This is a genomic window from Flavobacterium sp. A45 (assembly GCF_002001005.1).
Classification (GTDB): Bacteria; Bacteroidota; Bacteroidia; order Flavobacteriales; family Flavobacteriaceae; genus Flavobacterium.
Window position 1 is genome coordinate 1 of the sequence record NZ_MUNX01000051.1, and the last position, 57,671, is coordinate 57,671.

Below are 57,671 nucleotides of genomic sequence, written 5' to 3' on the forward strand. Positions count from 1 at the left end.
TATTTATACACCAAATAAAGAGGCCTTTGATAGGACTACCCACCATAAAAAGCGGGGGTATTTAGAAGCTCTGGAAGAAAGAGAAAATAAGCTTTTTGAATTGTTATTAAATAATCGTTATGAACAATCAATTATTTACTGTTCATCACCTAATAGGGTTCGAGATTTATCTAAACGCTTTTTAAATTATATAGTTAAAAATGGAATAGAAAGTAATAGTGTAGAATTGGATATAAATGAGTGGATAAAAAATAACATATCTACAGATTGGAGTCTAATTAATCTCTTGAATCATAAAATTGGGATTCACGATGGAGCACTTCAAAAACATATTACTTCATCAATAATTAATTACTTTAATGACGGAAAACTTAATTTCCTTTTTTGTACTACAACAATAATTGAAGGAGTAAATACTAGTGCAAAAAATATAATTTTTTATGATTCAAAGAAGGGGAGAGACATACCAATTGATTTTTTTGATTATTCAAATATTAAGGGAAGAGCAGGAAGATTGATGATGCATTATACTGGCAATATCTATAATTTCAATCCTATTCCTACCGATACACAAATTACAATTGATATACCATTTTATGAACAAAATCCAATATCAAATGAGGTTTTAATTACGTTGTCAGATGATGAAGTCCTTAATAAGGAAACAGATCAATATAAAGCAATTAAAAATATTCCATTTAATGAAAAGGAAATAATAAAGAATAATGCTGTTGAAGTATTTGGTCAAAAAAATATAATAGATAAAATTAGACGTGATATTAATGCTAACTATAATTTGATTAGCTGGACACAAACACCTACATATAGAGAACTAGAATATTGTTTAAAATTAGGTTGGGATCATTTAATGAAGGATACTGAATCTAAATCACTAGGAATAGGACGGCTTATAAATAAAACATTTAATTATGGTATGCATCAAAATATGGCTCAATTAATTCAAAGTGATTTGACATATATAAATGAATGTGTTCAATATTATGATGAAAAAAATAATAATCCTGAACAAGAAGGGATTAATAAAAATAAATTCTCTTATGGTAAAAGATATTCTGAAATAAGTGACATAGAGATTAAGGAAGAGGTTATAATGTCTAACTTTCAAATTCATAAACATTGGTTTCAGTATAAAATACCTAAATGGCTCTCAGTAATTAATTCCATTCAGACATTTGTTTGCAATGAAAAAGGTCTTAGGCCAGGCAATTATAGCCATTACACTAATTTAATAGAAAACGAATTCTTAAGAGAAAATTTGACAATTTTATCGGAATTTGGTATTCCAAGTTCAGCAATTAGAAAGCTTGAAAATTTAATCCCTGCAAATATGTCACAAGATGATGTAATAAGTAAAATTAAAAATGAGAGAATTTATGATAATCCAATTTTTATAGAGTACGAGAAGAACAAATTGAAAAACAACTAGAACTTTATTGCCTGTATATAGCGCCCTACATTTAAATAGGGCGCTTTCATTCAACTCAAAAACCAATGATAGTTAGAGCTACCATTTAGTGTTTTTAACAAGCTATTTGAAAAGTCAAATGCATTTACATTCCTGTCTAGGAACGTGTCTATATAGCTTGATTTATTAGCTTGAGTAAAGAGATTATAGACATTCCAAAGGTTAATGTCTCCTTGTATATTTCTGCTGAAACTAGCATCCTCATAATAGTCTCTAGCTATAGTATTAATCTGCCCATCATTAAAAGATAGTGAAGGAATTCCCAACTTGTCCTTTTTAGGCAGATGCTGATACAATCTAGTTCTACCTAGTAATTGAGCAAACTGATGCTCTGTTAAAGTATGTTCAGAAAGTTGCTTCATTTGTCTTAGTTGTTTTTCAGCATTAAAGTTTTGTAGCACATCTAGAATCTTGCTTTGTAATTCCTGATAAGAGCTTACACGCATTTCTTCTACAAATCCATCACTTGTAACTGCTAGATTGCAACATACTTTAACCTGAAAGCCTATAAAGAACTTAAATTTTTCAAAGGATTTCTTGTTGTACAGGTTCTCTAGATTGTAGGATCTCACTCCTCCAATTGTCAGAGCTATTTCATTTCCATTGATAGTATCTACAATGCTAGGAATCCTAATAATGAAAGCCATTCTTTCAAAGTATTGTGTTTTCTCATGGTCTAGTAAGTCCCTAGCTTGCTTATTTATTGCATCAGGAGTTCTGCCCTTTATTTGGTGGCTAACTCTAATCTCAGGTTCATCAAATGCTTGATATGGGAATGCTCTGCTTGCACAACCTTGCGCAATCTCTATAAATTCCTGATGTGCTATTGTTCTTTCGTTGTCCTTAGAGAATACAGGTATTACACAGTCATTCTTTAAATGAGCTAGGTTAATTTCACTCGTATTTGCCTCAATGAAAGGTTTAGGAACAAATAGAGGCTTCGGGTTAATACTACTTTCTATTTCTAGGTTTTGAGGTGTGTTTAGCTGAAAAACAGGCTTTAGCTGTAACTCAGGCTCAATTTCAAGGATATGTGCTTCCATTGATGTTAGATTTTAAAGGGTTTAATAATGTTTCTTTTACACTGATTGTTTCTTTTTGAAGTTTAAAATCATAGTCTAATTCTTTTTGCCAACTGCTGTATTGATTATAGAGCTTTCTCAATTCTTCAACAGTTTTAGTGCTTTTAATCTTCTCTCTAGCCTCTTGTAAATTGGTTCCACTATTGCACCATTCTAGAATTTTCTTTCCGGTAAATGTGTTAATAATGAATTCCGGTTTACCCATAAACATGCCTGTTCTATCTTTAGAGGATACAGCAAAATGCTTTATATCCACATCAAACACAACTGTAAACTCATAGTCCAAACCATCTCTTTGCACAGCTTTTAATCCTACCTTCTCTGGAATGTATTTGCCATCTTTCTGATTTAGTACATAATCTTGTTTAGTCCTCATGGTAGCAATGATATGGACATCTGCTTGCATCATTTTATCAGTAAAGGATTTGTGCATAGGAGTAATTTTTCCCCAATTAGTAAAGGAGTTCCCTGACAAGTTTGAATGATAATCCAATAAGTAATCCCAACAATGACTTATACTGTCTAGAATGATTACCTCCATACCTGCATTGACACATACATCAATGGCTTTAATATAGTTTTCGGGTGTAAATGGTGGGGATAATGTCAGTACATTATATTGCCCAAGATGGGAATACAGATCGGCACTTCCATTTTCTGAATCTATAATGGCTACTTTAGAAAAGTCTCCATTAGTTAAACCTTGTGCTAAGAGTAAACTTGAATACGTTTTACCACTTCCAGCACTTCCTTGAAGAGCTAATTTGATTTTAGCTTTCTTCCTTTCTGAATGTCTTAATTGCATAAATAAAAATGTTTAAAATTGTTAATATTGAAATGAATAAAATATTTTTAGTAGACACATAAAGATTTGGCTATTAGCCATAAAGTGTCTTTGGAATGGTGTAAAGTGTTGAATGCCAAATTTAGAATCCTTACCTTTGTGGAAATAAAAGCTAAGTCCTTAGCAGGCTTCCTCCTCCAAGTTCGTGCGTTGTTAAATCAAAAGTCTTAGGTGGGGAAGATTTTAAAAGAAACCCTTGTAAGTTTTAGAAAAAGTTATTTCTTGGGATATTATTGTAGCTAGGAATATATAATTCACGTTTCTAGAAGTATGGATATCTAGGGTTAAAACTATATTATTTATTCAGACCTAGCGATATGAGTTGTGGAGGAATGTTTATTCTATGATTTTTATCTTTAGAAAAAGGAGATATTCTAGGATTATAGAAATGTAATCTAAAGAGAATCCTTCCAGTTTTGTATTCTTTCCTATATAAGAGGAATACAAGACTGGAAGGATTTTTAGATTCTAGTTTTTATGAAAAGACAAAATTTCCTTCTGTTATACTCAAAGTTTGTAAGTTCTCTTCTGGAATAATAATGCCAGCAGTATTGACTAGATCTATTAGTAAACTTGAATCTGATATGTCCAATACTTTTAAAATCTCTGTAACGTTAACATTAGTTTGGCTATTATTAATTCTTCTAGCTTTAGTGATAAAAAAATCTGTTTTTAAGTAACTGTAAAATGCTAAAGCTTTCTTTTCCAGAATTTGATTTTCAGGTCTTTCAAAGCTGTTTTTAAAATCAAAAATTTGATTTTTTAAGTAATAATCAGATTCTATTAAAGTAGTTATCATATTGTTGAATTTTGATTCTTCAGTTGGGAGAACAAAATCTTCATTAGGTTTGTTTGGAATATAAGTCACTGTATTTCTGCCAATAGTTATTGACTGTATTGAACTAATTACTTTTAGTCTAAAATAGTTTAATGATTTGTAGGCTATTACTAAGTCTTTTGTGTCTGGTGAAACTTCAGCTGAGGTTTCATCTATTCTTAAGGAATGGGCAATACAGCTATTAAAGTGATCTCCTCTGCTATACGTTGAATCAGTGAAATATCCTCTATTCTCAAATCTATTATTGAAAATAGCGTTGTTAGGATAAAGTTTTCTATGTATAAATGCTAATATTTGGGTTTCTAATATTTTTGAAGAATTTTGACTTATAACTACAGGTTTAGCTTCAGAACTAGCTTTAAAAAGTATTGTGTAATTTGAAAATATTTCATTTAATAATTTGTGAAAAATGTATTTGTCATTTATGGTCTGTCTTAAGTATATAAAATTATCATCATCAAAATAGTTATCAAAGAATTTTTCTAATTGCCATTGTATTTTGCCTTCTGTAAAATAGACAGGTGGTTTAATATTAATATATGTAAGGTTGCAGTTTATGAATTGATTTGTAAAAGCACCATAGGTAATGTATGCTGATAAGTCGCCACCAAAGATTTTATATTTTTGAGCTAAATAATTTTCTCCATCATTTAATTTGAATAATTTGTATTCAGGAAAATCTAGTCGTACTTTGTTTTCTCTATTTGTACTTTCTATGTGCTCAAAAGTGTCTTGTATGTTAGCCCTTAGCGTATTAGAATAAAAATTTTCTAATAGAGTGTCTTGTGAGTTTAGTGTATTATATTTAACTTTTGAATGACTATTAGTTGTTTCATTATGCTTTTGTACTAAATTGTAACAAGTCTCAAAAGCTTCTTTTTTTATACCTTCGGTAAAAGGTAGAGTATCATAATCAAATTCATCAGGCTTTGGAAGGATAATATGGATTTCTCCTTTTGCTCTTTTTCTAGCTAGTGCCTGAACTATAGAATTTGTTCCTCCTGAGAAAATTCCATAATAGTTTTTAAACTCATTTTTTGTTCCGTTTGGAGGAAATATTATTACAAAAGCGTGGTTTTCTTTTTCTATACTAACTCCTGTTTTGAAATTAGTACCTACATTAATTTTGTCTTTTCTGTATCTACTTTTTGGAATTCCTCTTTCAGTCCTTTGATTGTCTGTTAAATCTGATACGCATTTATTGATGTTTGATCCATACTTCTTAAACAATAGTTCCCCAACACCACTAGTTTTATTGATGCAGATTTCTTCCGCTAATTTTTTTGAATAACAAAGTATATCTATATTTAATCCTCGATCAATTATGTCTTCAACTACTCCAATTAGACTGCCTAATGTATTAGAGTATTTTCTTGCATGGTCATAATGTAGATGTAAAGAGCTTTGTTTTTCTAAAAATCTAGTTCTCGCGCATTCTATTATTTGTATTTTGTTATCTGTTAATTCAGCTAAGTATTCTATAACAACTTTTGAAGCTTCACAATATGTTGCACTTAGGATGATATTTTTGTGTATGATGTTTTTCCATTTCCATAAACTAAATACATACTTTTCTTTGAAGTTATGGTATGCATCATGTATTTCATCATAGATGAATACAGCTTTTGTGTCATTCCTTTGACAATGGCTTATTAGGCTATTTAGATAAATCCGTTTTTTTTCAGAATTAATAAAAGCATCTTCACCTGGATTACCTAATAGAGTATTTACTGTAATAATTTGAATTTTTCTTCCTATTGGATTAATGTCACTTGTTTCTCCAATGAAATTGTATTTGTAGATTTGAGAATCTGGTATGTCAGTTTTGTCTAAAATCTCTTGATAGTATTGTTCTACTAGACTTACAAAAGGGGATGCTACAAATATTAAATAATCTTGTTCGTCTTCATAAAATCTTTTAATAGTTTGAATAATTGCATATGATTTGCCATTGCCAACTCCTGCGTTTACCACTATGGTATTTTGATGCTCTAGGCTTATCTGATCTTGTAGAGCTTCATTTATAAACCCCTGTTCATTAGGTTGAATAATAATTTTTTCTCTGTTATTCTCAACTTCAAAATATGGGAAATCACTCGGATTTATTTCTTTAAACTCAATAGGGAAATCTTGAAAATGTATGTTTGGTAATTCCATAAAACTAAAAATTAACTGTGTTGTAAAAATAGACAACACAGTTAAATATTGAGTTATTTCAGACTCAATTTTATATTTAATTTAGCCATATGCTCACTTACTTTGCTTTGTACTACTTTGGCATAGTGCGCTTGTGTTACACTCATCTTTGAATGCCCTAGTAGCTCAGAAACAATTTCCATAGGTACATCATTGTATAAGAGTACTGTAGTGGCAAAAGTTTTCCTCCCAATGTGATGAGTTAGGTTCTTTTCAAAGCCTAAAATTTCAGCTATTTCTTTGAGGTAGGAGTTGAATTTTTGATTAGTAATGATTGGCAATAATTTATTATGCCTAGAAATATTGGATTTGTATTTGTCTAATATCTCTTTAGCCTTAGGTAATAGCGGTACTTTAAACTGTTTTTTGGTTTTTTGTCTGTACATGTCAATCCATGTTTTGTTGTCAAATCCCTTTACTATGTTCTTTTTAGTTAAACTTGACATTTCACTATAGGCTAGACCTGTATAGCAACAAAAAATGAACATATCACATACTTGTTGCAACCTAACTTGTGAGAATTTATGGTTTTCAAGTTCCTTGAGTTCCTTAGGAGTTAGAAAAACAACTTGAGTCTCTACTCTTTTAGGTTTGTATAGTAGGAAGGGATCTGTAATTATAAATCCTTCTGAAAGAGCTAGCTTTATGATCTTTCTAAGTCTTTGGATGCTCTTGTTTATTGTGATCTGTTTATGCTTTTTCTCTGATTTAAGATAGATCTCAAACTCGTGTAAAAACTTTAAACTAATATCTACTAGGTTGATGTCCTTTTTGTTGTATTTATACTTTAGGAAATCTGTAGTATGGCTTTTGGCTTCAATGAATTTAGAATGTGTGCTTTTAGAGTATTCTATACCAATAAGCTTTTTCATGGAGTCATTGTGTATTTCAAAGACTTCTATTAGTTTTTTCTCAACCTTGATGTTCTCTCCTTTGTATTGCAGGTAAATATCATCTGCATCAAATGTGTTTTTTTGGACTTTTAGAAATAAAAAAGCCTGATTAATATCTTGTTTAATCAGGCTAAGTTGTGTGTTTATATAACTATTAGAATCATTCGGGGGATTTGCTATTTGCAAGGTGTTTTCCCAATGATTAGGATTAATGAATAATCCAGTGGAGAATATCTTTCTTATTCCATTGAATGTAAGTCTACATCTAATAGGGGCTTCTCCTTTTGCATTTATTCTTGTGTTGTTTGTTAAGAATAGGATCTTCAATATGTTATGGTTCATGATGTGTAGTTTTTTTAATGTGTACCTAGACTTTTAGTGATGTGTACCTTAATGTGTACCTTGAATGTGTACCTTGAATGTGTACCTGTGGTTGGGTCTAATGTTTTAAAGAATGGTAAAAAGGGGACAATTAAAAATTGTGTACCTAGAAAAATAAAAAATGTGTACCTACAAGTGTACCTAGTTTTTAAGATAATAGTATAAAGTTTGGATAACGAAGGATAGGGAAGTAGTGTAACCCCTTGATTTTAGGGTATAAAAAAAGCTCCAGATTTCTCTGAAGCTTTTCTAGTAGCGGGAACAGGACTCGAACCTGTGACCTTCGGGTTATGAGCCCGACGAGCTGCCTACTGCTCTATCCCGCGATGTGCGTTTTGTAATCTCAATAAGGCTACTTAGTAGCGGGAACAGGACTCGAACCTGTGACCTTCGGGTTATGAGCCCGACGAGCTGCCTACTGCTCTATCCCGCGTTGTTTCGGGTGCAAAGATACGCTGAATTTATATAAAAACAAGGAAAACTTAAAAAAATGTTTTATTTCCTGTATTGACTTGATATAACTACCTTTGCAGCATAAATTATAATAGAAATGTCACATAAAGCAGGTTTTGTAAACATCATAGGGAATCCAAACGTTGGGAAATCAACGTTAATGAACGCCTTTGTTGGTGAAAGGTTATCAATTATTACGTCAAAAGCACAAACAACACGCCATAGAATTCTTGGAATTGTAAACGGAGAAGATTTTCAAATGATCTTGTCGGATACACCTGGTATCATTAAACCAGCTTACGAAATGCAGGAATCGATGATGAACTTTGTGAAGTCTGCTTTTGAAGATGCCGATGTTTTAATCTATATGGTTGAAATTGGAGAGCAGGAATTGAAAGACGAAGCTTTTTTTAATAAAATTATCCATTCTAAAATTCCGGTTTTGTTATTGTTAAACAAAATTGACAATTCGAATCAAGCGCAGTTGGAAGAGCAAGTGGCTTTTTGGACTGCCAAAGTTCCTAATGCAGAAATATATCCTATATCGGCTTTGCAGAATTTTAATGTACCTGAAGTTTTTCAAAGAATCATTTCATTGTTACCGGAATCGCCAGCGTATTATCCAAAAGACCAATTGACGGATAAACCAGAACGTTTCTTTGTAAATGAAACAATCCGTGAAAAAATATTATTGAACTACAGCAAAGAAATTCCATACGCAGTAGAAATCGTAACCGAAGAATTTTTTGAAGATGAGAATATCATCCGCATTCGTTCTTTGATTATGGTGGAACGGGAGACTCAAAAAGGAATCGTTATTGGTCATAAAGGTGCTGCTTTGAAAAAAGTGGGAATGGATGCCCGTGTGGATTTGGAGAAATTCTTCGGAAAGCAAATCCATATTGAATTATATGTGAAAGTCAATAAAAACTGGAGAAGCAACGCAAATATGTTGAAGCGTTTTGGTTATAATCAATAAATGTTGATTCGGTAATTCGGTTATTTGTTTAATCGAATGTTGGAAATTTAATTTTAAAGTAAAAAATATAAAATCAGTATTGGAATTTGTTCTAATGCTGTTTTTTTTTAGCCCAGATCGAAATGGAAACCCCGGAGTGAAAAAAGGTTGTTGTTCCTGTGGTTGCTGAGCGACCGGAGGAAGCTCGTGCAAGCGCATTGGAACAACTCCTTTTTTGAACGAGGAGTTGCAATGGAGAGCTGGATTGGCTACAAATTATTAAGATTCTAGGATTTCTAAAAATACTTTTTCGATATCGTTCATTTGCTTTTCGCCGTTGCTTCGGATTTGTTTGGCAATGACATACAGCAAGAACCAAGCGAAAACCATCAGGGACATCACAACGAAATCAACTGTTGTGGATTCTTTTAGGATGTAATGAGAGTAGGCGATACCGCAAAATATGATAAAAGTTCCTGCTATCATAAAATGCAAAAACATAAAAAATGTCCATAAGTTGGGGTCGGGTCCAAACAATCCTCGAATGTGAGTTTGGTTTTCGCCTTTGGATTCCATTTCAAGGTGTAAATGTGGTGACCAATAGGCTTTTTTGGGGCCTTTGATGTTGATCCAAATGTGGTATTCTTTTATTTTTAGGATGAAATCCAGAGAATTAGTAGTGGTGAAATGAATAAATTTTTGGCGCAGTGAATCGATGTCCTGATTGACTTCTTTATAGAAACGCAAACGCAAACGGATCTCATTATTGGTGTCCATGAAATTAGAAATGAAGAGGTTAAGTGAACAAGCTGTGGCGAATATACCAAAAAAATTGATATTCATGGTTTTAAACACTACCTTTGCAACCCGAAACTGGAAAGCAGTATTCGGGAGAAATAAATATTTGAATTTATATTATGAACAATATTGTTGCGATAGTAGGAAGACCTAATGTAGGGAAATCAACCCTTTTTAATAGGCTGATACAAAGAAGAGAAGCTATTGTAGATTCCGTTTCTGGGGTTACCAGAGATAGAAACTACGGTAAAAGCGAGTGGAACGGAAAAGAGTTTTCTGTGATTGATACGGGAGGATACGTTCGTGGATCGGATGATGTTTTTGAAGGGGAGATCCGTAAACAAGTAGAATTGGCCATCGATGAAGCCGACGTTATTATATTTGTGGTAGATGTTGAAGAGGGGATTACACCGATGGATGATGTTGTTGCCCGTTTGTTGCGTAAAGTGACTAAGCCTGTTTTATTGGCTGTAAACAAGGTAGATAATGCCATGCGTGAAAAAGACGCTCTTGAGTTTTATAACCTTGGTTTAGGAGAATATTTCACATTTGCCAGTATTTCGGGAAGTGGAACTGGAGATTTATTGGATGCTTTGATTGAAGCTTTTCCAGTGAAACCAGAGCCTGTTCAAGAAGAGGTAGTTTTGCCTCGTTTTGCTGTGGTAGGTCGTCCGAATGCAGGAAAATCTAGTTTTATCAATGCATTGATTGGTAAAGAACGTTTTATGGTAACTGATATTGCGGGTACTACTCGTGATGCGATTGATACAAAATTTGACCGTTTTGGTTTTGAATTCAACTTGGTAGATACGGCAGGTATTCGTCGTAAAGCGAAAGTGAAAGAAGATTTGGAATTTTATTCGGTAATGCGTTCAGTTCGTGCGATTGAACATGCCGATATTTGTATTTTGGTAATAGACGCCACTCGTGGATTTGAAGGGCAGGATCAAAGTATTTTTTGGTTGGCAGAGAAAAACCGTAAAGGTGTTGTAATCCTTGTGAATAAGTGGGATTTGGTTGAAAAAGATACCATGTCAACCCGTGATTACGAAGAGAAAATCAAAAAAGAATTAATGCCATTTACGGATGTGCCTATTCTTTTTGTTTCGGCTTTGACAAAACAACGTTTGTTGAAAGCATTGGAAGCGACTGTTCAGGTTTTTGAAAATAGAAAGCAACATATTGCAACCTCAAAATTCAATGAATTTATGTTGAAAGTGATTGAAGCTTATCCGCCACCTGCAACCAAAGGGAAATATGTGAAAATTAAATATTGTATGCAGTTGCCAACACCAACTCCTCAGTTTGTGTTTTTTGCCAATATGCCCCAATATGTTAAGGAGCCTTACAAACGTTACCTTGAAAATAAAATTAGAGAAAAATGGGACTTCTCAGGAGTGCCAATCGATATTTATATTAGAGAAAAATAAAATTGAAATCCCGAGCAATCGGGATTTTTTATGGTATAATAGCTTGTTAGTTAGATGGTTTAATGGGGTTCGTGGTTTTGTGTTTAGAAATCACGAAAGTCCTATTAAACCATTTTTGCGTTTTGATGTCTTATAGGCTCATTCTATATAAATTTTTTTATGTTTAAATTTTTGCCTTTTTTATTTCTGCTTCAGTTCTTTTCTGTTGTTAATGCGCAAAATAGTATTGCTATAAAAGGAGGGATCTACGATTCCAATACTAAAGCTCCATTATCTGGTGCAACGGTTTATTTTTCAAATGTAAAGGACTCCACCGTAATAGAATACACTACTACCGATAAAAACGGCCTTTTTAAATTCAATATTAAAAAATACGACAAACCTTTTTACTTAAAAATTAACTTTATGGGTTACAAATCCCATGTTGAAAAACAAAATGGAATTTTGGCAGATAAGGATTTTGGTAAATTATACCTGTCTCAAAACGCAAACGAATTGGAGACTGTTGTCATAAAAAATGATGCTCCGCCAATCCGTGTAAAAAAGGATACTTTAGAGTTTAATGCCACTTCCTATAAAGTGCGCCCTGATGCCAATGTAGAAACTTTGTTGAAACAATTGCCTGGGGTTGAAGTGGACAATGATGGAAAAGTAAGCGTAAACGGGAGAGAAGTAACGCAGTTTTTGGTAAACGGAAAAACATTTTTTGATAAAGACGGCGCTGTAGTTCTAAAAAATTTACCGGCTGACATAATTAGTAAGGTTCAAGTTTCTGATTTTAAAACCAAAAAAGAAGAACTATCCAAACAAGCATCAACTTCTGATAATTCCAGCATAAATTTTACTATCGATGAAAAGAAAAACAAAGGCTATTTTGGAAAATTTCTAGGAGGATATGGAACGGATGACCGTTACGAAGCTAGTTTTTTATTGAATTATTTTAATAACAAACAAAAAATAAGTCTGTTGGCTTCTTCCAATAATATCAATTCGACGGGTTTTACGATGGATGATGTATTTGATAGTATGGGCGGTGGAAGAAACAACAGAGGTGGAAATAATAGGGGAGGTGGAGTGACTAACGGAAAAGGGATAACAGAATCTAATTTGGTCGGACTTAATTATAACGATGAATGGTCTAATAATTTTCTAGCGATGGGGAGTTACAATTTTTCGAATACTGTAACTAAAAATGAAAGCAAGTCCAATCAGGCCAATTTCTTGCCCACAGGCACTATTTTTACCGAGTCTGATTCGAAAACCAGAAATGAGAATACCGCAAATAAAGCAAACTTTGAGTTTGAGTATAAAGTAGATCCTGATACCCGAATTGTTTTTACCCCAAAAGTGGAACAAACCCGCTCGAACAGTCTTTCTGAGTCTTCCAGTTATTCTGTTGATGAAAATGAGCTGGCCTTAAATGAGAGTAAATCGAAATCGTATAAGGAGAATACAGCAACTAATTTTGGCAATACTATAAATTTCAATAAAGCTTTCGAAAAAAAATCCCGTAATCTAAGTTTTGTTTTCAATAACAATAATACCAAAAGTGATTCAGATGCTTTAAATGTTTCTGAAACAATTTTTTATCAAGACGGACGTCCCAATGATTTAAGAAATCAAAACGGCAAGACTGATAATACTTCCGATTCGTATTCGACCGATATTGAATTTATAGAACCAATAACGGATTCGTTAAGGATTCGTTTGGGTTCGGATTTCGATTGGTCAAACACGGTAAACGATGTCAAAACATACGATTATGATGCAAGTACGGATAGCTATTCTGTCCTTAACGGAGCATTAACAAATTACACAACTTCGAGACAAAATTCTATTACCCCGAAAGTAGGGTTAACTTTTGAAAAAAATAAATTCAGTTTTAATTTGAATTCCCGTACATCGATTGTCGATTTTGACAATCATTCCTTCTACCTAAACAAAAACACTGATTTGAACCAGAAATATATTTTGCCGTATGGGAGCGCTCAAATTAGGTATACGTTGGACAGAACAAAAGGACTTACGATAAGATATGAGTATTCCAATAGTCTTCCTTCATCAGACCAACTATTGCCAGTGGCGAATTTGTCCAATCCTTTGAATTCGATTATTGGAAATCCAAATTTGGATACTAATAAAAAAAACAGTGTCAACATCAATTACAGAAATTTTGATATGCGTACTCGTTCGGGTTATGGTTTGTATGCGAGAGGGGATTTCTTTGACAGTGAAATTGTTTCTATTTCAAACTATGATGCCAGCGGTAAAAGAATTACGACTTATAAAAATGTTTCTGGAACTTATTCCACTTCTATAGGCGGGAATTGGGGGCAATCCATAAAAAATGACGCGCATGTTGTCAGATATGGTTTAGGATTAAACGGAAGTTATTCTTTGGACAAAGGATTTACGAATGATGTTTTGTATGATGCAAAATCTTTGGGAGTTTCTCCTAGAGTGCATATGAGTTATGATTATGGTGAGCTACTTACGGTAGCTCCTTCGTATAGTTTGTCTTACAGTGAATCCAGATATACCAATTCTTCATTGGATGCCAGCTCAAATGTGGTACACAAAATTAATTTGCAAACCACGAGTTATTGGCCCTCAAATTGGATTTTGGGTAATGATTTTGGCTATACGTACAATTCTAATATTTCGGATGATTTCAAAAAAGATTTTTATTTATGGAATACGAGTTTATCGTATGTTTTTTTGAATAAAGCAATGGCTTTAAAGGTGAAAGTGTATGATATTTTAAATCAGAACCAAAGTGCCACAAGAACTATATCGCCAACTACAATTCGCGATGAGGAAAACACCGTTTTGAAAAGATATGTGATGTTTTCTTTGTCTTATAAACTGGGTAGTTTTGGAGGAAATAACCGTCCTAAAGGAAGAATGATGGGTGGAGATGATTCGAATAGGCAATTTTAACCCATAGGCGGACTCCCTGTATTAAGCAAGAAAAGTATAAACAGGAAAGGATTGTGTTTGGATTTTTTTGTTTTATTCTGAAAGTACGATTTCCTAGTGCACCAAATTTTTCTTAGAGTTATCTTGATACCAATCTTTAAATTTTTTGTTTGTTTTGTATCCCTCATCGTGCAAAACGGTAAAAATTAAAAGCAGCATTAAACATATTCCCAAAAAAGCCATACCTATTATTGCAGGAAGAAATAGCTCTGTTTGACATAGTATCGCAAAAACTACAACATAGATTGTGGTAAACCACATAAGATTAATTCCAAAATTTTTCATGGCTCTAACTTTTCTATTAAAGTTACGGTCTATTTTTACAAAATTTAGTTAATTGATGAATAATCTATTCTTAAAATTGGATTGATATGCTAGCGTAATTTAGGACTACTTTTTTTATGAAATTATATAAGTTTGAGTAAAACTCCCAAAAGTGCAGCAATACAAATGATATGAGGCTCTTGTATTTTTTTGACATAAATGAGAATAAGAACAGTTCCAGTCGCAATTATTACTGTCGGTATATCTACAATGGTTCGGAGGGAAATTACAATTACAGCACCGACTAAAGCACCAATTACTCCGGCAGTTATTCCGTCAACAAATGCTTTGATGCTCTTGTTTTGAGAAATCTTTTTAAAATAAGGAGCAGGAATAACGGTAAATAAATAACAAGGGAGAAAAACTCCCAAAGCAGCAACGCTAGCACCAGTAAATCCTGAAACTAAATAGCCTATGAATCCTACAGAGATTACGACTGGTCCAGGGGTAATCATGGCTACAGCTACGGCATCGACAAATTGATTTTCGGTTAGCCATCCATGCTCGTTGACTACTCCAGCATGCAGAAAGGGAACAATAGCCAGTCCGCTTCCAAAAACAAATGCTCCAGCTTTGATAAAAAACCAGGCAAGGTCTCCTAGTTTTCCAAGTTCTATAGCCGAGAATCCAGCTGTTGAAAGAAAAAAGAAAGAAGCTGTTTTAGGACGTTTAATCCATTCGGGAGGTGCTTTTACGATCATGTAGATAAAACCTAAAGCTACAAACAGAAGCAGTTCTTCTTTTTGGGTTACAGCTGTAAGAATGGTTGCGGTAATGTAAAATATCCAGAGAAGCCAGTTGCTTTTTATTGCAGGAACTTCAAATTTACTAATGGATTTAATTGTCAGTTTATAAGAACTCAAAACAATTATACCAATTACTGCAGCGCTTATGCCATAGAAAATGGCTTGCATCCAGGGTAAACCTCCATACGCTTGATAGGCAATGCCTAACAAAACAACCATTATGAAAGAAGGGAGGATAAAGGCTAATCCAGAAAGGGTGGCTCCTAAAACACCAAAGTGTACAAACCCAATATAAATTCCCAATTGGGCCGCCAAAGGACCTGGCGCTAATTGGGACAGTGCCAATCCTTCTTTAAAGTCGGAATCGTTAATCCATTTTTTATCCTCGACCAAATCACGATGCATATAACCTACCAATGCAACGGGGCCTCCAAAACCTGTTGTGCCTAGTTTTAGAAAATATTTTATTAAATCAAGTAGAGTATAACTGGGCTGTTTTTTTATGGTTTCAGACATAGTTTTGGTGTTAAATGATTTTAAAACGAGATTCCAAATTGCAAACCTAACGTTACTGAAGCAGGTTTGTCATTTCCAAATCGTACCGGAACAGGCACCGATACATAATAATTGTAGTCTTTATGTATGCCGATTGCTTTGCTCAAAACAGGCGTAAAACCGTATCGACCCGATGTCTCAAAAGCAACTCTGCCAGCAAAAGTTAATTCATGTTTTAATCGAACAAGTATTCCTGGGTGAATTAATACACTGTTGACTTTACTGAGTCCATCATCGGTTTTAATTGTTGGAACTATTTCGAATGAAAAACCAATGCTTTTATTTTTCCATACATTTATGGCAATCGGCATCCCGACTATATAGTAATCTTTAAAATTGGTGGTCGTTTCTTCCGATGAAAAGGTGACTATCGGATGAACAATACCCACAGTAGCTTTTATTTTTGGAAAAACTTCTACTTCGTTTTGGGCGTATGATTTTGAAGTTAAAGAGGTTAAAATTACCAAGAGCATAATTGTGACAATGCTCAAATTTGTTGTTTTATTTATGGAGTATTTTTTTTTCATCTATTAAAAGTTAAATTTAATGTTCTTTAAAAAACAAGTGCCATTTTTCCTAAAACAAACAAATGAAAAACAGAATAAAACAACTTCATTTTGGATGAAACTCCTTATAAGTTTAATTAATCTGTGACTTCTGTTTTTCTTTCAGTTTTATTTTGTGAAATAAGGTAAACCTAATAATGTCTCTATCAAAATAATCAACACCACTTGCGCGTTGTTGGAAACTGTTTAAATAACCCAATTCTAATGCAATATTTTTATTAATGCCGTATTGGATAGCGGCGTAAATTCTGTTTTGGTCAAAAGTGTTATGAACAATGCTTTCACCTGCGTTAATCATTAGTTCATCATATACAATGGCTTTGAGATACTGGCTTTCTTTTTTCCAGCAGCAATATTCCCCTTGAAGACGGTATCTAAATCTCCATGTAAAAGTGGTTCCCGGTTGCAGTCCATTTTTGTCAGCATTTTTAAAAAACCGTTCCTCAACTTGAAATCGCTGAATTAGTGAAAAATTTCCAAATTCCTGTTTCCAAGTAATATCCTGTTGTCCTCTGTATTCGGGTGTTCTAAAGTCATTATTGACTTCTGGATTTTGTGTTGCTACAGAGAAATAGGCATACCCCGCACCAATATCTATTTTACTATTAATTTTATATCGACCATGCACCCTTAATAGATATAAATTTTCTTCTGTAGGGTTCAAAAATATCCGATTGTCAAATTCACTATGTATTGACCATTTGTTATTTATGGTAAATTGATTGTAATATCGTGTCCAGATTAGGCTTTGATGATCTATGTTTTTTTCTGTTTGCGCATTGGAAGCATAATATATTAACAATATGCAAAAGAGTCTTATGGTTCTCATAGAGTTTATTTCATTTTTGCAAATGTAAATAAACTCTATAAAAACAGTAGGTTATATTTTGTATTTAAAAAAGCTGACTCTTAATAGAGCAATAAGTTTTATATATTTCTTTCCAATCTTTGAAATTATAGTGCGTAACGAAGTGTAATTCCGTATGTTCTTTGATCTCCTATTACACCAGCATATTGTCCTGAATTTCCACCAGCTGGCAGTAATTGCTCATAATAATCTTTGTCTAAAAGGTTACGTCCCCAAAAGTGAACAGATAATCCTTCGGAAGCGCGGAACCCTATACGGCCATTAAAAATTGCATAGCCGGGAACCACTAAATATTTAGAAGCTGATGGGCTTGATGAGAACTCTGAACGGGCATAACCATCTAGAGCTACAAAGAATTTTCCTGCGTTTGCAAAGAATTTTGCATTTTTTGTATATTCTCCGCTTAAGCTTCCTGCCCATTTTGAAACTCCAGGTAAATTAGAACCTGATACATCTTTAAAGGATACTGGAGATCCAGTTTCTTCAAGAGGAAGAGGAGCATTTGTAAATTTAACATACTTACCGTCGCTATACGTTGCGGCTCCATTGAAGTTGAAATGTTTGTTAAGAATAAAACTGAAATCTAATTCCACGCCTTGTACACGCACTTCATCAGCATTAGCAAGATAACCGCGGTTTACTCCCAATTCAGCTGCCTGAACATTGGTTTGGAAATCTTTGATGTTTGTGTTAAAGTATGTCAAGTTCAATATTGAATATGCAATTGGAGAAGTTTTTACTCCAAACTCATAATGGGTAACATCTTCTGGCTTCACTGTTGCAAGATCGCCTAAAGTTTGTCCCGCAGGCGGAGTAGGAAGTCCAGCTACATTCACTCCAATAGGTTTGTAGCTTTTTGCAAAAGTTCCATAAGCATTGATTTTATCTGATGCTTTGTAGGATACAGTTATATTTCCAGAGAAGTCAGTATCATCATTATCTGATGAGAAGTTTTGATCGGTATAAACTTTCTTTTTCAAGGCAATTAATGCAGGATCAGTGGTTTGAAGTCCTCCGTATGTTTTACGGTCATAATCTGCATCTTTCTTGTCGTAATTGTATCTTAAACCTGGTAATACGTGTAAACGCTCAGTTACAGCCCAGTCTAATTGACCAAATACCGCTGCACTAGTTGAATGTATTTGAGCATCTGTATGGATTCCATATCCTTCAAAAAGACCTGGAGTTTTCCATAATGCAGTATTTGCTGGAGTAAAGGAGTCCTGAGCAAATCTCCATTGTGCGTTACCGGATTCCTCTGTACCTTTTGTTTTTGATGTCTGGTCAATATAAAATACTCCGGCAACACCGCTTATTTTAGATGTAATCTGACCTGCGTAACGTACCTCTTGGGTAAATTGAGTTTGTCTAGATGGATTTTGTGATTTTGCAAGTTGTTGCAAACCTGTGAAATCTCTGTCATTCGATGGATCCCAAGTCCAGAATCTCCATGCAGTTGTTGATGTAAGTGTACCGTTTCCAATTTTCGTATCCACATTAAGTGACCCTCCGCCCAAATCCTGTCCTGAACGCCATGGGGTGTCATGGTCAATTTTACGATCGAAAGCATTTAAGCTTGGAAGCTGGTAGTTTAAATCAGCAATAATGGCGTTAAATTGACGCTGTGGAACTCTATTTGTTGGAGCAACACCTGCAACTACTTGAGCATATCCGTCATTATGCTGTGTTGTGATATCTCCTGCTAACGTAATGTTTGTGTTTTCAGTTGGAGTAAAAAGCAATTGACCTCTAATACCTTGATTGTTCAGCGTGTTTGTTGGCTTTCCTGTTCTGATATTATCGATAATACCATCACGTTGTGTACCTGAAAATGACAATCTACCAGCAACTTTTTTACCCAAAGCTCCTGTAACCGAAGCTTTAGCCTGAAGATATGCATAATTACCGTAACTCACTTCGAAGTCTGCACCTGTGTTGAAGCTTGGTTTGCGGGAAGTTATGTTAAAAGCACCCGAAGTTGTGTTTTTACCAAACAAAGTTCCTTGCGGTCCGCGTAATACTTCAATTCTTTCTACATCGATAAAATCTAGAGTAGTTGCCGCAGGGCGGGCATAATACACGCCGTCAACATAAAAACCAACACCTGGATCGATACCGTCATTGGTTAGACCAAATGGTGATCCAAGACCGCGAATATTAATCCCAGTGTTTCTTGGGTTTGAAGAATAAAGCTGTACAGATGGAACCAATTCTTTTATACGGTTTACGTTGAAAGCGCCTGTTTGTTCAGCTTGCTTGCCCGTAACAACCGATACTGCGATAGGAATATCTTGTGCTTTTTCTATTCTGCGTCTTGATGTTACAACTACTTCAGACAATACTTTTTCTTCACCAGTGCTAATAGTTATTTGTAAAGGTTTAGCAACTGTTGGCAGTTCGTTTATTTTAATTTCTTTTGTTGTGTAACCTAAGTATTGTACAATGATTGTAAATGGAAGCGTTTTGGCTTCAATGCTAAAATTACCATTAGCATCAGTAGTTGATGAATTAGTAGTTCCTTTTAGAACTATATTAACGCCTTCTATAGGAGAGTCTTGATCGTTTTTTACAACTCCTTGTAAAAGGTTTTGACCATATGAAGTCGAGAAAATTAGTAAAAAGAATAAGCTTGAAATTGATTTTATAGTTCTCATTAGTATGTATATTATATGTAATTAGTAGAATTTAAATTAAATTTTTTTATAATCTAGACATGCACATACAACACATTATGAAACGTTTTTTTTCTAAGAGAGAGAAATTTACTCTGTCGTTACTTTTCCTGACAGCATTGGTTTTGGTTTGATTTGTTTGCATTTTTTTATTTTTGATATTAATCATACGTTAAACTCAGTGCAAAAATATATAAATTCTATCAATTTAGTGTAATTTGAAAAATATTTTTTTATTTTTTTACCAATGAGGCTATTGTAATGCCCTGCATGGCTTTCAAAGTTTCATCACGAATAGCCATCAATCCGTGTCGCAATGCGCATTCCGACTCGCTTACACAATCCGAACAGCGCTCGTAAAAATTTAAAGAGGCACAGGGAAGTAATGCGATTGCACCGTCAAATAAGCGGTGAATATCGGCCAAAGTAATCGTTTCTTTGTCTTTTAAAAGGTAATATCCGCCATATTTTCCTTGTTTGCTACCTACGAAATGTCCTCTTTTTAAATCCAAAAGAATTTGTTCCAAAAACTTTTTAGGAATATTGGCTCCTTCAGCAATTTCAATAGTTCTTGAAATATGATTTTCATCCTGTTCTGCTAAATAGAGAAGTGCTTTAAGAGCATATTTGGTTTTGTGTGAAAGCATTATGGGTGAATTAACGGTTAAAACGAATACAAGAATGGCTGAATTCTGTTCTTTTAAATTATTTAAGAATCAAATATAGCTTTTTTTTTAAATTTTTAAAACTTATTCAAAATAGTTAGAGAGCTTGGTATTTGAATTAAAGGCTATATGTTAAAGTTTTTGTAAGTAATTTTATGGTTAATTAATAAATCATGTAATTAGCGGTCGTTATAATCATATTGACCTAAAGCTTTTTTATGCCAAAATTTTACTATTCTCTTTTAGTGTTTTTTATCTGTTCTTATGTTTCTGCCCAAAATTCAATCTCTCTAAAAGGAAAGGTTATTGATGAAACTGCAAAAGCCCCCATCGAATCAGCAACCGTCTATCTTTCTGATGTAAAAGATTCAACTGTTATTGCTTATACCATTACCGATAAATCCGGAAAATTTGATTTTAAGACAAAAAAAATCAATAAACCGGTTTTTTTAAAAGTGTCGTTTATTGCTTATCAAGATCATAAAACTGAACTGAAAAATATTCAGGACGATAAAGATTTTGGAACAATTATTTTAAATAGGGAAGTAAAAAACCTAGATGAAGTGGTTGTAAAAAGTCAGGCGCCGCCAATTAGAATTAAAAAAGATACTCTTGAATTTAATGTGTCCTCTTTCAAGGTTAGGCCAGATGCCAATGTACAGACTTTACTTAAACAATTGCCCGGTGTTGACATTGATTCCGATGGGAAAATCACAGTGAACGGAAAAGAAGTAAATCAGATTCTAGTGAATGGTAAACCTTTTTTCAATAAGGACGGAAAAATTGCACTGCAGAATCTGCCTTCAGATATTATCAAGAAAGTTCAGGTTACGGACACCAAAACCAGAACTGAAGAAAAAACGGGCGCAGCATCCAGTTCCAATAACGCCAGCATCAATCTGACCATAGATGAAGATAAAAATAAAGGACTGTTTGGCAAATTTATGGGAGGTGCCGGCTCAGATTCTCGTTATGAAAGCAGTGCGCTTCTTAATTATTTTAAAAACAAAAGAAAGATTAGTGTTCTAGCTTCATCCAATAATATCAATTCTATAGGCTTTTCTATGGATGAGGTTTTTGATAATATGGGCGGGGGAAGAAACAGCAATGTTTGGATGAACAGCAATGGTACATTTGGAATAAACGGAAGACAATATGGAAGCGGAAACGGAATTACCCGTTCCGATTTAGTGGGAATAAATTACTCTGATCAATGGGGTAAAAATTTTGATGCTTCCTTAAGTTATTTTTATTCGGGGGCTAATACCAAAAATGATAACACAACAAATCAAATCAACTTTTTGCCATCTGGAGACTTTCTTACACGATCCACTTCAAATTCAGATGAAGACCGCTATACCCACAATTTGGCATCAGTTTTTGAATTAAAAATCGATTCGACTTCATCCGTTATAATTGAACCTAATTTTACTAAAGCCAATTCTAAAAAAGGAGTTGTGTCAGAGCAATTTTCATTTGATGGGCAAGATGCTTTGTTGAATTCCAGTACTTCTGATAACTTTTATGAAAATGATTTAAATGGTTTCAATAATGCTCTAACCTTCACAAAATCATTTAAAAAGAAAGGCAAATATTTTAGTGCAGTCTTTAAAAATGAAAATACAGTTAATGTGAATGATGATTATATTAAATCTAAAACGGTATTTAATCAAGATGACGAACCAGATGATATTCGAAACCAATTTAATGAAACTAAAAACATACGCGATAGTTATACGGGAAAAATTGAGTTCACGCAGCCAATAACCGATTCTCTAAAAGTGAGAGTAGGGGCAGATTATAAGTTTGATAAAAAGAATGACAATAGAGATTCTTTTAATTTTGATGAAAGCAATCAGTCCTATTCCATTGTTAATGATGAATTGACTAATATATTCAGTTCTCTTGAAAGAACGTTTACGCCAAACGCAGGTATAACTGTAAACAAGAAAAAAGTAAATTTCAATTTAAATCTAGGTACAACCGTAATTGACTTTGATAATAAAGGGGATTATATGAATGCCGTTACTGTTTTAGATAAAAAGTATGCTCTTCCGTATGCCAATGCTTATGGTTCTTATGCGTTTTCAAAATCTAAAAATTTATGGGTAAATTATAATTATTCATACAGTCTGCCAAGTGCCAGGCAAGTTTTGGCAATAGAAGATCTAGCCGATCCGCTAAATACGTATATAGGAAATCCTAATCTTGATCTGAATAAAAATCATGGCATTTATTTTTCGTTCAGAGATTTTGACTATGCCACCCGCTCGGGTTACGGACTCTACTCTGGAGGAAATTTTTATGACAATCAGATTGTAGCTTCTACTAGTTATGATGATAACAGAAAAAGAACCACAACTTATGACAATGTCAGTGGAACTTACACCTCCTGGTTGGGTTTCTATTGGAACAAAACCATTAAAAAAGAAGAACATACCTTTAAATACGAGTTGCGTTTGAACAATAATTACAATTTTTCAAAAGGATTTACAGATGGTGAACTGTATACTGCAAAATCCATTGTGTTGTCTCCAAGATTAAATTTTACGTATGATTATGGAGAATTGTTAACAATAAACCCATCCTATAATTATTCTTATAATAAAACGAACTATACAAATTATAATGTCGATCAGGCAGATTACTTTACCCATAAACTGAATCTTCAAGTAACAAATTATTGGCCAAAGAATTGGACATTCGGAAATGATTTTGGATATACTTATAATTCTAATATATCACCTGGATTCAAAAAGGATTTTTTCCTGTGGAATACCAGTTTGTCATACAGTTTTTTCGACAAGAAATTCATGGCTAAAGCAAAAGTATATGACCTTCTGAATCAAAATGTGAGCGCTGTAAGAACGATAACTCCAACAACGATTAGAGATGAGGAAAACACGGTTTTGGGACGTTACATCATGTTCTCATTGACTTATAAAATTGAAAAATTTGCAGGTAAAGAGAAAAAATCAAATGGAATGATGAGATTCTAAAAAACAATAAAATGCCTTCAAATCCTGAAGGCATTTTTTATAAATTAAGTTTTACAATGTTCGTTTATTAATTCTTTTGAATCTGAATAACCTAGGTTAAGCGATTTTTTTAAATCTGAGCAATAATCTCTTTGGATTTTAAAATTAATAAAATAGAGTGCTCTGTTGTAATATCCTTGCGGATCTTGAGGTGCTAAATTTATTACTTCATCAAAATCCAGCATGGCGTCTTTTAAATTAAGCATAGCTTTTGAAATAGCTCTATTTTGAAATGCCTCAACGAATTTTGGATTAATTTTGATTGCTTTATCAAAATCTAATATAGCTTCTTTGTGTAAATTCAATTCTTTTTTTAATAATCCTCTATTTTCGTACGCTTCTAGATATTCTGGATTAAGAGTAATGCTTTTTGAATAGTCATTTATAGCTCCTTTTAAATCGTTACTTTTTGATTTTGAATATGCTCTATTAAAGTATGCTTTTGGTAAACTATCTTTCAAAGAAACACATTTGGTATAATCATCAATTGCGAGTTGGTAATTTTTTAATTTCATATTCAAATTACCTCTGCTAAAATAAATCCGGTAATCATTAGGCGTTAATGAGAGAGCTTTATCATAATCTGTAAGAGCATCAAAATAATTTTCATTTTCGTAATTGTAGAATCCTCTATAATAGTAATTTTCGGCACTTGGCGATTGAGCAATTAAACTATTTAATTCTTCTATTTCTTTGGCAATTCCAGCCTTTTCAATATCGAAAAGTTCTTGAGAACGACTCACAAAAGAAGAACATAATAGAATTATATAGATGCAAATTTTCATAAATGAATTCTAAAATTTTAAGTTAAAAAAAATTACCAGCTTCCGCTAGAACCTCCGCCAGAGAATCCGCCTCCGCCAAATCCACCGCCGAAGCCACCGCCTCCGCCGCCAAATCCACCACCTGATGATCCGCCAAATCCACCACCGCCGCCTCTTCCAAGACTGCTTAGGAGGATAACATCTATTAGGCTGGGACCAAAGCCACCGCTGTTTCCAGAATTTCCGCCACGGCCACCTTTGTTTTTGGACAGTAATACCAAAACTATGACAATAATAACAATGATTGGAAAAACAGGAAAATCTTTTCCTTTGGTTTGTTTGCGTTCTCCTTTGTATTTACCTTTAAAAACATCAAAAATAGCATCTGTTCCTTTGTCTAAACCTTGGTAATAACTACCTGCTTTGAACTCTGGAATTATGATATTTCGAATAATTTCTCCTCCAATTCCGGCAGTTAATCGGTCTTCTAGTCCGTAACCGGGATTAATGGCAATTTTTCTTTCGGCTTTAGCCAAAAGTATTATAACACCGTTATCGTCTTTTGCTGTTCCACCAATTCCCCAAGTTTGCCCCCATTTAGTGGCTAGTTGACTAACATCTTCATTTTTGAGACTTTCGATGGTGATTACGACAATTTGAGTAGTCGTAGAATCGGAATATTTTATGAGTTTCTCTTCAAGCTGTGCCTTTTCCTGCGCACTTAAAACATTTGCATAGTCATAAACCGAAGTCTGGAAACTCGGTTTTTCCGGAATCGTAAATTGTGAGAAGATGCAATTGCTTGAAAAAATGACAATTAGTAAGAAGGCGAAGTGAAAAATTCCTTTGGAATTTGAGTTTTTTATTGTTGGAATTTTCATTGGTTATCCTTTTGATATTTCGTTTGATAATTCGTTGGTGTCGCCTTTTTGCCAAGGGAAATGCTTTTGCAATCGTTCTCCTGCTCTCAGTATTCCATCAACAAGCCCTTGCTTAAAGTCTCCTTTTTTAAATTGAGAAGCCATCACATCACGGGTGCAATCCCAAAAATCGGGTTCTACTAAATCGTTTATGCCTTTGTCTCCGCAAATAATGAAGTGATGATCATCAACGGCCAGGTAAATAAGAACCCCATTTTTGAGTTCGGTTTCATCCATTCTCAATTCATGAAAAACTTCCTTGGCGCGATCATAAGGATCTTGCGAAGTTGTTTTTTCTATATGAACACGAATCTCGCCAGAAGTGTTTTTTTCGGCTATTCGAATAGCTTCAACAATTTCCTGTTCCTCTTCTTTGCTTAAAAAATCTTCTACTTGTGACATCGTATAGTTTTTAAAAACCCCGCCATGGCGGGGTTTAGTTTTTTTAGAATTTTACTTCAACAGGTTTTTCAGCACCAGTTACTGCTTGGAAATACGCTTTTTCTTTGAAACCAAACATTCCTGCAAACAAAGAGTTAGGGAATGTTTTGATATGTGTATTATATGGCTTAACTGCTTCGTTAAAACGTGTTCTAGCCGTCAGGATTTGATTTTCAGTACTGGCCAATTCGTCCTGTAATTTCAAGAAGTTAGCATTGGCTTTCAAATCAGGGTATTTTTCTACAGATACCAATAATCTTGACAAAGAACTACTTACTCCGCTTTGTGCCGAATTGAAGGCAGTTAACTGTTCTGGAGTGATGTTAGTAGGGTCAACAGTCACGGCAGTCGCTTTAGCACGCGCTTCGATCACTGCGGTTAAAGTACTTTTTTCGAAATCAGCAGCTCCTTTTACGGTATTTACTAAGTTTCCAATAAGGTCATTTCTTCTTTGGTAAGCGGTTTGTACATCACCCCATGATTGCTCAACGGTTTGACTTAGTGTAACTGCGGTGTTGTTAATTCCTTTAACCCAGCTGTAAATTCCAATGATTACTACTGCTACTATAATCCAAGGCAAAAATCTTTTCATGTTTGTTTAATTTAAAGTTTAGTGTTTAATTGTCTGTTTTTAATTGTTTATTGTAATTGCTATTGTAATTGTTATTTCAAAGTTCGTTTTTAATGTTAATCAGCTGCATTTTTATGGATTCTAATTTACTAATAATTTCAAATTTATCCATCGTTTTCTTTTGACCTTCCTTCAAATGGATTTTGGCACCTTCCAATGTGAATCCTCTTTCTTTAACCAAATGATAAATTAGCTGTAGGTTTTTGATATCTTCAGGGGTGAACATTCGGTTTCCTTTGGCATTTTTCTTTGGTTTCAGAATATCAAATTCACTATCCCAAAAACGAATTAGGGAAGCGTTTACGTCAAATGCTTTGGCGACTTCGCCTATGCTGTAGTATCTTTTATCAGGTGATAATTCTATATGCATTTTTTTTTAGTTCTTAGTGGTTAGAGATTAGTCCTTAGTCCTTACTCCTAAGTATTAAGTTGATAAATCTATAACCTGTGTTTTCTTTATTTTATATTCAATTTTTCTATCTTATTTACTAATCAACTAGGGACTAATAACTAATTACTTAACAACTTAATCCAAAGACTGATTTTCCTGATTAGCTATTTTTGAAATAGCAACGTATTCTACTGCCGAAATATTGCCGTAGTAAAAATTAAGAGGATTGACCACTCTTCCGTTTTTGTGCACTTCGTAATGCAAATGCGGTGCTTCCGAACGACCTGTGCTGCCTACATATCCTATAATATCTCCCCGTTTTACCGATTTTCCTGGTCTGCAATTGTATTTGCTTAAATGCGCATAAAGAGTCTCGTAGCCATAACCGTGTCTGATTACAACGTGGTTTCCAAAACCCGAAGCGGTATTGTCAGCTCTTGCTACAACTCCATCGCCTGTGGCGAAGATTGGGGTTCCAGTCTTGGCTGTAAAATCCATTCCCTCATGCATTTTTCTGGCCTTTGTAAATGGGTCTGTCCGATATCCGAAACCTGATGCCATATGTTTTAAATTCTCGTTCTTTACAGGCTGTATCGCCGGAATTGCCGAAAGCAGTTTTCCTTTTGCTTTGGCCAATTTTACAATTTCGTCCAATGATTTAGACTGTATTGCCAATTCTCTACTCAATGCGTCTATTCTTTGGGTGGTGCTGGTTACCAATTTTGAATTGTTATATCCCTGCATGGCAGCATAACGGTTTGTTTTGGAATAACCAGCTTTTCGTTCTTCTTCAGGAATGGCGGCCGTGTTGAAATACACGCGGTACAAATTGTTGTCCCGATCTTCAATATCTTCTAATACATCATCTACTTCGTCCATTTTTTTGTTTAAAATCGCATAATTCAATTTTAAATTTTCGATTTCTCTTGCCTGCAAACGGTCTTTTGGAGTGTCAAAATAAGGTGTGTTCAATAGTATTATGAAGGTCAGAAATCCAAAAATAGCCGAGGCTAATAAAAACAGAACGGCAAAGCCAACTTTTCGTCTCTTTCTGATTTTTATTTTGCGATAGGCCAGATTTACCGAATCGTAATAATATTTTACTTTCGCCATATTTTAAAATACCCTATTTTTGCAAATTAGTAAAAGGTAAGTCGAACAAATTTAATAAATGTTTCAGTTGTTCAACTCTTTTTTTAAAGAATAAATAAATTTTAGAGACGCTGAGGTTCTAAGATACTAAGGGACTGAGTTTTTTAGTTTAGAATACAGCTCTTGTCATAACGGGTTCGCGTGAGGGATAGAAGCTAGCTACCAAAGTAGCGCGGATAGCCCGACCTTGTTGAGAGAAGGGATTTTATAAGCGGTGCTATAAGTAAGCCCCTTTTCTCAACAAGGGCACGCCCAAGAGGAAAAGCTAATAAGTTCCTAAGAAACTGAGAAACTGAGATTTTTAAAGTCTTAGAAGCTTAGAATCTCAGAAACTGAGAAACTATAAAAAACAAATTACTGAATATATAAAGCAAAAATGAAATCACAAGACGTACGCAAACAATTCCTAGATTTTTTCGAGAGTAAAGGACATTTAATAGTTCCTTCCGCTCCAATAGTTCTTAAAGATGATCCAACTTTGATGTTTAACAACTCGGGAATGGCGCAGTTTAAAGAATATTTTCTTGGCTTGGGAACTCCAAAAAGCAACAGAATTGCCGATACGCAAAAATGTCTTCGTGTTTCCGGAAAGCATAATGACCTTGAGGAAGTGGGGATTGATACTTATCACCACACGATGTTTGAGATGTTGGGGAACTGGTCTTTTGGTGATTATTTCAAAAAAGAAGCAATTCACTGGGCTTGGGAATTGTTGACCGAAGTGTATAAAATCCCGAAAGATATTCTGTATGTTTCGGTTTTTGAAGGGAATCCTGATGAGAATGTGCCTTTTGATCAAGAAGCTTGGGATATTTGGAAAACATTGATTGACGAAGACCGCATTATTCTTGGAAATAAAAAAGATAATTTCTGGGAAATGGGTGACCAAGGACCTTGCGGACCTTGTTCTGAAATTCACGTTGATATTCGTTCTGCTGAAGAAAAAGCGCTTGTTTCTGGAAAATCGTTGGTGAATAATGATCACCCGCATGTGGTTGAGATTTGGAACAATGTATTTATGGAATTCAATCGTAAAGCCGATGGTTCTCTAGAGAAATTGCCTGCTCAGCACGTGGATACCGGAATGGGATTTGAGCGTCTTTGTATGGTTTTGCAAGGAGTTCAGTCGAATTATGATACTGATGTTTTTACACCGCTAATCAGAGAAATCGAAACGATTACTGGAACTAAATATACGATTAAAGCTAAAGATGAAGCTGAAGAAAAAATAAATATTGCGATTCGCGTAATTGCAGATCACGTACGTGCGGTAGCTTTTGCCATTGCCGACGGTCAGTTGCCATCGAACACGGGAGCTGGTTATGTAATTCGTAGAATTTTGCGTCGTGCAATTCGTTACGGGTTTACTTTCCTAGATACAAAAGAGCCATTTATTTATAAATTGGTTGAAGTCTTGAGTACGCAAATGAGCGGTTCTTTCCCAGAAATCCGTTCGCAAAAAGCGTTGTGTTCAAATGTGATTCGTGAGGAAGAAAGTTCTTTTTTGAGAACTTTGGATCAAGGATTGGTGTTGCTGGATGCTGTGATTAACACAAATTCTGGAACTGTAATTGATGGAAAAAAAGCATTTGAATTGTATGATACTTATGGTTTTCCAATCGATTTAACGGCTTTGATCTTGTCTGAAAAAGGATTGGAATTGGACGAAAAAGGATTTCAGGAACAATTGCAACTGCAAAAGGAGCGTTCCCGTGCCGCTTCTAAAGTTACCGCAGGCGACTGGAATGTTTTGGTAGAAGACGATGTCCAGGAATTTGTAGGGTATGACCGTTTGAAACATCCAGTGAGAATCACCAAATACCGCAGAGTTGATAGTGTAAAAGATGGTGAAATTTATCAGCTGGTTTTTAATTCGACACCTTTTTATGGTGAAAGTGGAGGACAAACAGGTGATAAAGGGTACTTGGAAGCACAAAATGGGGATATTATTTATGTGATTGACACTAAAAAAGAAAACAACCAAACGGTACATCTTACTAAATCATTGCCTAATAATTTAACGGATAGTTTTACGGCTATTGTAGATGAGAATCAAAGAGGCAGAACATCTTCTAATCATACGGCGACACACTTGTTGCACCAAGGATTGCGAAAAATTTTGGGAACTCATATTGAGCAAAAAGGATCAATGGTTCGTTCTGCTTCTTTGCGTTTTGACTTCTCTCATTTTTCTAAAGTAACGGATGATGAAATTAAAGAAGTAGAGGATTTTGTAAATGCTAGAATCCGTGAAAGCTTGCCTTTGATCGAAAAAAGAGCAATTCCAAAAGACCAAGCCATTGAGGAAGGAGCGATAGCTTTGTTTGGAGAGAAGTACGGTGATTTGGTTCGAATGATAAAATACGGTGATTCGGTAGAGTTATGCGGAGGGACACACGTTCCAAATACAAGTGATATTTGGCATTTCAAGATTACTTCAGAAGGAGCTGTTGCAGCAGGAATCAGACGTATAGAAGCGATTACCAGCGATGCGGCCAAAGATTTCTTTGAATCTCAATTGCATTCTTTTTATGAAATCAAAGAAGTTTTAAAAAATGCCGTTGATCCTGTAAAAGCGATTCAAACGTTACAAGATGAAAACACTTCTTTGAAAAAACAATTGGAGGTTTTATTGAAAGATAAAGCTAAAAATATGAAAGGCGAATTGGCTCAGGAATTACAAGAAATCAATGGTATTCAATTCTTAGCAAAACAAGTTGATTTAAGTCCGGAAGGAGCTAAAGATTTAGCTTATGAATTGGGAACATTAGGGACAAATATATTCTTGGTATTGGCTACCGCCGATGCAGGAAAACCAACTTTGTCTTGCTACATTTCTAAAGAATTGGTTGCCGATAAAAAACTAAATGCGGGCCAAGTGGTTCGCGAATTAGGGAAATACATCCAGGGTGGAGGAGGAGGACAGCCTTTCTTCGCTACCGCTGGAGGAAAAAATGCAGATGGAATTGCTGAGGCTTTGGCTAAAGCGGTTGAGTTTGTGAAGTAGATTTTATGAATATATTGCCTTTTGATAAAGGTATTTGATAAAATAGAAGCCTTAAATAATCCATTTCTAACGGATTATTTAAGGCTTTGTAATTTTCGAGTTATCGCAAAAATTAAAACTTAAACCAAGCATAAGGCTCATTGACAAAATTCAATGCTCTTGGTAAACCATCTCCTGGCGTTACTTTCAGTTCTGGCTGTAAGGATGGATTGGAAGGATATTTTTTGCCGTCAAATTTTACTATTCTGTTTTTACTGCCACTTCGAATAAATAAATTTTTCCAACTGGAAGATTTCTCTGTGTCAATTACAACTGGATAATCGGCAACAGTAAATCTGGAAATGACCGCACCCTGATTATCCAAGATATATTGAGTGCAGCCCCCAGAACCGCAAAAGTAAGGACCAGTTAAACCTACTAGAATTTCTTTTTTGCCATCATCATTCAAATCATATTCGAAAAAAATAAACCTCTTGCTATAATCATCAATGATGTTTTTGGAAAGATCGTCTTTGTAAAGATTTTGCAGGGTCGATCGAACCATATCTGCAGTTTTTAAATTAGAAGAATTGATTCCGTATTGTCCTGCAGGAATTGTGTCTGTAGGATCTGGGTCAGTAATGCTGTCTTTCAGTTTAGCTGAAAGCGTGTCTTTAGTTACGGTAATTGTATCTATTGTGTTCTGGCTTTCGCTTGCTTCTTTTTTGCAAGAAATAAAAAGAACTGTTAAAAGAAACGTTATAATTGAAATTTTCTTAGTCATAACTTTTATTTTACATAGATTGGACTTCTTTTTAATAAGTAGGAAACAGTATCCATCCAGCTGTCTTTTAAATTAAGCAAAGGCTTTCTGTTTTGGGTGTATATTTTGGTATTATTTTTATACATATCAAAATAGACGTGATAGTCAAACAGCAATTGGGTATTGGTATTGGCAACAGTGGATTCGTTTGCTTTTACTTTATTGTCGTGTACTTTTGCATTTTGCGAAGTGTAAGCTGCAGTGGTCTGATTTTGGGTAACTGTATAAGATACTTTTGCAGCAATAATATTATCTACTCCAAGTATTTTTTGAAGCTCGTCTATTGGTGTTTCATCAATATTTTTATAATCGATACCTGCTTTTCGTAGCAAACTATTAGTTGTTCTTAAATCCTGAACTGTCAACGATACTATATGGGAAGATTTGTCTAAAAGTTTGTTGTAGATGTCGTTTTGGGCGAATTTAGACATCTCTTCTGAGTCGGTCATATTTTCAGAATTTACAAAAGGGACAGGCAATACAGCGATTGTGTTTTGCTTGAAGGTTGCGGACTGATTTACAGAAGTGTTGTTTGCTTGACTTGGAGCGCTTTCAGGAACGCTTTCGGCCTGGGCAAAAGTTTGTGATCTTCCGCTGGCATAATCAATTCGTGCAATTTTAGAAACAGCGATTTCAATAATCATAGTTTCATTTGGCATCGAATAGTCAACAGTTTTATCTGATATTTTTGAAATAGTGCATTCAATTACTTGATAATCTTTTGTGATGATTTTATCCAGTTTTTTTGCTTGTGAAAAAACGTTTGTCGATATTAAAACTAGTATTAATATGGTAATTGCTTTCTTTAGAGTCATTTTGTAAAAATTTAATTAGTTAAACATTTTTATCGGACTTTTATTTTTTTATACAAAGAATGATTTTACTTATATTTTTGAGATCGAATTTGGGTTAAAATTTTGATTTTGAGCTAATTGATGATTCGTATTTCAAATATAAATAATTAAATTATTCATATTGAAATTTATGTCTATAAATTCTGTATTTTTTATTTCGTATTTTTGGAAGGTTAAAAACGTAGAATGAACTTTGCAACTAAAATTAATATCACTCAAAATCCTAATCCAATAGATTACAATTCCAAAATTGTCTCTTTAGGTTCTTGCTTTGCCGAAAATATTGGAGATAAATTCCAGTATTTTAAATTCGAAAGTATAGTCAATCCATTCGGAATTATTTTCAATCCAGTTTCAATTGAGAAAATTATTAATCGAGTTGTTAACGATGTTTTATTTACCGAGGATGATGTTTTTTTTCACAATGAACGTTGGCATTGTTTTGAAGTGCATTCAGATTTAAGCCATTCGAATGCAACAGAATTATTGGCGAATCTGAATAAAATTTTAGTAGAGACCAAAAAACAACTGCAGGAAGCAACTCATGTTATTATTACTTATGGAACTTCCTGGGTGTATCGAAATATAGAAAAAGATACTATAGTGGCTAATTGCCATAAAATGCCTCAAAAGCAGTTTGCCAAAGAATTGCTTAGTGTTGATACTGTTAAGAAGAGTATAACGAATACAATTGATTTAATTCAATCATTAAATTCCAATTGCAATTTCATTTTTACCGTTTCTCCAGTACGCCACCTCAAGGATGGTTTTGTTGAAAATCAAAGAAGTAAGTCTCATTTAATTACAGCATTCCACAATCTGTTATCTGAAAATAACAACCTGCAATCTGAATATTTTCCTTCTTACGAAATTATGATGGATGAACTCCGTGATTATCGTTTCTATGCCGAAGATATGTTACATCCGAGTCAAATCGCGATTGATTATATTTGGGAAAGATTCAAGGAATCAACTATTTCAGAAACGGCATATCCTACTATGGATATTGTTGAAAGCATTCAAAAAGGTTTGCAACACCGCCCATTTAATCCTCATTCGGAGAGCCATAAAAAATTTGAAGCCAATATTCAGTCGAAAATCGCTACATTAGTGGCTCAATATTCATTTATGAAATTTTAATTATGCTAAAGAGAATAATTGTTGGAGCAGTAATCGTAGTGGCAATACTATTGGCATTCAAATTCTGTGAATTTAAGAAAGGAGATGATTCAACTTTGGATTACAATACCAATTTGATTCAGCAACAAATCGTTAACGTGGGTAAATTAGTGGTAACCGAAGGACATTTTTCCGAAGTGGTGACTTATAAAAATCAGCAGAAATATATGATGGATATGCTTTCGTTCGAGAAAAAAGCATTGGTAATTGTTAATGCCGATGTTACCGTTTCCTATGATTTGCACCAAATGAAATATGATATTGATGAAGCCAATAAAACCATCACAATTCTGAGTATCCCGAAAGAAGAAATAAAGATAAGTCCGGACATCAAGTTTTATGATGTAGAGCAAAGTCAGATGAATCCGTTTACGGGTGATGATTACAATAAAATCAATAAATCGGTAAAGGCTAATTTAGCCAAGAAAATCGAAAAATCATCCTTGAAATCCAATGCCCAAAACCGTTTGATAAGTGAGTTGTCAAAGATTTTAATTCTGACGAATACGATGGGGTGGAAACTGCAATATAATGGAGAGGTGATTGAAAATGAAAAAGAATTTGCGACAAAAGTAAAACTTTAGAAAGCAGTTTTTTAAGCTTATCAATGTTGAATCAGTTGGCAAGTATTAGAAGAATCCCACAATAATTTTAAAACATATTATAGAAATTGTATAACTCATAAAATTAGAGTTATTGCAAATTTGTAGATTGAAAAATTTCTAATATTGGGCTGGAATAGTCACAATTCAAACGCATTTATTTACAAAGATTTTTTATATGAACCAAAAACTAAATTCTTTTGTAAAAAAAGCAAAGCGTATTATACTTTGGAGCGCTCTTACAATTGTGTTTTTTTTGGTTTTAATTATTGTTTTAATTCAAGTTCCCGCTGTCCAGAATTTTACTAAAGATAAACTACTCACTTATCTCAATGACAAGTTAAAAACCAAAAGTTCCCTAGATCGAATTGCGATTAGTTTTCCAAAAAATATAGTACTCGAAGGTTTTTATTTTGAAGACCAACATCAAGATACTTTATTGAGTGGTAAACGATTGGAAATTGATATCGATTTGTTTAAAATCATCAATCACGAAATAGAGATAAACTCGATTGAACTGGAAAACACTACCGCCAATATCTCAAGGAATAAGGATGGGGTGTTTAATTTTGATTACATCATCAAAGCATTTGCCTCCAATGAACCCAAAGATCCTGACAGCAAACCCTATACTGTTTCGGTTGTTGATGTAGATTTAAAAAACATCAAGTTCAGTTTTGAAGACGATTTGTCTAGAAACGATATTCGTTTAAAGCTGGAAAATTTTAGCACAAAATTCAAAAAATTTGATTTGGATAAAATGGATTTCAATATTCCTTATATTAATTTGAATGGGCTGAACGTAATTTTGAATCAGGATTTGGTTGAGAAAATTGCCGAAGTATCTGCAAAAACGGTTGATACTATTGCCAAAAGGAGCGATTTTAATTTGGAACTAAAAAAAATCACCTTGTCGAAAATTAATGTTTTATACGACAACAAAGATTCCAAAATGAATTCAGGACTGACTTTGGGTAAACTGAAACTTTTGGTAAACGACATTGACATAAAAAATAAAATGTTCGATTTTGATAGGTTTGAAGTCAAAAATCTAAAAGGAAATCTACTTCTTGGCAAAAAAGACAAACAATTAAAAACACCTAATTTAGATACAACAGCCATTTCAAAAAATGGATGGAAAATGAAACTGAAATCAATCGATTTGCAGAACATTGCTTTTCAATTTGATGATATGCAATCTCCTGAAATTGCAAATGGAATGGATTACAGTCATCTTGATTTGAATGGTTTAAATGCCAAAGCAGAGCAGATTTATTTCGCCAATGATACCATTTCAGGAAAAGTGAAATCGCTTGCAATGAATGAAAAAAGCGGGTTGCAGATACAACAGTTCAAATCGCAGTTTTTTTATGGACCAAAGCAGGCCTATCTGAATGATTTGTATCTAAGAACTCCTCAAACGGAATTAAGAGACAAATTAAAAGTGAACTATCAATCGATTGCTACTATTTCAAAAAATATTGGTGATTTGTCGGTTGATGCTAATTTGAGTCAGTCAAGAATTGGTTTTAAAGATATTTTGCTTTTCGCTCCACAATTGCGTAAAATGAATCCTTTTCAATCGAATCCCAATGCCATTTTGCACATCAATTCCCGAGTAAACGGAAAAGTAAAAGATTTGAATATTCCTTATTTCCAAATGCAGGGAATTGGGAATACGAAAGTCTCTGTTTCTGGTAAAATTAATGGATTACCCAATTACGAAAAAGCATTTTTTGATTTGGATATAAAAAACATTACGTCTTCTTCCCGTGATGTAATTTCTTTTGCTCCTGAAGGATCACTTCCCAAAACGATTCGGATTCCGGAACAATTTAATGTTAGCGGAAAATTCAAAGGTTCGATAGATAATTTCAAAACCAAATTGGCATTAAACAGCAGTTATGGAAAAGCCAATGTGGATGCGTTGTTTGACAAGAGAATTAAAAACGGTGAAAAATATGATGCGATTATTGCCTTTGACAATTTTAATTTAGGAAGATTAATCAAGAATGATTCCTTGGGGAAAATTACGTTAAATGCCAAAGTTAAAGGACAAGGCTTGAATCCAAAAACTGCAAATGCTCAGTTGTCAGCCATTGTAAAAAAAGCGGATTTCAATAAATATACGTACTCTAACATGGCTTTGAAAGGTACGATTGCCAAAGGAAAATTTGATATAAAAGCCGACAGTAAAGACCCAAATTTAAAATTCAAATTGGATGCAAATGGTGGTTTCAAAGATAAATATCCTGCAGTAAAATTAAATCTGAACCTTGATATCGCCGATTTAGAAAAATTAAATCTGCATGCCGGTCCGATGAAACTTCGAGGAAATGTGGTAGCGGATATTGCCAATACTAATCCCGATTATTTAAACGGGGAAATAATGGCGTCCAACATTCAGATTTTGCAGGATAAAGAGCCAATTGTTTTGGATAATGTCAAAATCATAGCTTTTGCAGACGATCAAAAAAACAACATAAAAATCAGTTCCCAATTCTTTAAAGCCGAAATCGACGGTAAATACAAACTGACCACACTTTCAGATGCAATAAAAAACTCGTTGTCAAAATACATTAATGTTCAGTCTGCGAAATATAAAACGAATTCAGAGAAACAACAATTTACCTTTATTGTTGCTGTTCAAAATGATCCTGTTTTGTATAAATTGATTCCAAAGTTAACGGGATTGGATCCTATAAATATTTCCGGAAAATACAATAGTGTAGGGGATACTTTGGAAATAAAAGGCGCAATTCCGAAAATTATTTATGCCAATACTACAATATCCGACGGTAAAATAAATGTCGTAACGAAAGACAATGCTTTAGAATATCAAGTTTCTGTGGCGACGATTGAAGGTGGACAATTCAAAATTCCGTTTACAAGTTTAACCGGAAAAGCAGAAAGCAATATCCTTTCGTATGCTTTGCAGGTGAAAGACAAAGACAAAAAAGACCAATATTTTATTGCCGGCGAATGGCGTCATGAAGATTCAAAAAACATCATCAAACTGAATTCAGAAAACTTGGTTTTAAACTATGATAAATGGAATATAAATCGGGAGAATTCAATTGAATTTGGAGACCAAAGACTTTATGTCAATAAATTTTATTTGGACCATTCGGGCAATGAATTGAAAATTCAATCGCAAGGCAATCAAAACAGTGCACCGCTTCATGTTGATTTTATGAATTTCAAAATGGAGACAATTTTGAATATGGTGAAGAAAGAAGATTTGGGTGTTCAAGGTTTAATCAATGGATCTATTGTATTCGAAAACGTGATGACAAACCCCATTTTCACTTCGGATTTAACCATTGATAAGTTTGTCTTTGGAGGAGAAACTGTTGGAAATATCGCTTTAAAAGTGGATAACAAAACGGTAAATATTCTTTCGGCAAATATGACGCTTGCTGGTGAAGGGAACGATCTTGCCCTTTTGGGAAAATACATGATTGACAGCGAAAACTTCGACCTTAACTTATATGTAAATCAATTAAATATCAAAAGCATTCAAGGATTTTCGTTGGGAAACATAACAGATGGAAAAGGTTCTTTATCAGGACAATTTAAGATTACCGGAAACGCTTCGGAACCAAAAGTAAATGGAGAATTGTTCTTTAAAGATGCGGGTTTCCGAATCACAAAACTCAATTCTTATTTTACGGTAAATGATGAAAAAATTGCTTTGCGAAATGAAGATATTGCATTCGACAACTTCTCCATTTATGATGAAAATGGAAATGAACTCGGTGTAAACGGTAAAATGACAACCCAAAATTTCAGGGACTTCAATTTTGATTTGGCTGTAAAAGCAGATGATTTCAGGGCAATTCATTCTAAAGCTACTGACAATGAACTGTTTTACGGGGATTTATTTTTGGATACCAAATTAAAAATAGGAGGAACGCTTGACAATCCTGTCGTTAGTGGAAACATAGAAATAAACGATGAAACAAAATTTACCGTTGTTATGCCTCAATCCGATCCTTCTATTGTTGACAGGGAAGGAATTGTGGAGTTTGTAGATGAAGATAATCTGTATTTAAAACAAACGGTTGAATTACAGAAAGAGCTGAATCAATCGAAATTAATAGGAATGGATGTATCGGTCGCGATTACTATAAATAAAGAAGCCGATTTTACTTTAGTCATTGATAAAGGAAATGGTGACTACCTCAATTTAAAAGGCGAGGCCGAGCTTACAGCAGGAATTGATCCTTCCGGAAAAACGACGCTTACGGGTAAATACGAGTTTAGTGGCGGTTCTTATGAAATGAATTTCAATATGATCCGACGAAAATTTGAGATTCAAAAAGGCAGTTATATTATTTGGAACGGGGAACCTACAATGGCTACTGTGAATATTACGGCGGTATACGAAGTCAAAACAGCACCATTGGATTTGCTAGCCGATCAACTTGGAACATTGACTCCCGAGGTTAGAAACTCATACAAACAAAAAATACCATTCCAGACTTTATTGAAAATGAATGGTGAACTATTAAAACCAGAAATTACTTTTGATATCACTTTGCCAGATGGTAATTATGATGTTTCGTCGGATATTGTGAGTACATCGCAAACAAAGTTAGAACAACTGAGACAAGATCCATCGGAATTAAACAAACAAGTATTTGCGTTGTTATTGCTAAATAGATTCGTAGGCGAGAATCCTTTTTCCAGTGAAAGCGGGAGCACAAGTGCCGAATATCTTGCGAGACAAAGTGCTAGTAAAATACTTTCGCAACAATTAAACGACCTCGCCGGAGATTTAATCGGTGGAGTTCAATTGGAATTTGATGTAGAATCGACTGAAGATTATACTTCGGGGGCCAAAGAAACCAGAACCGATTTGAATGTTGGGATTTCAAAAAAACTTTTAAACGACAGATTAAAAGTCACCGTAGGAAGCAGTTTTGGGGTAGAAGGAGATGAACGCGCAAATGAAGATACCTCGAATATTGCAGGAGATGCTTCTTTAGAATACCAATTGAGCAAAGACGGAAGATACATGATTCGGGCGTATAGAAAAAATGAATATCAAGTTGCGATTCAAGGCGAAATTGTGGAAACAGGTGTTGTCTTTATCATCACAATGGAGTACAATAAATTCAAAGAGCTTTTTAAACGAAGCGCCAAAGAAATTGAGATAACGAAAAAGGAACAACTTCGTAAAGAAAAAAAGCGATTAGAAAAAGAGAAGAAAATTAACGGGATATAAAGAAAAGAAGACACGAATTTCACGAATTGACACGAATTCTTTGTGTAATTAATTTCACGAACTGTATGGTACATAAATTTCTGCAATTCGTGTTAATTCGTGCAATTCGTGTAAAAATAATCGCTATGTCGAGAATACCTTATGAAAACTAAACATTCAAAATATCTTTTAATCCTGTGCTCATTCTTCATTTTAGGATGCGGTAACACCAAGTATTTGCCCGAAGGTGATTTGCTTTATACAGGCGGTTCCGTAAAAGTGGAGGATTCAATTATAAAAAGAAAAGAAAGGAAAGCATTAGAAACCGAATTAGAAAATCTTTTGCGCCCCAAACCAAACAAGCAAATATTGGGGTTAAGACCAAAACTGTATATCTATAATCTAGCTGGAAAGCCCACAAAAGAAAAAGGATTTAGGTATTGGTTGCGTACCAAAGTAGGAGAACCACCAGTTTTATTCAGTAAAGTCGATTTAGAATATAATGTATCTGTCTTAAGAAATTATACTGAAAACAGAGGGTATTTTAAAACCAAAGTACAGTCAGATTCTACTATACATGGAAAAAAAGCCACGGCAGAATATATTGTTAGGCCTTCAAAACAATACAAAATTAAAAGTGTTTCTTTTCCGGATGATTCCACTGCTTTGGGAAAATCGATTGCCAGAACTCAAAGAAGAACCCTTTTGATACCAGGCAATCCTTATGATTTGGAAGTTATAAAATTGGAACGCGAACGCATCGATGCCAGATTAAAAGAAAAAGGATATTACTTTTTTAATCCCGATTATATTTTGGCACAAGTTGATAGTACTAAAGGTGATCACGAAGTAAGTATTAAACTGAAAATAAAAGAAGAAACGCCATCCAAAGCGAGAAAACCCTATACCATAAATGACATCATTGTTTATCCGAATTATTCAATTCTGACGGATAGTATTGCCTATAAAAAGGAAGATATTGTACAGTACAAGGATTTTACGATTATTGATTCTGCCAAGACTTTTAATCCCAGAGTATTTGATCGGACTTTGTATTTTAAAAAAGGCGATTTGTACAATAGAAAAAATCATAACCTTTCCTTAAACAGGTTTGTGAATTTAGGCACTTTTAAGTTCGTTAAAAATGAATTCAAAGTGGATGATTCAATTCCAGATGCTTTAAATGCTTATTATTATCTGACGTTGTTGCCCAAAAAGTTCCTTCGTTTTGAAGTGGGTGCCAGCACCAATTCGGCTGGATATACAGGAACTGAAGCAAAAGTTAATTGGAACAACAGAAACTTTTTTGGCGGAGCCGAATTGTTTACGCTTTCCTTATTTGGAGGTATTGATTTTCAGGTTTCGGGTCAGAATGGAGGACACGATATTTACACTTTTGGAGGGGAAGCTAGTTTGATATGGCCTCGTTTAGTGGCTCCTTTTAAATGGCAAAATTCGAGTGAATTCGTTCCCAAAACAAAAGTACTTCTCCGTTATGAACGTCAAAGCAAAGCCGATCAGTATACTTTGAATTCTTTCAAAACATCTTTTGGCTATTTATGGAAAGAGAGCGTCAGAGCCGAACACGAATTGAAAGTATTGGAAATTAATTATGTGAGTCCAAAAGAGGTAACGGCTTCCTATCAAGAAGAAATTAAGACAAATCCATCATTGGGAAAAGTAATCGAAAAGCAATTGATTTTTGGACCTACCTATTCGTATACTTTTACCAATACGATGCAAAAAAGAAAGAAACATACCGTTTATTTCAATGGGGAGTTGGATTTAGCCGGGAATGTTACTGGATTGCTTATGGGAGCAAATGCCAAAAAAGGCGATACTATTAAGTTCTTTGATGTGCCTTTCAGCCAATTTGTAAAAGTCAAAGGAGATTTCAGACATTACTTAAAGCTAGGTGAAAACAGCAAATTAGCCACTAGATTAATTGCGGGTGCTGGATTTGCCTACGGGAACAATACAGTGATGCCGTCGTCCAGACAGTTTGTTGCCGGTGGCCCCAATAGTATCCGAGCCTTTAGATCACAATCGGTTGGGCCGGGAAGTTATAAAAGTACCGATCCAAATGCTGAATTTTTGGAAGACCAATTGGGGGATATAAAATTAGAATTCAATACCGAATACAGAACCAAATTATTCAGTATTGTAAACGGTGCTCTATTCTTAGATGCGGGAAATATTTGGCTTTTGAATGAAGATAAAAACAAAGCGGGGGGGCAGATTTCAAAAGATTTTATGAAAGAAATAGCAGTCGGTGTGGGAGCAGGATTGCGTTTTGATTTTTCTTTTTTAATTCTGCGAACCGATTTTGCTTTTCCTATCAGGCAGCCTTATTTGATTAACGGAAGTAATTGGGTCATTGACGACATTGATTTTGTAAGCGGATCTTGGCGCAAAGATAATCTGATTCTTAATATTGCTATTGGCTATCCTTTCTAACCCAGTGTCATTGCGAGGAACTAAGCAACCTCACTAACCATTTCACAAAGTAAACGCAACACTTTTGTCATTAATTTGGAGCAGAAAGATTTGGCATTTTTGTGAAATATAGTCCCGCTTTCCGTTTCAATCTTTTGTGCCGAACCCCGGCACAAAAGGATTTTTACTTCACACGAGCGAAGCGAACTGGCGAAGCAATCGGGGCTAAAGGGCAATGTCATTAAGTTAAGGAATTCTCGCCATTTTTTTTCTAAATATAACTCTCGCAAAGACGCGAAGACGCAAAGAAATCGGCTCTAAACTTTGCGACTTAGCGCCTTTGCGAGAACAAACAAAGCTTAACTTAATGACATTGGGCTAAAGGGTGATATTTCACTTTTTTGTTTTCATCTAAAAAAAACACGAATTACAGTTTCCATAATTCGTGCTAATTCGTGCAATTTGTGTCTATACTTTAATGTGTCGTTTCTTCATTCTCAAAAATCAACTCCAATCCATTCGAAATTAATTTCTCGATTTCTGGACGTTGTTTTTTAAGGTTTTCCAAATGCAAAAGTATTTGTTGCATTAAGTTTGTTTCGTTTCGAGTATTCAAAAGCTCAATGATTTCAATAGAAAGTAACCAGTCATTTGGATGATTATTTTGAAGTTTTTCAAAAATTGGTTCCAATGAAGTAGTCGTGTCATTCGATTCTCGAATGCTTCTTACGGTTTGGTACAATACTTCCAAATCGTCTCTTTCGGCTGTTTGCTTAGCTTTAATGGTTTTGCTCGAAGGAACGTGTGAAATCAAATCAAAACTACTTACATCTGCTGGACCCGAAAAAGCTGAAACCAGTTTTTTACCTACGGCCATATCGTAATTCCCCCATTCTGGTTGGAATAAAATAGTGTCTCCGTGTGTAACAGTACAGTTTTTGAAACAAATTAAGATAATCTCTCCGTGCAGATTCCTTTTTCCGGTAATTATCTCCCCAACCACTTTTATATCGCCTTCAAATTCCAAAGTGGCAGTTTGTCCTTCATATACACCATAGGCTTTTAGGTCACGCGGACTCATATCTTCAATAGCAAGATTGATTCCTTTTAGTTTTCCTATTGGGCTACCAAAACCTTCCGGATGTGTACTCGTTCCATGACCAACCAATTCTTTTTCTCGATACGATAAAGCAGTTTCGCCTGTGGTTTGAAAGTAAATTGGTTTTCCTTCCTGTTCAATAACATTCGTGAAAACTCCTGAAATTTGTAAACCAGTACTCAATTCAACAGTTCCCAATGCTTTCGAATGGATTAGTTTTTTAATACCTGACAATCCTCCCGTACGCAAAGCCATTGTATTGGCAAACTCTTCCAGAATCAAACTTAAGTAAGCGAAATCGGGAGTTACATACAATTGTGGTTGTAATTTGGTAATATCAAAACTTTGGTGAACTGCCGAAAAATCATAAGGGATTTTCTTTACATTATCCGTTATACACCAAGCGCTTTCTCCAATGGAAGACAATAAACCAGCTCCGTAAATTTTTGGATTTTCCAATGTGCCTATTAAGCCGTATTCTACTGTCCACCAATGCAGGTTTCTGATTTGGGCCATCTCAGATAATTCACCCATATTGTTTTGCAAATCTTCAACAGCTTTTTCGGCAGCTTCAATTTCGACTTTTGGTGTGCCTTCGGCTTCTTTCAAAATAGAAAGCAAGCGAATGGCCTCATACATTTCGTAATCTTTATGTGAAGAAATGGCTTTGCAACCTATTTCTCCAAAACGTCTTAAATATTCAGCGTATTCGGGATTCGCAATAATAGGCGCGTGTCCGGCACCTTCGTGAATAATATCTGGAGCGGGAGTATATTCAATATGTTCGAGTTGGCGAATGTCTGATGCAATGACCAAAACATTATATGCCTGAAATTCCATAAAGGCATTCGGTGGGATAAAGCCATCAACTGCCACAGCAGCCCAGCCAATTTCGCTAAGTATGCGGTTCATACCATACATACTCGGAATATTGTCTACTTCAATTCCCGTTTTTTTCAAACCTTCAAGATACGAACTATGTGCTACCTTCGAGAGATAATTCACATTTTTACGCATTACATATCTCCAAACCGCTTGATTAATTGGTGTGTAATCGCTGTAATCTTGGGGCTTGATAAATTGCTTTAAATGTTTTGGCAACCGGTCTAATAACGGATTGCTTGTTATTTTTGTATTCATAACGAAAACGATATAGTTTTTATGCAAAAATACAATTTAAAGAGGCGAAATGGAAGTTTTGTATTAGAAATTATTTCTCCACTTTCTCCAAATCTTCTGCTTTGGTTTTGGTTAAATTCAGTTTGTTGAATGCTTCATTATCGGGAATGTGCATTTCAAAATCGGCCATATAGTCGATTTCGATTTCAAAATTAGAACCCAATAAATCCAGTACATGTCCCCCCGATTTTTTATCATTCGAAAGAAAATGAAAATGATAACCCGGAACATTCAATCCTTTCATGTATTCAGGAAATCGAAAGCCAACCAGCGTTCCAGAAATTGTTCCCAACTCGAAAATCGATTGCTTTTTTACGGCATCAATCATCAAAGGATACGGTTTCACTTGTTTGGACACAGAACGGGTTTTTATCGTTTGACATTTCACTTTGATTTTGTAACCGACATATAAATTTTTATTGGGGGATATAGTATCCAACAAAGCATAGAGCTTTTTGAGGTCAAATGTTTGGTGTGCAAAAACAACGTTGTCTTTCGAGAAATTAGCTACTACAGCAAAAGGTGTTTTTTGCGAAGGAGCTACAACATACGCTTTTCCATCGGATTTTATTTGATAGAAATGATTGTCAAACCCAATCATTTCACCGTCCAATTCATTAAAAGTCCCAATCCCGAATGTTCCTTTCTTTTGCAATGCGGCCAGAGTCATATCACCATCAAAACCGCCTTCCATCAAGGCATTGATTGTGGCGTATTGATATATGGTTGTGTTTTTGTCTTTTTGGGCAGTACTTGTAAAAAAGGAGAATGTCAAAAACAGGAACGTGATTGTTTTTAAAGAATTGGCCATTATGGATTGGTTTTGTTAGTGTAGCAAAAGTAATACAATGTTTTTAAAACTGAATTACCGCAGATTTCCAGATTAGATTATTTTATAATCTGCGGTAATTTTATAGTCATTTTTGTTACTGTTTTTACAAAAGCGGATGTTTCGCTTCATGTCTGAAATATTCAATTTTGTGATGGAACATTTCGGCCATCATTTTGCCTCTTAGCTTAGCTTCATCGGCATTTTTACCTGTAAACAAACTATCCACGGTTTGTGTGAAAATCTCCATCCAACGGTTAAAATGTTCTTTCTCGACAGGAAGTTGTTTGTGTGGAGGAAAAGGACTTCCAGAATAGGTATGTTCTTCCAGTAGAATAGTTTGCCAAAAGCGGTACATTTTTTCTAAATGTTCTGGCCAGCGGTCACCTATTTTTTCGTTGAAGATTGCACCAATCAATTCGTCTTTCTGTACAGTTGAGTAAAAGGTGTTGACTAATAATTGAATGTCTTCTATGTTAGAAATGTCTTTATTTATCATGATGTTTTTAATGTAAAAAGTGCTTTTCCAAAGATACGTTATAATTAAAAATACGGTCGAAAAGGAATTGTTAATTTATCCTATCAGCTGGGTGAAAAGGTCATGTCTTTCGTTTAGATAGCGGTATTCAAAACCTTTGGTGTTCATGTTGGTCTTTATAGCATGAATATCATTTGGATTCTTCAATTCCAAACCAACCACAACCGATCCTACTTCACGACTATTCTTTTTTGCAAACTGAAAATAAGTAATGTCATCATCTGGACCCAAGATGTCGTTTACAAATTCCTTCAATGCTCCAGGACGTTGCGGAAACTGAATCATGAAATAATGCATCAATCCTTCATAAAGTAATGAGCGTTCTTTGATTTCGGCAGTTCTTTCGATGTCGTTGTTGCTACCGCTGACAATACAGACAACTGTCTTTCCTTTTATTTCGTCCTTGTAAAAGTCTAAGGCCGCTATCGTTAATGCTCCAGCAGGCTCTACGACCATGGCTTCTTCATTGTACAACCGCAATATGGTGGTACACACTTTTCCTTCGGGGACAAGTATAATGTCGTCTAAGTTTTTTTGGCAAATGTCAAAAGTCAGATTGCCCACTTGTTTTACAGCGGCTCCATCTACAAATTTATCGATGGTGTCCAGCGGAGTATTCTCGTGATTGGCAATTGAAGTTTTCATCGAAGGTGCGCCTAGAGGTTCGACTCCAATGATTTTAGTATTGGGACTTAATTGTTTGAATACGGTCGACAGCCCGGAGGCCAGTCCGCCACCGCCAATGGGTACAAATACATAATCAATTGGCTCATTGTAAGAGTCCAAAATTTCCAATCCAACAGTGCCTTGGCCTGCTATAACTTCTAAGTCATCAAAAGGGTGTATGAAGGCCTTGTTGTTTTGTGTGGCATCGGCTACCGATTTTGCGTAAGCATCGTCAAATGTATCTCCTGTCAAGATAATTTCTACATATTTTTTTCCAAACAATTGAACTTGTTTTACTTTTTGCTTGGGTGTCGTTTTTGGCATGTAAATTTTGCCCATTATTTTTAAAAGATGGCAAGAAAAAGCAACACCCTGTGCATGATTTCCAGCGCTAGCACAGACAATTCCATTTTCTTTTTCGGTATCCGTCAAAGAACTCATTTTATTATAAGCTCCTCTTATTTTGTAGGATCGAACTATTTGCAGGTCTTCACGTTTTAGCAAAATATTTGCTCCAAATTCCTCTGATAAATTTAAGTTTTCAATCAGAGGAGTAGAAGGAACTACATTTTTAAGTTGTTTTTGAGCTTGTTGTATTGCTGTAAATAAAGTCATTTTTTTAGTATTTGGAGTTTAAAACTTTGAATTAAAAGGAATTCGTTGCTTCTGATTTGGTTATTTTTGAGGCTAATTGTTGGATTATTTGTTTGTGCGTTTTACTCGTATAAACGCAATAGTCAGTTTCCTTAATAACTGGAAAGGCATTGATAAAAGATGCGATTTGGTTTTCTTTTTCATCAGAATTAGAAAGTTTTAATAGTAGAATTTGGTGGGTCAAAAGCTCTACTTCAGTCTGTAAATAACATTTAAAAACTTCAATGATTTTTTCCATTTGACATACTACATTTTGAACTGCTGCTTCTGTTTCAATAAGCGTAATCGTAAAACGATATAAATTTACTGTTTTGCAAAAAACTACTGAGAAGTTGTTTATGTTTATTTTTCTTCGAGTCAATATAAGTGCTACTTTAGTGATTAATCCTTCCTGTTTTTCACTAAAAAGTGTTATTGTAAATTCTTGTTGCATAACTGAATAGTTTGTTTTTGGTCAAAAAAAAACCTTTCTCGATTCGAACTGAGAAAGGCTTTATTATAAAATAGAATCCTGACTCGTCACGAGAAACGAATAATGATAATTACGATACTAATAATTGTTGCTAAATTTTTCATATGTGGATAATATCTGTTTTTTAAAGGAATATGGTATCGCCATTCTTCATTCCAAGTTATGTTTTTGGTATTATGGCGATTTCATGTTTGTTTAAAATAAAAAACCTCCCGATGTGGGAGGTTTCATAAATGTATTATTGATTACTTATTTATATAACACCTCGCCATAATTATCGAATGATAATTATAATAATGACAATGATGATGTTAATTAAGTTTTTCATTTTTCTTGCTTAGATTGCAAATGTATTCATTTTTTGAGAATCAAAACAATAAATTATTTTTTCTTTTCAGCTGTTGCCAGCGCTGGCGGAAATTGAGCCAAAATTTTAGTTACAATGTCATTTACGATTGCGTCTTTTTCGTTCATGTCTTTAGAAAGTGTTCCGGTGCCTTCTCCCTGCCAAACGAGTTCTTTCTTTTTAGCATCGATAAGGTCAATGTATAATGTGCCTTCGGTAGAGGAGGTAACTGTAGTATGTCCTCCATACATATAAGGATTCCATCCCCAACCCCAACCGTAGCCATAACCGGCATTGAATTGGTTTACGCTGATTTCTTCGCGGGATTTAGTGAAAATATTAACCAATAAATCGGGGTTTTCACTTTTGGTAAAACCTTTGGCCTGTAATTGTTGGTCGATGGCGTTAAGGATTCTTTTTTTGTCCAAATCAGAAATTTCGACTTTGTCAATACCAGATTTCATAAAAGCAAAAGTTTTGTATTGCTTGAAATCAACCGATTTGTCGTAATCAGAATATACTTTTACAGTGTCGCATGAGGAAACTATGAAAAGTAATAATAGGGGCAGGAATTTAAATGTTTTCATTTTTTATTTGATTTATTGGTGGAGTAATTAAACTACAAAAACCGTACCAATTTGGTTACTCTAAGGTAGTTAAAAAAAATGATTTTTCAAAAACTTCAACCAAATACGTTTGTCTGCAGTCAGTTGTGTTAGCCCTGATAAAAGTGGAAAGCATTTTTTGATAAACGAGTATTTTTTTCTTGAACAAAAAAAGCGACCAGAGGAAGCTCTTTTTGTTCTTAGAAAAAAACGAGTTTATAAAAAATCTTGAAGCGAATAGCAGGATTAGCTCCTAATAAACAGTCTAAGATTTTCCTAATATTTGCTGAATCTGCAAAATCTGCGTGCTAACATATTTTTTTATTTCACGCAGATTCAGCCGATTTTAAATGATTTTTATGAGTGATTTTTTAGTGCTTTATTCTAATAGTTTATCATCGACTAAATTTGGTAGTGTCACTTTCAATAATGGCTCTACTTCCATAGCACGTTTTATGGCAAAAACAGCGCCTTCGTTACGAGCCCAGCTACGTCTTGAGATTCCGTTATTGACATCCCAAAAAAGCATCGAAGCCAAGCGTCTAGAAGCTTCCTTGGAACCATCTAGCACCATTCCGAAACCTCCGTTGATAACTTCACCCCAGCCAACGCCGCCGCCATTGTGAATGGAAACCCAAGTCGCACCACGGAAACTGTCGCCAATCACGTTTTGAATTGCCATATCAGCAGTGAAACGCGATCCGTCATAAATATTTGAAGTTTCTCGGTAAGGCGAATCGGTTCCCGAAACGTCGTGATGATCGCGTCCTAAAACGACCAATCCTATTTCACCATTGGCAATAGCCTGATTGAAAGCTTCAGCAATTTTCACACGACCTTCGGCATCGGCATATAAGATTCGGGCTTGAGAACCCACAACCAATTTATTTTCCTGGGCACCTTTTATCCACTGAATATTATCCTGCATTTGTTGCTGAATTTCTATCGGAGCAGTTTTGGCCATTTCTTCCAGAACTTGACAGGCAATGGCGTCAGTTTTTGCTAAATCCTCAGGCTTTCCAGAAGTACAAACCCAACGGAAAGGCCCAAATCCATAATCAAAACACATAGGTCCCATAATGTCCTGAACGTAACTTGGGTATCTGAAATCAATATTATTTTCGGCCATAATATCAGCACTAGCACGGGAAGCTTCCAGTAAAAAAGCATTTCCGTAATCAAAGAAATACGTTCCTTTGGCTGTGTGTTTGTTAATAGCTGTTGTGTGACGACGCAATGTTTCCTGTACTTTTTCTTTGAATAAATCAGGATTATTGGCCATCATATCATTAGCTTCTTCAAATGAAATTCCAACCGGATAATACCCCCCAGCCCACGGATTGTGAAGCGAAGTTTGGTCGGAGCCCAAATCGATATAAAGGTTTTCTTCATCAAATCGTTCCCAAACATCCACCACGTTTCCAAGGTAAGCGATAGAAACAGTTTCATTATTGGCTTTCGCCAAAGCGACTCTTTTGACCAATTCGTCAATATCCTCAACCACTTCATTTATCCAGCCTTGACTGTGGCGAATGTGCGTGATTTTAGCATTTACCTCGGCACAAACCGTGATACAACCGGCAATATTTCCCGCTTTGGGTTGCGCTCCACTCATTCCTCCCAATCCGGAAGTTACAAATAATCCGCCTTTTGGTGAGCGTTTTATTTTTCTAAAACCGTTCAAAACCGTGATTGTCGTTCCGTGCACAATTCCCTGTGGTCCTATGTACATATAACTTCCTGCGGTCATTTGCCCGTATTGGGAAACTCCCAATGCATTCATTTTCTCCCAATCATCAGGTTGAGAATAATTTGGAATTACCATTCCGTTCGTAACTACAACTCTCGGTGCCTCTTTGTGGGAAGGAAACAATCCCATAGGATGCCCGGAATACATCGTCAATGTTTGCTCATCGGTCATTTCCGATAAGTATTTCATCGTCAATAAATATTGTGCCCAGTTCGAGAAAACTGCACCGTTTCCTCCATAAGTAATCAATTCGTGCGGATGTTGCGCCACAGCATAATCCAGATTGTTCTGAATCATAAGCATAATGGCTTTGGCCTGCTCGCTCTTTCCAGGATATTCCGACATTGGACGGGCATACATTCTATAATCGGGACGCAAACGGTACATATAAATACGTCCGTAAGTCTCCAGTTCGTTACGAAATTCAGGGATTAATTCTGCATGATGCTTCGGGTCAAAATAGCGTAAAGCATTTCGAATCGCCAGTTTTTTTTCGTCGTCAGACAAGATTTCTTTCCGTTTCGGCGCGTGATTAATGTTGACTTCATATGGTTTTGGCTGTGGTAATATAGAAGGGATTCCTTGTTGTATTTGTTCTTGAAAAGTCATTTTTTTAGATTTTTTAGATTTTAGATTGTTGGATTATTAGAGTTTTGTCAACTTAATAAAGCATATCTATCAATCTGTTTTGGTTGTATTTATTTTTAGATTTTTCGAACAGTCAAATAATCTAAAAATCGAATAATCATTTTTTACTCAAAAATGACAAATTAGGGATACCGTATGTCCGACCTGTGGTAGGACTTGTGGATTTTGATTCTATATTTTAAAGAAAGGATATCCATTTCTATTATTTAATGTTTAAAAGAATGCTGAAATCTAAATTCTGCGTTCTGTTATCTGAAAATCTACTTCTTAATTTGCCCCGTTTTTTTATCAAATCCATAGGGACAATGACGACATCCGCTCTTGCAACAATACCCTCTTTTTAAATGGTATTTTTCGGTAAAGCATTTGTATCCTTCGGGCGTATAGTAAAAATCTTCCCCCTCAGTTAATTTATTTTCATTACTTTGTTCTGCCATTCTTTATTTCTGCTTGAAATTCGCAATTAGGCGATTGTGTTTTTCTTTAATTTGGACTAAATTGCCTGTACAAATCTATAAATTTTATAACCAATGTTTGTTATTGTTGCCAAATATTTAATTCCTAAAGGATATCGAGGTTTGACAGTCTTTCCTTTTGTGTTTATAAAATACGCATTTGATTTCGAAAATAAAGTATTGGTTAACCATGAAAAAATACACATAAGACAACAAATAGAATTGCTCGTTTTGCCTTTTTTTCTTTGGTATTTTGTCGAATATGCGGTACGTTTGCTGCAGTACAAAAACGCGAATTTAGCTTATAGAAATATCAGTTTTGAAAGGGAAGCTTATGCGAATGAACAGCATTTAAATTACCTTGAAACGCGAACATATTTTAGTTTTTTAAAGTATTTAAAAACTAATAAACCCTAAACTTTGAACCAGAAAATAACATACGACCTGCCTAACGGAATTTCACTCGAAATAAAGAGGGAAGATTTGCTTCATCCCTTTATATCTGGGAATAAATTCAGGAAGTTAAAGTATAATTTGCTTCAGGCAAAAGCCGAAAATCAGGAAACAGTGTTGACTTTTGGTGGTGCTTATTCCAATCATATTGCAGCGTTGGCTTTTGCAGGAAAAGAACAGGGTTTTAAAACTATTGGTGTGATTCGTGGGGATGAGTTGGGAGACAAAATTGCTGATAACCCAACCTTGAAGTTTGCTCAGGAATGTGGAATGCAATTCGAGTTTGTTACCAGAGAAGACTATCGATTCAAAACCGAACCTGATTTTATAACTGACCTAAAAAACAAATTCGGTTCTTTTTATCTTGTTCCAGAAGGTGGTACTAATGAGTATGCCATAAAAGGATGCGAAGAAATACTAACTGGGGATGATGCTAACTTTGATTACATATGTTGTGCGGTAGGAACGGGAGGTACCATTTCGGGGATAATCAACAGTGCGTTGCCACACCAAAAAGTTTTGGGATTTCCAGCATTAAAAGGAGACTTTTTAAAAGATGAAATTCGTAAATTTGCCACCAACAAAAATTGGGAATTAATAACCGATTATCATTTTGGGGGCTACGGAAAAGTTAACGAAGAGCTGATTCAGTTTATAAATCAGTTTTACATACAAACGCAAGTGCCATTAGACCCAATTTATACGGGAAAGATGTTTTTTGGCGTTATAGGTTTAATTCAGAAAAACTATTTTCCTGATAATTCCAAAATTCTATTGATTCACACCGGAGGATTACAGGGAATCCAGGGAATGAATACGCTTTTGAAAAGCAAAAACAAAACATTGATTGAGGTTCAACAATAAAAAAAGTAAAACATAACACCCAAATTCAGCTGCATGTTTAAAAAAATAACTTTATTTCTTTTAATTGGGACTATCATTGGATGTGGTTCATCGAAACCAGCTATCGTTACCACAAAAAAACCGGTGGGATGGAAGTATTCAAAACCTATCCAAAATGGGAGAAGCAGCAAGGTGACCAACCAGTCTTCTTCAAAACCGTTAAACACAAATGAAGCTGCGAAAGCCTACATCGCACAATACAGCGGGGTTGCGATGAGTAATATGAAAACCTACGGAATTCCTGCCAGTATTATTTTGGCACAAGGAGTTTTGGAATCGGGGGCTGGACAGAGTGACTTGGCAATGAATGCTAATAATCATTTTGGAATTAAATGTCATAGCGATTGGAAAGGCGATAAAGTCTATAAAGATGATGATTCTGCAAATGAATGTTTTAGGAAATACAATCAAGCTTCGGAATCATACAAAGATCATGCAATGGTATTGACTGGAAAAAAAAGATATGCCAATTTGTTTACACTGCCCAAAGGTGATTATAAAGCTTGGGCAAAAGGCTTGAAAGACGCAGGATATGCCACTGACCCAAGATACCCTGAAAAATTAATAAGTTATATTGAATCCTATAATTTAAGCCAGTACGATGCTAAAGTTTTAGGAAAAGAGATAGCAAAGGAAGAAGCTAAAGTAATGCTTCAGGATAATTTTGGCGCTGATGAAGCCAGTTTGTATGAAATCCAAAAAGGAGATACTTTTTATTCTGTTTCCAAAAAATTCAATTTAACCGTAGAAGAATTAAAACAGAAAAATAATCTAACAGAGAATGCACTTTCAATTGGACAGAAGTTGATAGTAAAATAAGTTGAAAGTATTCAGTATTCAGTCAAATCTGAAATCTGAATTCAAAAATCTAAAATTTAAAATCGTAATGATATACCAAAGAAGTAGTCAGCTTTTTGCTGAAGCAGAAAAAGTAATCCCAGGGGGAGTAAATTCACCAGTAAGAGCTTTTAAAGCCGTGGGTGGAACTCCAATATTCGTAAAAAGTGCCAAAGGAGCGTATTTGTATGATGAAGACGGAAACCGATTAATCGATTATATCAATTCATGGGGGCCAATGATTTTGGGTCACGCCTACGAACCTGTGGTTGAAGCAGTAATTGAAAAAGCAAAGTTGGGAACATCTTTCGGGATGCCAACCGAATTGGAAACTCAAATCGCGGCACTTGCAGTTTCTATGGTTCCAAATATTGATAAAATCCGTTTTGTGAATTCGGGTACCGAAGCCTGTATGAGTGCGGTGCGTTTGGCTCGTGGATTTACGAAAAGAGATAAAATTATCAAATTCGCGGGTTGTTATCACGGACATTCTGATTCATTTTTGATTCAGGCGGGTAGTGGAGCAGTGACTTTTGGAACTCCAAACAGTCCTGGTGTAACAGCAGGAACGGCCAAAGATACTTTGCTTGCCAAATACAATGATTTGGAGAATGTAAAGACTTTAATCGAAGCTAACAAAAATGAAATTGCTGCCATAATTGTAGAACCTGTTGCCGGAAATATGGGATGTATTCCACCGGTTAAAGGATTTTTGGAAGGCTTGCGTGAATTGTGTACAGCAAACGGAATTTTATTGATTTTTGATGAGGTAATGACAGGCTTTAGATTGGCTAGAGGTGGTGTTCAAGAATTGTTCAACATCAATGCGGATATAGTTTGTTTTGGAAAAGTAATCGGAGGAGGATTGCCTGTTGGAGCTTTTGCAGCCCGTGCCGAAATTATGAATTTCTTAGCACCATTGGGACCTGTTTATCAAGCAGGAACCTTATCTGGGAATCCATTGGCAATGGCGGCTGGATTGGCGATGTTGCAGGCATTGGACAATGATCGTGAAATTTTCAAAAGACTGGAAGAGAAAACGGCTTATTTAGGAGCAGGAATTGAGAGAGTTTTGAAAGCCAATAATGTCGTTTTTACGATAAATCAAATTGGTTCTATGATTTCGGTTCATTTTGATGCAAATCCGGTGACTGATTTTCAATCTGCTGGAGCAGGAGACAATGAAACTTTCAAGAAATTCTTCCATGGATTGGTAGCGGAAGGTGTTTACATAGCTCCATCAGCTTATGAAACCTGGTTCATTACCGATGCTTTAACTTATGAAGACTTGGATTTTACTATTAATGCAATAGATAAAGTTTCTAAAACGTTCTAAATAACGTCAAAGAACAAAATATAAATTCCACTAATTAGCAAGAATCAATTTGTGCTAATTAGTGGAATTCGTGTTTAATTTTTTATTGCTCTTTACATTCCTCCTCTTCTTTTTTCTTTCATTTTTTCTTTGTTTTCTTCTCTTATGTCAAGCCATTTTTGATATTGATCGGCAGACAAAACCGCTTTCATTTTGGCTTCAGTATCTGTTTTTTCGGCTTGCATTGCATTTTTAAAAGCAGTTCTTTCTTCGGTAGTCATTTTATCCCCACTAGCTTTACGGGTATCTTTTTGAGCTTTCATGTCTTGTGCTTTTGCACTTTTCTCCGTCAAAATTTTACCCACTGCTACTTGTTGTTTTGCATCCAAAGTCAATTCTTTGGTTAGACGATCCAAATGTTTTTGCTGACGCTGTTCTGGAGTCATTTTCTCCATATTGGCTCTGTTTTGTTGCGGAGTGGTTTCTTGGGCAAATCCAGTTAGCCCAATTCCTAATGCTAAAGCAATAATTAATTTTTTCATGTTTAGTTGTTTTTTAAGTTAACAGATATAAGATGCTTATAATGATTAAAGGTTTAATGCTTTAACGTAAGTTTAATATAAACGGAGATTGGTTATTATAATTTAAAAGACAAGGCATTTGTATTTAAATGTTTCTGAGATAAATTTGCTTCGCCTTTTCGCGATCGTTCTAGTCTCGGATTGTAGCAAATTTTATCAGATTTTAAAAAAAATAATTGCACATATTATATGTGATTTTAAGAATTGTTGTAATTGTATTAGTTTTTAATTTGTGTCAATTAGTGCAATTTGTGTTTTTTTTGAATCAGTTCGCTAAAGTCATTTTCGAATCGTATTTTTGAAAATAAATATAACCCCAAGCACATGATTTCTGTACAAGAAGCCTTTTCGATATTGCAGGCAAATTTACCAATATTGCCTCAAACTGAGTGTTCTCTTTTTCAAGCGAGAAAACATATTTTGGCACAATCACTCGTATCGCCAATTAACATGCCACCTTTTCGGCAGTCGGCGATGGATGGTTATGCTTTGTGCTTGCATGATGATTTGGTTTATGAAATTGTTGGCGAAATTAAAGCGGGTGATTCTCACAGAGTTGAATTGCTTCCTGGTCAAGCTGTAAAGATTTTTACGGGAGCAGCAGTACTGGATACGGTACAGGCGGTTATTCAGATTGAAAAGGTTACTGCGAATGGAACGCAATTATTGCTAGACGAACCAGTTGAGTCCGAAACTAATGTTAGACCAATAGGAGAACAAATTTCGACTGGAGATTTGGCACTTGAAAAAGGCAAGGTTTTGAATGCTGCAGCGATAGGATTTTTGGCAGGACTTGGTTTTACAAAAGTCAGCGTTTATCAAAAACCAAAGGTTGGAATTGTGGTTACAGGCAATGAGCTTTCTAAACCTGGGACACCACTTGAATATGGAAAAGTGTATGAGAGCAACGGAATTATGTTGCAGTCAGCTTTGATTGACAGTTATTATAATGCTGTTACTTTGTATGAGGTGAATGATGATTTTGAAAATACTAAAAATAAATTGCAAGAGGCATTAGCAAATAATGATGTCGTATTGGTTTCTGGAGGAATATCGGTTGGGGATTATGATTTTGTAGCGAGAGCGTTGAAAGAATTGGAAGTGGAAACTCTATTTTACAAAGTAAATCAAAAACCGGGAAAACCTTTGTTTGCAGGGAAATTAAAGGATAAAATGGTTTTTGCATTGCCGGGAAATCCTGCTGCCTGTCTGACTTGTTTTTATGTTTATGTTTTGCCAACTCTAGCAATACTATCTGGTGCGGAAGCCAATTATCAGCAGGTTGTTTTGTTGCCTATTGCTCATGATTATGAAGTGAGAAATACGCGTTCGCAGTTTTTGAAAGCGAATATCACTAACGGGGAAGCAGAAATTTTGACGCACCAAAATTCATCAATGCTCAATTCTTTTTCTGTAGCCAACGGACTGGTTTATGTTCCAGATGGAAATTATGAATTGAAAAAAGGGGATAAAGTGGAAGTGTATTTGTTATAGGCGATTTTAAAATTTACTTGGTTTTCCAAAAAAGTATCATCATAAGTGAACTCTTTTGCTTCTAACTTATCATTGATTAAGGTATGAAAATATGTTTTTTCGGAAAGAACTTTTTTTTATTGTTAATCAGTTACTTCTAATTGTATTTAACGCTGTAAAAATAAAAAACATATGGTTTCAAGGGTCTCACAGTTTTACATTTTTATAAAATTTAAAGTAAAATTATCTTCCAAAAGCTTTCAGTAGTCCAAAGCGTATGGTGTGAAAATTAAATATTGTTTCCGACTTTAGGTTTCAAAAAAATGTAAATGATTGTATCTTGCAGTCTTTTAAAACAACGACAAATATAATGAAACAGCAATGTGTAATTTTTGATATGGATGGTGTGATCTGTCACACAAATCCTGATCATGGCAAGGCTTTTGAAGCATTTTTTGATAAGTACCAAGTTCCTCACTCCCAACAAGAGTTTGAAGATCATATGTACGGAAAACATAATGGTTATATCATGACACATTTCTTTAAGCGCCCAATTACTGGGGATGAGCTTAAAAAATTGGAAGATGAAAAAGAATCGATGTTCCGTGAAATTTATAAAGATAAAGTAGAGACAATTCCATATTATCTCCAGTTTTTGGAAGAGCTGAAATCTTGTGGTTTCAAAACTGCTGTTGCGACATCTGCACC

At 34.8% G+C, this 57,671-nt stretch carries 43 protein-coding genes and 2 tRNA genes (1 of these 45 running past the window's edge); 15 read left to right on the forward strand and 30 right to left on the reverse strand.

Annotated elements, in window-relative coordinates; all coding sequences use genetic code 11:
• The coding region (locus tag B0E44_RS02990) for a helicase-related protein (protein WP_217341289.1) at positions 1 to 1,447 on the forward strand (1,447 nt) is incomplete at its 5' end.
• Between the two features lie 50 nt (positions 1,448 to 1,497).
• Here the strand turns inward: B0E44_RS02990 and B0E44_RS02995 are convergent.
• From B0E44_RS02995 to B0E44_RS03020, 6 genes are all read right to left on the reverse strand, one after another.
• Entirely contained in the window at positions 1,498 to 2,529 is a 1,032-nt protein-coding gene (locus B0E44_RS02995; protein ID WP_077370726.1) for a DUF3871 family protein, read from the reverse strand.
• Positions 2,510 to 3,373, reverse strand: coding sequence for an AAA family ATPase (locus B0E44_RS03000; RefSeq protein WP_077370727.1), 864 nt, complete (start codon positions 3,371 to 3,373; stop codon positions 2,510 to 2,512). Before B0E44_RS03000 ends, B0E44_RS02995 begins: the two co-directional genes overlap by 20 nt.
• A gap of 514 nt (positions 3,374 to 3,887) precedes the next feature.
• Complete coding sequence (locus B0E44_RS03005; protein ID WP_077370728.1) at positions 3,888 to 6,407, reverse strand: DEAD/DEAH box helicase family protein; 2,520 nt, start codon at positions 6,405 to 6,407, stop codon at positions 3,888 to 3,890.
• Between the two features lie 53 nt (positions 6,408 to 6,460).
• Complete coding sequence (locus B0E44_RS03010; RefSeq protein ID WP_077370729.1) at positions 6,461 to 7,681, reverse strand: site-specific integrase; 1,221 nt, start codon at positions 7,679 to 7,681, stop codon at positions 6,461 to 6,463.
• A 292-nt stretch (positions 7,682 to 7,973) separates the two neighbouring features.
• Positions 7,974 to 8,046 (reverse strand) — tRNA-Met (locus B0E44_RS03015).
• A gap of 34 nt (positions 8,047 to 8,080) precedes the next feature.
• A tRNA-Met gene (locus B0E44_RS03020) sits at positions 8,081 to 8,153 on the reverse strand.
• Between the two features lie 117 nt (positions 8,154 to 8,270).
• Here B0E44_RS03020 and era point away from each other — a divergent pair.
• Positions 8,271 to 9,152: a GTPase Era gene (gene era, locus B0E44_RS03025; RefSeq protein WP_077370730.1), complete on the forward strand. Its 882-nt coding sequence runs from the start codon at positions 8,271 to 8,273 to the stop codon at positions 9,150 to 9,152.
• Between the two features lie 258 nt (positions 9,153 to 9,410).
• Here era and B0E44_RS03030 read toward each other — a convergent pair whose 3' ends face one another.
• Positions 9,411 to 9,974, reverse strand: coding sequence for a hypothetical protein (locus tag B0E44_RS03030; RefSeq protein WP_077370731.1), 564 nt, complete (start codon positions 9,972 to 9,974; stop codon positions 9,411 to 9,413).
• A 74-nt stretch (positions 9,975 to 10,048) separates the two neighbouring features.
• Here B0E44_RS03030 and der point away from each other — a divergent pair, with 74 nt between their 5' ends.
• Together der and B0E44_RS03040 are read left to right on the forward strand one after the other, a co-directional pair.
• The gene (gene der, locus B0E44_RS03035; protein ID WP_077370732.1) at positions 10,049 to 11,359 is read left to right on the forward strand and encodes a ribosome biogenesis GTPase Der; all 1,311 of its coding nucleotides are present in this window, start codon (positions 10,049 to 10,051) and stop codon (positions 11,357 to 11,359) included.
• A 159-nt stretch (positions 11,360 to 11,518) separates the two neighbouring features.
• Positions 11,519 to 14,299, forward strand: a complete 2,781-nt coding sequence (locus B0E44_RS03040) for an outer membrane beta-barrel protein (RefSeq protein ID WP_077370733.1) — start codon at positions 11,519 to 11,521, stop codon at positions 14,297 to 14,299.
• A 93-nt stretch (positions 14,300 to 14,392) separates the two neighbouring features.
• On the opposite strand, the gene B0E44_RS03045 is transcribed toward B0E44_RS03040, so the two are convergent.
• The 6 genes from B0E44_RS03045 to B0E44_RS03070 all read right to left on the reverse strand — a co-directional run bounded on the left by B0E44_RS03045 (position 14,393) and on the right by B0E44_RS03070 (position 20,716).
• On the reverse strand, positions 14,393 to 14,623 hold the full coding sequence (locus B0E44_RS03045) for a hypothetical protein (protein WP_077370734.1): 231 nt from the start codon (positions 14,621 to 14,623) through the stop codon (positions 14,393 to 14,395).
• A 122-nt stretch (positions 14,624 to 14,745) separates the two neighbouring features.
• A complete protein-coding gene (locus B0E44_RS03050) occupies positions 14,746 to 15,924 on the reverse strand; it encodes a chromate transporter (RefSeq protein WP_077370735.1) in 1,179 nt (392 codons plus the stop codon).
• 20 nt (positions 15,925 to 15,944) lie between these two features.
• A complete protein-coding gene (locus tag B0E44_RS03055; RefSeq protein WP_077370736.1) occupies positions 15,945 to 16,490 on the reverse strand; it encodes a hypothetical protein in 546 nt (181 codons plus the stop codon).
• A 112-nt stretch (positions 16,491 to 16,602) separates the two neighbouring features.
• Entirely contained in the window at positions 16,603 to 17,358 is a 756-nt protein-coding gene (locus B0E44_RS03060; RefSeq protein ID WP_077370737.1) for a DUF2490 domain-containing protein, read from the reverse strand.
• 125 nt (positions 17,359 to 17,483) lie between these two features.
• Positions 17,484 to 20,051 carry a TonB-dependent receptor gene (locus B0E44_RS03065; protein WP_077370738.1) on the reverse strand — a complete coding sequence of 856 codons (2,568 nt, stop codon included), beginning with the start codon at positions 20,049 to 20,051 and terminating at the stop codon, positions 17,484 to 17,486.
• Positions 20,052 to 20,302: 251 nt separating this feature from the next.
• Positions 20,303 to 20,716: an Rrf2 family transcriptional regulator gene (locus B0E44_RS03070; RefSeq protein WP_077370739.1), complete on the reverse strand. Its 414-nt coding sequence runs from the start codon at positions 20,714 to 20,716 to the stop codon at positions 20,303 to 20,305.
• Positions 20,717 to 20,952: 236 nt separating this feature from the next.
• Between B0E44_RS03070 and B0E44_RS03075 the strand changes: the two genes are divergently transcribed.
• The gene (locus tag B0E44_RS03075; RefSeq protein ID WP_077370740.1) at positions 20,953 to 23,733 is read left to right on the forward strand and encodes an outer membrane beta-barrel protein; all 2,781 of its coding nucleotides are present in this window, start codon (positions 20,953 to 20,955) and stop codon (positions 23,731 to 23,733) included.
• Between the two features lie 44 nt (positions 23,734 to 23,777).
• On the opposite strand, the gene B0E44_RS03080 is transcribed toward B0E44_RS03075, so the two are convergent.
• The 6 genes from B0E44_RS03080 to B0E44_RS03105 form a co-directional block, all read right to left on the reverse strand.
• Positions 23,778 to 24,557, reverse strand: a complete 780-nt coding sequence (locus tag B0E44_RS03080; protein ID WP_077370741.1) for a tetratricopeptide repeat protein — start codon at positions 24,555 to 24,557, stop codon at positions 23,778 to 23,780.
• Between the two features lie 32 nt (positions 24,558 to 24,589).
• Positions 24,590 to 25,417, reverse strand: coding sequence for a YgcG family protein (locus B0E44_RS03085; protein ID WP_077370742.1), 828 nt, complete (start codon positions 25,415 to 25,417; stop codon positions 24,590 to 24,592).
• Positions 25,418 to 25,420: 3 nt separating this feature from the next.
• Positions 25,421 to 25,858, reverse strand: a complete 438-nt coding sequence (locus B0E44_RS03090; RefSeq protein ID WP_077370743.1) for a TPM domain-containing protein — start codon at positions 25,856 to 25,858, stop codon at positions 25,421 to 25,423.
• A 43-nt stretch (positions 25,859 to 25,901) separates the two neighbouring features.
• Entirely contained in the window at positions 25,902 to 26,489 is a 588-nt protein-coding gene (locus B0E44_RS03095; RefSeq protein ID WP_077370744.1) for a LemA family protein, read from the reverse strand.
• Between the two features lie 76 nt (positions 26,490 to 26,565).
• On the reverse strand, positions 26,566 to 26,898 hold the full coding sequence (locus tag B0E44_RS03100) for a MerR family transcriptional regulator (RefSeq protein ID WP_077370745.1): 333 nt from the start codon (positions 26,896 to 26,898) through the stop codon (positions 26,566 to 26,568).
• Between the two features lie 156 nt (positions 26,899 to 27,054).
• Positions 27,055 to 28,032 (reverse strand): M23 family metallopeptidase, encoded by a 978-nt coding sequence (locus tag B0E44_RS03105; protein ID WP_077370746.1) that lies wholly within the window; start codon positions 28,030 to 28,032, stop codon positions 27,055 to 27,057.
• Between the two features lie 415 nt (positions 28,033 to 28,447).
• Here B0E44_RS03105 and alaS point away from each other — a divergent pair, with 415 nt between their 5' ends.
• Positions 28,448 to 31,078 (forward strand): alanine--tRNA ligase, encoded by a 2,631-nt coding sequence (gene alaS, locus B0E44_RS03110; RefSeq protein WP_077370747.1) that lies wholly within the window; start codon positions 28,448 to 28,450, stop codon positions 31,076 to 31,078.
• A gap of 112 nt (positions 31,079 to 31,190) precedes the next feature.
• Here the strand turns inward: alaS and B0E44_RS03115 are convergent, their stop codons facing one another.
• Positions 31,191 to 31,841, reverse strand: coding sequence for a hypothetical protein (locus B0E44_RS03115; protein WP_077370748.1), 651 nt, complete (start codon positions 31,839 to 31,841; stop codon positions 31,191 to 31,193).
• A gap of 5 nt (positions 31,842 to 31,846) precedes the next feature.
• On the reverse strand, positions 31,847 to 32,695 hold the full coding sequence (locus B0E44_RS03120; RefSeq protein WP_077370749.1) for a hypothetical protein: 849 nt from the start codon (positions 32,693 to 32,695) through the stop codon (positions 31,847 to 31,849).
• 225 nt (positions 32,696 to 32,920) lie between these two features.
• On the opposite strand from B0E44_RS03120, the gene B0E44_RS03125 reads away from it, so the two are divergent.
• The 4 genes from B0E44_RS03125 (at position 32,921) to B0E44_RS03140 (ending at position 42,181) form a co-directional block, all read left to right on the forward strand.
• A complete protein-coding gene (locus tag B0E44_RS03125; RefSeq protein ID WP_077370750.1) occupies positions 32,921 to 33,874 on the forward strand; it encodes a GSCFA domain-containing protein in 954 nt (317 codons plus the stop codon).
• 2 nt (positions 33,875 to 33,876) lie between these two features.
• Positions 33,877 to 34,497 (forward strand): DUF4230 domain-containing protein, encoded by a 621-nt coding sequence (locus tag B0E44_RS03130; protein WP_077370751.1) that lies wholly within the window; start codon positions 33,877 to 33,879, stop codon positions 34,495 to 34,497.
• Between the two features lie 196 nt (positions 34,498 to 34,693).
• Positions 34,694 to 39,745, forward strand: coding sequence for a translocation/assembly module TamB (locus B0E44_RS03135; RefSeq protein WP_077370752.1), 5,052 nt, complete (start codon positions 34,694 to 34,696; stop codon positions 39,743 to 39,745).
• Positions 39,746 to 39,886: 141 nt separating this feature from the next.
• Positions 39,887 to 42,181, forward strand: a complete 2,295-nt coding sequence (locus tag B0E44_RS03140; RefSeq protein ID WP_077370753.1) for a BamA/TamA family outer membrane protein — start codon at positions 39,887 to 39,889, stop codon at positions 42,179 to 42,181.
• 454 nt (positions 42,182 to 42,635) lie between these two features.
• Here B0E44_RS03140 and B0E44_RS03145 read toward each other — a convergent pair whose 3' ends face one another.
• From B0E44_RS03145 to B0E44_RS18735, 8 genes are all read right to left on the reverse strand, one after another.
• Positions 42,636 to 44,399: an aromatic amino acid hydroxylase gene (locus B0E44_RS03145; protein ID WP_077370754.1), complete on the reverse strand. Its 1,764-nt coding sequence runs from the start codon at positions 44,397 to 44,399 to the stop codon at positions 42,636 to 42,638.
• 70 nt (positions 44,400 to 44,469) lie between these two features.
• Positions 44,470 to 45,249 (reverse strand): acetolactate decarboxylase, encoded by a 780-nt coding sequence (budA, locus tag B0E44_RS03150; protein WP_077370755.1) that lies wholly within the window; start codon positions 45,247 to 45,249, stop codon positions 44,470 to 44,472.
• Between the two features lie 124 nt (positions 45,250 to 45,373).
• The gene (locus B0E44_RS03155; RefSeq protein WP_077370817.1) at positions 45,374 to 45,763 is read right to left on the reverse strand and encodes a group III truncated hemoglobin; all 390 of its coding nucleotides are present in this window, start codon (positions 45,761 to 45,763) and stop codon (positions 45,374 to 45,376) included.
• Between the two features lie 78 nt (positions 45,764 to 45,841).
• Entirely contained in the window at positions 45,842 to 47,086 is a 1,245-nt protein-coding gene (gene ilvA / locus B0E44_RS03160; protein WP_077370756.1) for a threonine ammonia-lyase IlvA, read from the reverse strand.
• A gap of 31 nt (positions 47,087 to 47,117) precedes the next feature.
• On the reverse strand, positions 47,118 to 47,558 hold the full coding sequence (locus B0E44_RS03165; RefSeq protein WP_077370757.1) for a hypothetical protein: 441 nt from the start codon (positions 47,556 to 47,558) through the stop codon (positions 47,118 to 47,120).
• Between the two features lie 420 nt (positions 47,559 to 47,978).
• Complete coding sequence (locus tag B0E44_RS03170) at positions 47,979 to 48,530, reverse strand: DUF4136 domain-containing protein (protein WP_077370758.1); 552 nt, start codon at positions 48,528 to 48,530, stop codon at positions 47,979 to 47,981.
• A gap of 397 nt (positions 48,531 to 48,927) precedes the next feature.
• A complete protein-coding gene (locus B0E44_RS03175; protein ID WP_077370759.1) occupies positions 48,928 to 50,907 on the reverse strand; it encodes a urocanate hydratase in 1,980 nt (659 codons plus the stop codon).
• A gap of 299 nt (positions 50,908 to 51,206) precedes the next feature.
• Positions 51,207 to 51,383 carry a DUF5522 domain-containing protein gene (locus tag B0E44_RS18735; RefSeq protein WP_165688760.1) on the reverse strand — a complete coding sequence of 59 codons (177 nt, stop codon included), beginning with the start codon at positions 51,381 to 51,383 and terminating at the stop codon, positions 51,207 to 51,209.
• 438 nt (positions 51,384 to 51,821) lie between these two features.
• Between B0E44_RS18735 and B0E44_RS03185 the strand changes: the two genes are divergently transcribed.
• From B0E44_RS03185 to hemL, 3 genes are all read left to right on the forward strand, one after another.
• On the forward strand, positions 51,822 to 52,718 hold the full coding sequence (locus B0E44_RS03185) for a 1-aminocyclopropane-1-carboxylate deaminase/D-cysteine desulfhydrase (RefSeq protein ID WP_077370761.1): 897 nt from the start codon (positions 51,822 to 51,824) through the stop codon (positions 52,716 to 52,718).
• 33 nt (positions 52,719 to 52,751) lie between these two features.
• Positions 52,752 to 53,576 (forward strand): glucosaminidase domain-containing protein, encoded by an 825-nt coding sequence (locus B0E44_RS03190; RefSeq protein ID WP_077370762.1) that lies wholly within the window; start codon positions 52,752 to 52,754, stop codon positions 53,574 to 53,576.
• Between the two features lie 67 nt (positions 53,577 to 53,643).
• Entirely contained in the window at positions 53,644 to 54,930 is a 1,287-nt protein-coding gene (gene hemL / locus B0E44_RS03195) for a glutamate-1-semialdehyde 2,1-aminomutase (RefSeq protein ID WP_077370818.1), read from the forward strand.
• Positions 54,931 to 55,022: 92 nt separating this feature from the next.
• On the opposite strand, the gene B0E44_RS03200 is transcribed toward hemL, so the two are convergent.
• A complete protein-coding gene (locus B0E44_RS03200; RefSeq protein ID WP_077370763.1) occupies positions 55,023 to 55,451 on the reverse strand; it encodes a hypothetical protein in 429 nt (142 codons plus the stop codon).
• A 363-nt stretch (positions 55,452 to 55,814) separates the two neighbouring features.
• Between B0E44_RS03200 and glp the strand changes: the two genes are divergently transcribed.
• Together glp and B0E44_RS03210 are read left to right on the forward strand one after the other, a co-directional pair.
• The gene (gene glp, locus B0E44_RS03205; protein ID WP_077370764.1) at positions 55,815 to 56,984 is read left to right on the forward strand and encodes a gephyrin-like molybdotransferase Glp; all 1,170 of its coding nucleotides are present in this window, start codon (positions 55,815 to 55,817) and stop codon (positions 56,982 to 56,984) included.
• Between the two features lie 349 nt (positions 56,985 to 57,333).
• On the forward strand, positions 57,334 to 57,671 hold the 5' portion of the coding sequence (locus B0E44_RS03210) for an HAD family phosphatase (protein WP_077370765.1). 322 nt of this gene lie beyond the right edge of the window; 338 of the gene's 660 nt are visible here — the first part of the coding sequence; its start codon is at positions 57,334 to 57,336; the stop codon falls past the right edge of the window.

What these genes read in the sequence shown, in the direction of transcription:
- alaS (WP_077370747.1), top strand. Translation starts at nt 28,448, where the DNA reads ATGAAATCACAAGACGTACGCAAACAATTCCTAGATTTTTTCGAGAGT.
- B0E44_RS18735 (WP_165688760.1), bottom strand. Translation starts at nt 51,383, where the DNA reads ATGGCAGAACAAAGTAATGAAAATAAATTAACTGAGGGGGAAGATTTT.
- budA (WP_077370755.1), bottom strand. Translation starts at nt 45,249, where the DNA reads ATGGCCAATTCTTTAAAAACAATCACGTTCCTGTTTTTGACATTCTCC.
- B0E44_RS03080 (WP_077370741.1), bottom strand. Translation starts at nt 24,557, where the DNA reads ATGAAAATTTGCATCTATATAATTCTATTATGTTCTTCTTTTGTGAGT.
- B0E44_RS03090 (WP_077370743.1), bottom strand. Translation starts at nt 25,858, where the DNA reads ATGTCACAAGTAGAAGATTTTTTAAGCAAAGAAGAGGAACAGGAAATT.
- der (WP_077370732.1), top strand. Translation starts at nt 10,049, where the DNA reads ATGAACAATATTGTTGCGATAGTAGGAAGACCTAATGTAGGGAAATCA.
- B0E44_RS03165 (WP_077370757.1), bottom strand. Translation starts at nt 47,558, where the DNA reads ATGCAACAAGAATTTACAATAACACTTTTTAGTGAAAAACAGGAAGGA.
- B0E44_RS03135 (WP_077370752.1), top strand. Translation starts at nt 34,694, where the DNA reads ATGAACCAAAAACTAAATTCTTTTGTAAAAAAAGCAAAGCGTATTATA.
- B0E44_RS03120 (WP_077370749.1), bottom strand. Translation starts at nt 32,695, where the DNA reads ATGACTCTAAAGAAAGCAATTACCATATTAATACTAGTTTTAATATCG.
- B0E44_RS03065 (WP_077370738.1), bottom strand. Translation starts at nt 20,051, where the DNA reads ATGAGAACTATAAAATCAATTTCAAGCTTATTCTTTTTACTAATTTTC.
- B0E44_RS03030 (WP_077370731.1), bottom strand. Translation starts at nt 9,974, where the DNA reads ATGAATATCAATTTTTTTGGTATATTCGCCACAGCTTGTTCACTTAAC.
- B0E44_RS03145 (WP_077370754.1), bottom strand. Translation starts at nt 44,399, where the DNA reads ATGAATACAAAAATAACAAGCAATCCGTTATTAGACCGGTTGCCAAAA.
- B0E44_RS03095 (WP_077370744.1), bottom strand. Translation starts at nt 26,489, where the DNA reads ATGAAAAGATTTTTGCCTTGGATTATAGTAGCAGTAGTAATCATTGGA.
- B0E44_RS03085 (WP_077370742.1), bottom strand. Translation starts at nt 25,417, where the DNA reads ATGAAAATTCCAACAATAAAAAACTCAAATTCCAAAGGAATTTTTCAC.
- B0E44_RS03045 (WP_077370734.1), bottom strand. Translation starts at nt 14,623, where the DNA reads ATGAAAAATTTTGGAATTAATCTTATGTGGTTTACCACAATCTATGTT.
- B0E44_RS02995 (WP_077370726.1), bottom strand. Translation starts at nt 2,529, where the DNA reads ATGGAAGCACATATCCTTGAAATTGAGCCTGAGTTACAGCTAAAGCCT.
- B0E44_RS03190 (WP_077370762.1), top strand. Translation starts at nt 52,752, where the DNA reads ATGTTTAAAAAAATAACTTTATTTCTTTTAATTGGGACTATCATTGGA.
- B0E44_RS03005 (WP_077370728.1), bottom strand. Translation starts at nt 6,407, where the DNA reads ATGGAATTACCAAACATACATTTTCAAGATTTCCCTATTGAGTTTAAA.
- B0E44_RS03060 (WP_077370737.1), bottom strand. Translation starts at nt 17,358, where the DNA reads ATGAGAACCATAAGACTCTTTTGCATATTGTTAATATATTATGCTTCC.
- glp (WP_077370764.1), top strand. Translation starts at nt 55,815, where the DNA reads ATGATTTCTGTACAAGAAGCCTTTTCGATATTGCAGGCAAATTTACCA.
- B0E44_RS03075 (WP_077370740.1), top strand. Translation starts at nt 20,953, where the DNA reads ATGCCAAAATTTTACTATTCTCTTTTAGTGTTTTTTATCTGTTCTTAT.
- hemL (WP_077370818.1), top strand. Translation starts at nt 53,644, where the DNA reads ATGATATACCAAAGAAGTAGTCAGCTTTTTGCTGAAGCAGAAAAAGTA.
- B0E44_RS03170 (WP_077370758.1), bottom strand. Translation starts at nt 48,530, where the DNA reads ATGAAAACATTTAAATTCCTGCCCCTATTATTACTTTTCATAGTTTCC.
- B0E44_RS03050 (WP_077370735.1), bottom strand. Translation starts at nt 15,924, where the DNA reads ATGTCTGAAACCATAAAAAAACAGCCCAGTTATACTCTACTTGATTTA.
- B0E44_RS03175 (WP_077370759.1), bottom strand. Translation starts at nt 50,907, where the DNA reads ATGACTTTTCAAGAACAAATACAACAAGGAATCCCTTCTATATTACCA.
- ilvA (WP_077370756.1), bottom strand. Translation starts at nt 47,086, where the DNA reads ATGACTTTATTTACAGCAATACAACAAGCTCAAAAACAACTTAAAAAT.
- B0E44_RS03115 (WP_077370748.1), bottom strand. Translation starts at nt 31,841, where the DNA reads ATGACTAAGAAAATTTCAATTATAACGTTTCTTTTAACAGTTCTTTTT.
- B0E44_RS03010 (WP_077370729.1), bottom strand. Translation starts at nt 7,681, where the DNA reads ATGAACCATAACATATTGAAGATCCTATTCTTAACAAACAACACAAGA.
- B0E44_RS03140 (WP_077370753.1), top strand. Translation starts at nt 39,887, where the DNA reads ATGAAAACTAAACATTCAAAATATCTTTTAATCCTGTGCTCATTCTTC.
- B0E44_RS03105 (WP_077370746.1), bottom strand. Translation starts at nt 28,032, where the DNA reads ATGGCGAAAGTAAAATATTATTACGATTCGGTAAATCTGGCCTATCGC.
- B0E44_RS03200 (WP_077370763.1), bottom strand. Translation starts at nt 55,451, where the DNA reads ATGAAAAAATTAATTATTGCTTTAGCATTAGGAATTGGGCTAACTGGA.
- B0E44_RS03070 (WP_077370739.1), bottom strand. Translation starts at nt 20,716, where the DNA reads ATGCTTTCACACAAAACCAAATATGCTCTTAAAGCACTTCTCTATTTA.
- B0E44_RS03000 (WP_077370727.1), bottom strand. Translation starts at nt 3,373, where the DNA reads ATGCAATTAAGACATTCAGAAAGGAAGAAAGCTAAAATCAAATTAGCT.
- B0E44_RS03130 (WP_077370751.1), top strand. Translation starts at nt 33,877, where the DNA reads ATGCTAAAGAGAATAATTGTTGGAGCAGTAATCGTAGTGGCAATACTA.
- B0E44_RS03125 (WP_077370750.1), top strand. Translation starts at nt 32,921, where the DNA reads ATGAACTTTGCAACTAAAATTAATATCACTCAAAATCCTAATCCAATA.
- B0E44_RS03055 (WP_077370736.1), bottom strand. Translation starts at nt 16,490, where the DNA reads ATGAAAAAAAAATACTCCATAAATAAAACAACAAATTTGAGCATTGTC.
- B0E44_RS03040 (WP_077370733.1), top strand. Translation starts at nt 11,519, where the DNA reads ATGTTTAAATTTTTGCCTTTTTTATTTCTGCTTCAGTTCTTTTCTGTT.
- B0E44_RS03100 (WP_077370745.1), bottom strand. Translation starts at nt 26,898, where the DNA reads ATGCATATAGAATTATCACCTGATAAAAGATACTACAGCATAGGCGAA.
- era (WP_077370730.1), top strand. Translation starts at nt 8,271, where the DNA reads ATGTCACATAAAGCAGGTTTTGTAAACATCATAGGGAATCCAAACGTT.